Genomic DNA, 56,313 nt, shown 5'->3' with positions numbered 1-56,313 from the left:
GCGCGCCCCGGCGCACCGCGTGGGCGACGAAGCCGGCGCCCACGCAGAGCGAGGCGGTGCCGCCGATCAGATAGGGCGTCGTGTCGATGCCCGTGCCGGTGTCGGCCAGCGTGTCCTGAGCGGTGAACTCCCCTGCCGCGGACGCCTGCCGGGTGTCCGCCGAGCTCTCCGGCGCGCCGGCCTCACCCGTCGCGTTGGCGGAGGGGACGAACCAGAGCGCACAGAGCAGGGTGCCTGCCGCCGTGGTGGTCAGCAGCGTGCGACGAGCGACGGACACGGAATCGATCCCCTTGCGACGAACATCAGTTGGCCCCCGTGGGGGCGATGCTAACGGCCGCACCCCCTGGTTGTCAGCGTCGTCGCGGCGGCCGGAACCTTTCCCTCCGCCGCCGATCGCGGGCACACGGCGGGCCGTGCAGCGGGTCGGGGGAAACCCGCAGCTCCCGCGGCCTTACGCTCCGGCGTATGACCACTTCACAGACACCTTCGTACGTCCGGCTGCATGTGGAGCTGGTGCTGGAGGTCAGCGACCCCGACGCCCTGACCGGCACCGCTCTGGAGAGCATCGCCGCCGACTTCACCGCCTCCGGGGCCGCCGCCGACGAGACGGCCGAGGAACGTACGCATGCCGAGGAGACCGTCAGGGAAGACGCAGCGGAGGCCCTCGCCTCGCTGATCGACCCGTTCGACCTGGTCAGCCAGGTGCCCGGGGTCGAGCTGGCACAGGCCTCCTGGAGCAGCGAGACGATCGACTACGACCCCGAGGACGAGGCCTGGGCAGTGGGAGAGGACGGGGACGAGGTGTACTACGGGATCGAGGACAATGAGACCGACGACGAAGAAGGCGGCGGACATACGGAACGCTGACGCCCCCGGGGCCCTCCTCACAGGTGGCGGGAACCGCCGCGGTCCCCGGAGCGTCGATGAGTGGTGTTCCCCACATCTCCGGTGGATGTGGAACGGAAGACCCGGTCACGGTGTTCTTGGAACATTGACGGGGAACCGCCGTCGGGCGACCCTGTCCGGGGATCTTGGGGAATCGGCAACGATGGAGAAGCGTGTGATGACGGACAGCAAGCGGCGCAAGGGCCTCATGGCCGCGTCCGCACTGCTCGGCGGCGTGCTGGTGCTTTCGGCCTGCAGCGACGACGGCGGCAGTGCCCCGGGTGCGAGCGCCGAGAGCTCCAAGACGTCACAGGCCCAGGTCGACGAGGCCGCGGCCAAGGACACCTCCGAGGCGCAGATAACGATCGCGCCGAAGAACGGGGCGACCAACGCCAGCATCAACAACGCCGCGATGGTCACCGTCGCCAAGGGCAAGCTGACCTCGGTCACCATGACCACCGCGGAGGGCGACGCGGTCGAGGGCACCCTCGCCGCCGACGGCTCCAGCTGGAAGCCCAGCGGTCAGCTGGAACGCTCGACGACGTACAAGATCAGCGCGACGGCCGCCGACTCGGACGGCCGTGAGGCGCACGCCAACAGCTCGTTCACCACGGTCTCGCCGGAGAACAGCTTCATCGGGAACTTCACCCCCGAGGACGGCTCCACCGTCGGCGTCGGCATGCCGGTCTCGATCAACTTCAACAAGCCGATCACCGACCGCAAGGCCGTCCAGGACGGCATCAAGGTGACGTCCAGCAGCGGCCAGGAGGTCGTCGGCCACTGGTTCAACAACCAGCGCCTCGACCTGCGCCCCGAGGACTACTGGCAGGGCGGCTCCACGGTCACCCTGAAGCTGGCCCTGGACGGCGTCGAGGGCTCCGACGGGGTGTACGGCGTCCAGCAGAAGACGGTCACCTTCAAGGTCGGCCGCAACCAGGTCTCCACGGTCGACGCCAAGGCCCACACCATGACCGTCACGCGGGACGGCAAGACCGTCAAGACCATCCCGATCTCCGCGGGCTCCGCCGACAACCCCACCTACAACGGCCAGATGGTGATCTCCGAGAAGTTCAAGGAGACCCGCATGGACGGCTCGACGGTCGGCTTCACCGACGACGACGGCAAGGGCGAGTACGACATCAAGGACGTGCCGCACGCCATGCGGCTCTCCACGTCGGGCACCTTCATCCACGGCAACTACTGGGGCGCGAAGTCGATCTTCGGCAGCGCGAACACCAGCCACGGCTGCGTCGGCCTGTCCGACAAGAAGGGCGCGGACGACCCGAACACCCCGGCCGCCTGGATGTACAACAACTCCATGATCGGCGACGTGGTCGTGGTCACGAACTCCCCGGACAAGACCATCGCTCCCGACAACGGCCTCAACGGCTGGAACATGAGCTGGTCGGAGTGGACGGCCGGCTCCGCCGTCTGATCCGCCCGAACACGCCCCCATCCCCTCCGAAGGCGGCGGCACCCGGAAACCACCGGGCGCCGCCGCCTTCGGCGTACCCGGGTTTCTCATCCCGCTCTCATCCGGCACTTAACTCCTCATCACGCCCGCTCCATACCTTCGCGCCATGTTCTTCACCTACCTCCGGCGCGAGCTGCGCCGCCGCAGAAAGGCGGCGCTCGTCGTCGCCTCGGGGCTCGCCCTCGGCATCGCGCTGGTCATCATCGTCAGTTCCGTCTCCTCGGGCATGAACAAGGCCCAGGACAAGGTCCTCGAATCGCTGTACGGACTCGGCACGGACATGACGGTGACCAAGGCCGCGGCTGCTCCCGGCTCGGGCGGCAACGAGCGGCCCCGGTTCGAGTTCGACGCCAAGGACGACGAGGACGAGACCCAGAGCACCGACCGGGTCATGGTCCAGGGGTTCCAGACCCTCGCCGCCACCACCGTCGACAAGGTGGGGAAGCAGGACGGCGTCGCCGACGCCGTCGGCGGTCTCAGCCTCACGGTGATGAAGGTCGACGGCCAGTTCAGCCGCGGCCAGTTCAAGCAGGACCAGAGCTCGGGACAGGGCGGGCAGGGCGGACCTGGCGGCGGCCAGGGCGGTGGCAACGGCCAGCCGCAGGGCCGGGTCGAGGGCGGCGGCGCCTCCTTCGACGTCAACTCCTTCACCGTGTACGGCACCGACGTCACCCAGCAGGGCCTCGGCCCGCTGACCTCCTCGAAGATCACCAAGGGCCGTACCTTCAAGGCGACCGAGACCGACGCGAAGGTCGCCGTCGTCGACTCCGCGTACGCCAAGGAGAAGGAGCTCGCGGTCGGCAAGACCGTCACCATCTCCGGCACCAAGTACTCGATCGTGGGCGTCTCCACGGCGGACAGCGGTGACGCGGCCGCCAACGTCTACATCCCGCTGAAGCAGGCTCAGACCGTCGCCGACTCCAAGGACAAGGTCACCACCGTCTACGTCCAGGCGTCCGACTCGCAGGCGATCGACACCGTCAAGGCCGCCATCCAGAAGAACATCTCCGGCACGACGGTCACCACCTCCGCCGACCTCGCCGACACGGTCTCCGGCTCTCTCTCGACCGCCTCCGACCTCGCCTCCAGCGTCGGCAAGTGGCTGTCCATCGCGGTCCTGGTCGCCGCGTTCCTCGTCGCCGGGCTGCTCACCTCGTCCGCGGTCAGCCGCCGCGTGCGGGAGTTCGGCACCCTCAAGGCGCTCGGCTGGAAGAGCGGCCGCGTCACCCGCCAGGTCGTCGGCGAGGCCCTCGTCAACGGCCTGATGGGCGGCGTCCTCGGTATCGCGGTGGGCCTCGCAGGCGCGTACGTCGTGACCGCCGTCAGCCCCACCCTCACCGCCCAGCTCGGCTCCACCGGCGGCGGACGCGGCGGTATGGGCGGCGGCATGGGCGGTCCGATGGGCGGGGGCGGTCCGGGCCGCCAGACGGCCTCCAAGACCCTCGACATCGCGCTGACCGCACCGGTCTCCCTCACCACGATCCTCGTCGCCGTCGGCCTCGCCGTCGCGGGCGGACTGATCGCCGGGGCCTTCGGCGGCTGGCGGGCGTCCCGGCTGCGGCCCGCCGACGCGCTGCGCCGCGTCGCGTAGCACCGCACGCCCCACCTCACTCGTACGTACAGCAGGAGTCCACTCGTGTACCAGCTCAAGGGCGTCACCAAGCGCTACATGCGCGGCAAGAACCCCGTCGACGCGCTCGCCGGCGTCGATCTCACCATCGAGGACGGCGGACGGCTCGTCATCCAGGGGCCCACCGGCGGCGGCAAGTCGACGCTGCTCCAGATGCTCGGCGGACTGGACCGGCCCACCGCCGGGACCATCGAGCTCGACGGCGTCGACCTGGCGAGACTTCCCGAGTCCCGGCTCACCAAGGTCCGGGCCGAATCGATCGGTTTCGTGTTCCAGAGCTTCAACCTGATCCCCACCCTCACCGCCCAGGAGAACGTCGAGACCGCCCTCGTCCCGCTCGGCATCGGCGCGAAGGCCCGCCGCGAACGCGCCGCCGAGGCGCTGGAGTCGGTCGGTCTGGGTGACCGTCCCACCCACCTCCCGAGCGAGATGTCCGGCGGACAGCAGCAGCGCGTCGCGATCGCCCGGGCACTGGTGAAGCGGCCGAAGGTGCTGCTCGCCGACGAACCGACCGGCAACCTCGACGAGTCCATGCGCGACGAGATCATGGACCTGCTCGACGGGCTGTGGAAGGAGCACGGACTGACCTTCGTGATGGTCACCCACGACAGCACACTCGCCCGCAAGGCGCCCAGGGTGGCGACCATCCGCAAGGGCAAGGTCACCGTCACGGAGAACGCGGCGGCCTGACCGTCACCACCCCGGACCGCCGGCCCGACCCACCGGCCAGGGACCTCACGGCCGTCCTCCTCCGGCTGTGAGGTCCCTCACCCGTGAGGGCTCCACGAAACGGGCCACGCCCGGCTCCTTGAGGACGGGCGTACGGGGCCAAGGCGCCCCTACCGGACGAACAACCCACCACCCGGAGCGGATGTCGCCGGGGCAAGGGCGGGCCGCACTGCGAGACTTGCCGGGTGCACCGGTGAAGGCGCCTCCAAGGGCAGGGAGCGCCGACACCAAGAGCCCATCCACGGAAGGTCTTGATCAGATGCCGGCCAGTTCCGACACCCTCACCTCGCGCACCGCCGAGAACCGCGTCATCGAACCCCTCTACGCGGAGATCCTCCGCCGCAACCAGGGGGAGGGCGAGTTCCACCAAGCGGTACGCGAGGTCCTGGAAACCCTCGGCCCGGTGCTGGCACGACGGCCGGAACTCGTCGACGCCCGCATCATCGAACGCGTCACCGAACCCGAACGCCAGCTCATCTTCCGGGTGCCGTGGTCCGACGACTCCGGCGACATCCACGTCAACCGCGGCTTCCGTGTCGAGTTCTCCAGCGCCCTCGGACCGTACAAGGGCGGACTCCGCTTCCACCCCTCGGTCAACCTCGGCATCGTGAAGTTCCTCGGATTCGAGCAGATCTTCAAGAACGCCCTCACCGGCATGCCCATCGGCGGCGGCAAGGGCGGCGCGGACTTCGACCCCAAGGGCAGGTCCGACGCCGAGGTGATGCGCTTCTGCCAGTCCTTCATGACCGAACTCCACCGCCACCTCGGCGAGTACACCGACGTGCCCGCCGGTGACATCGGCGTCGGCGGCCGGGAGATCGGCTACCTCTTCGGCCAGTACAAGCGGATCACCAACCGCTACGAGTCCGGCGTGCTCACCGGCAAGGGCCTCGGATGGGGCGGCGCCCAGGCACGCACCGAGGCCACCGGCTACGGCTGCGTCCTGTTCACCGACGAGATGCTGCGCGCCCGCGGCGAGTCGCTCGACGGCCAGCGGATCGCCGTCTCCGGCTCCGGCAACGTCGCCATCTACGCCATCGAGAAGGCGCAGCAGCTCGGCGCGACCGTGGTGACCTGCTCCGACTCGGGCGGCTACGTCGTCGACGAGAAGGGCATCGACGTCGCCCTGCTCAAGGAGATCAAGGAGCGGGGGCGCGGTCGCGTCTCCGAGTACGCCGAGCGGATCGGCGACCATGTGCGCTACGTCCCCGGCCCCGGCGTCTGGAACGTCCCGGTGGACGTGGCCCTGCCCTGCGCCACCCAGAACGAACTCCACGAGGCCGACGCGGTGGCCCTCGTACGCAACGGGGTCAAGGCCGTCGCCGAGGGCGCGAACATGCCCACCACGCCGGAGGCCGTCCACGTCCTCCAGGAAGCCGGCGTCGCCTTCGCCCCCGGCAAGGCCGCCAACGCCGGCGGGGTGGCCACCAGCGCACTGGAGATGCAGCAGAACGCCTCCCGCGACTCCTGGACCTTCGCCCACACCGAGGAGCGGCTCGCGCAGATCATGCGCCACATCCACGACTCCTGCCACACCACGGCGGAGACATACGGCAGCCCGGGGAACTACGTGGTGGGCGCGAACATCGCCGGCTTCGAGATCGTCGCGGACGCGATGCTGGCGCAGGGCCTGATCTGATCCGGCCGCCATCGGGTGTGCCGGGCGCAGCCGTCGGCACACCCGCGGCGGACTGTCACCCGCAGCCGTCGGCACACCCGCGGCGGACTGTCACCCGCGGCGGACTGTCACCGCCGGCGGAAGAACTCCGCGCAGCCCGTGTTCGCCACCAGCACCACGGCGAGCACGGCCGCCGCCGTCGGGTGCCCCGCCCCGTACACCGCCGCGGCGCCACCCCCGAGCACCACGGCCTTCACGGCGAGCACCCCGGCGAGGGGCAGCGTGAACCGGGCACGCGGGGCCGCGAACAGGCCCCACAGGACGACGGCCGCCAGAGGGGCCGAGATCCCCAGCGCCACGGACGCCGCCGTACTCCCGGGGACGGTGAAGCCCCACCAGGCGAGAGCCCCGACAGCGATCACTTCGAGCAGGAACGCGAGCACCTCGTTCGCGGCGAACCAGGGGCGGCCGCGCAGCCCCGCCAGATCATCCGGTCTGTCGCCCGATGCCGTCACCGGGACCCCTTCCCCTCGCGTCACCACAGGAATTGTTCATCACAGGGTCATCCGAGCGCCCGGCGCGGCCTCGGCGGGCGCCAGGAACTCGGTCCTCGGCCGGGAGGCGTCCGCCGCCCGCGGAGCCTCGGCGGTGGATGGGTCGGTGGTGGTGAACGCCGAAGGGCCACCGCCCTCCGCATTCCAGGTGTTGCCCTCCGACCGGGAGGACCCGGCGAGCACCGTATCCCGCCCGCCCTCGCTTCCCACCGCCGCGCTGGCACTCAGCACCGCGGCCGCCGTCGGCAGATAGAACCCGGTGCCGTTACGGAACGCGGTGGTGCGGGTCAGACGGATCGCGCCCGGGTTCCCCTCGTCGTTGAAGCCCAGCCCGGCGTTGTCCCAGGCCGCGTCGTCGACGAGCACATGCGCCACGGACGCCGTGGTCCTGCCGCCGCCGAGCGTGAAGCCGTTCCCGTTGCGGTACGACCAGGAGTCCCGGACCGTCACCGGACTGGTGAAGCCCCCCAGGTCGAACCCGTCGGCGCCGTTGCCGAAGGCCCGGCAGCCACGGACCGTGTTCCCCTCACCCGAACCGAACTTGACCGCGAGACCGACCCCGCCCGCCTTCCCCGGCCCGTTGGCGTAGAAGTCGCTGTCCAGCACCGAGTTGCCCTCCGTGCCGGCGTCGCGCAGGGTGAGCCCGGATTCGGCGTTGTCGTGCAGCGACAGCCCCCGGAACACCGTGTTCCGGCAGCTGACGCAGACATACGCGTGGCTCCCGGACCCTCGTATCTCCAGCCCTTGCACCGTCCACTCGTCCGCCTCCTGGGTGACCGCCCAGGAGCCGGCCGGGACACCGGACGCGTCGATCACGGGCCGCTCCCCGCGGTAGTTGCTGAGGGTGATCCTGCTGCCCGCCGTGCCGTTGGTCGTCAGCGTCGTGCCCTCGGTCGGGCGGTAGGTCCCGCCCCGCATCGCGATCGTCTGCCCGGGGCGGACCACGGACGCCGCCTTGGCGAGCGTGGCGTAGGGACGTGTACGGCTGCCGTCCCCGTCCTCGTCCGAGCCGCCGGGAGCGAGATAGACGTCCGCGCCGGTCACGCCGATGGCCGTGCCCCCGCCACGCGCCACCGCCACGGCGGGGGAGGCGGACGGTGACGCCGAGGCGGACCTGCTCGGGGAGGGCCGCGCGGTCTCCGGGGCGGCCGACCGCGCGGGAACGCTCGCCGAGGGCGGTGCCGAGCGGGGAGCCGGGGCGGGGGAGTGCCACAGCGGATAGGTCAGCCCTCCGGCCACGACGGCGAGCACGGCTGCCGCGGCGGTGACCGAGGTGGCCGTGAAGTGGTGGAGCGTGTCCCGGATCCCTCCGGTGGCCGCAGCGGGCCCGGACCACGAGGCGGCCTCCACGGACTGCCGCACCCCGTCCGCCAGTCCGCCCGGCACCGGGATGAGGCCGAGCCCCGGCAGCAGCTTCTCGGGTGCGACCAGACCGGCGCCCTGAGCTCCGCACGTCCGGCAGTCCCGCACATGACGGGTCAGCCGCTTGCGCCACAGTGCGCTCGTACCGCCGTCCCACCCGTGCGCGGCGTCGGTCAGCCCCGGGCAGCGGGGTTCGGCGGCCAGGGCCCGGACGACCGTACGGGCCTCCTCCAGCCGCAGCTTCATCCTCCGTACCCGTACGGCGGTGTGGCGGGCCTTCAGCCCGAGGGCTCGGGCCACGTCGGCGCGGCCGAGCCGGCCGGCCTCCTCCTCCCACCACAGGGCGAGCAGCCGCCGGTCCTCGTCGTCCAGCCACCGCGCGGCGCGGGCCAGGTCCTTGCGCTGGCCGGTGAGTTCGAGCTCGGCCACCGTGCGCTCGGCGAAGTCGGTGAGGGGGTCGGCGACGGCCTCCACCTCGTGCCCGTGAAACCTTTCACGGAAGGCCCGCCGCTGGTGCTGCTGGATCTCCCGGTAGGTGATGGTCACCGCCCACGAGCGGAACCGCTCGGGCTCACGCAGGGACGGCAGGGCGTGCACGATCCGCAGCATCACCTCCTGCACCAGGTCGTCCACGTCGGCGTGGCCGTTGAGCGCGCGGCCCACGATTCCGTATACCAACGGCAGGTGTGCGGAGAGGAGTTCCTCCAGAGCCCCGGCGTCCCCGCGCCGGGCATCACCGACCAGGGCCGCCGTGTCCCGCGCCGACCCGCCGGTCCAGCTCTCCCTCATCCCGCCACGGCTCCTCACTCGCTTCGGGGCCGGTCGGCGGCGCCCCGTCGGAAGTGGTCGCACCGGCCCGGGGCCCAGAGGCAGGCATCGTGGCACAACGCTGATGACCAGTAAAGAAGTTGTCCGGCCGCCAAGCCCCGTCACAGGCGCCCCACCGGCCACGCGGCGATGTCCGCGGAGTCCCGGAAAAGTTTCTTCCGGATTTCTGTCATCCTCCCCCGCCCCGTGCATCTACCTGGGCACCGCGGCACACCGCCGCACCAGCCGACCCGACCGGAGGGACGAACGATGACCGAGAGACCGAACAGGAAGCGAGGGCGCGCCCTCGCGGTCGCCGCGGCCGTGGGTGCGGTGCTGGTGGGTGGTCTGGTGTCGCCGGCGGGTGCGGCGTCGTTGCCGGCGGCGGGCCAGACCTATCAGCTGGTGGTGAAGAAGAGCGGCAAGTGTGTGGATGTGCCGGGTGCGTCGTCGGCGAACGGTGCGCTGCTGCAGCAGTGGGGGTGTACGGAGGGTGCGGCGTGGCAGCAGTTCACGCTGACGGCTGACGGTTCGGGGAAGTACCGGCTGGTCAACAAGTCGAGCGGCAAGTGCGTCGATGTCCCGGACGGCTCGAAGAGCAGCGGGGTCCAGCTCCAGCAGTGGGGGTGTGCCGGGCAGACGAACCAGCAGTGGACGCTGACCCCGAGCGGTACGGACACCTACCAGATCGTCAATGTGAACAGTGGTCTGTGCATGAGTGACAAGGGTGCTTCGACCGCGAGCGGCGCGGCGATCATCCAGGAGACCTGCACCGCCAACAGCAACAAGCAGTGGGCCTTCAAGCCCGTGGGCTCCACCGGACCCACGACCGTCGCCGCCGACGGCACCGGCACCTACCGGACCGTGCAGGCGGCCGTGGACGCCGTCGGCACGGGGAACTCCAGCCGGGTCACGATCACCATCAAGCCCGGCACCTACCGCGAGAAGGTCACCGTCCCCGCCGACAAGCCCTACATCACCCTGAAGGGCACCGGCGACTCGTCCGACGACGTCGTCATCATCGGCAACCGGAACGCCGGGGACTACGGCACCTCCGGATCGGCCACCGTCGTCGCACTCGGCCATGACTTCTCCGCCGAGAACCTGACCATGGCCAACGACTTCGACGAGAACACCTCCGACACCGGGGACCAGGCCCTCGCCCTCTACCTCGACGCCGACCGTACGGTCCTCGACGACGTCAGGCTCCTCGGCGACCAGGACACCTTCCTGCTGAACAACAACGCCAGGGCGTACGTCGTCGACTCCCGTATCGAAGGCACCGTCGACTTCATCTACGGCGGCGGCACCGCCGTGTTCCACGCCTGCGCCATCCACGAGCGGCGCACCACCGGCGGTCCGATCACCGCGGCGAGCACCGACGCGGGCAAGACCTACGGCTTCCTGTTCTACCGGTCCACCATCACCGGCGCGGTCAACAGCACCACCCAGCTGGGGCGGCCCTGGAGGGCGAACGCCCAGGTGCTCTACCGGGAGAGCACCCTCACGGCGGCGCTGGCCACCGCGCAGCCCTGGACGGACATGTCCACCAACTCCTGGAAGAACGCCAGGTTCTCCGAGTACCGCAACACCGGCCCCGGAGCGACCGTCAACAGCAACCGGCCGCAGCTGACCGACGCCCAGGCGGCGAACTACACCCCGCAGAAGTACCTGGCCGGCACCGACGGCTGGAACCCGGTGCGCTGAGCGCGCACCACCACGAAGACCAGGACACGAGACGAGGAGAAGGACCATGAGCGGACGCAGGAAACGGACCATGGGGCTCGGAGCCCTGCTGACAGCGATGCTGCTGGCGGTGGGTGCGGTGCTGGTGGGCGGGCTGGTGTCGCCGGCGGGTGCGGCGACGTTGCCGGCAGCGGGGGGTGTGTATCAGCTGGCGGTGAAGAAGAGCGGTAAGTGTGTGGATGTGCCGGGTGCGTCGTCGGCGAACGGGGCGCTGTTGCAGCAGTGGGGGTGTACGGACGGGGCGGCGTGGCAGCAGTTCACGCTGAGTGCTGACGGGTCGGGGAAGTACCGGCTGGTCAACAAGTCGAGTGGCAAGTGCGTCGACGTTCCTGACAGCTCGAAGACCAGCGGGGTCCAGCTCCAGCAGTGGGGTTGTGCGTCGCAGTCGAACCAGCAGTGGACGCTGACGCCGAGCGGCACGGACACCTACCAGATCGTGAACGTCAACAGCGGTCTGTGCATGAGTGACAAGGGTGCTTCCACCGCGAGCGGCGCGGCGATCATCCAGGAGACGTGCACCGCCAACAGCAACAAGCAGTGGGCCTTCAAGCCCGTGGGCTCCACCGGCGGCGGACGCACCTGGTCCGACAAGGCCGACGGCTTCGCCTCCACCGGCGGCGGCACCACGGGAGGCGCGGCCGGCACGACCGTCACCGTGAAGACCTACGCGGACCTGGTGAAGTACGCCACCGCCACCGAGCCCTACGTCATCAAGGTCGCGGCGGCGCTCACGGCCACCACGTACGGCTACGAGATACCGGTGAAGTCCGACAAGACCATCGTCGGCGTCGGCACCTCCGGCCAGGTCGTCGGCGGCGGCTTCTTCCTCGGCACCGGCGTCCACAACGTCATCATCCGCAACCTCACCATCCGCGACACCCGGATGACCGAGGACGACCCCGACGACAAGGACTACGACTACGACGGCATCCAGATGGACACCGCCGACCACATCTGGATCGACCACAACCGCATCGAGCGGATGAACGACGGGCTGATCGACAGCCGCAAGGACACCAGCTACCTCACCGTCTCCTGGAACATCCTCGGTGAGCAGAACAAGGCCTTCGGCATCGGCTGGACCGAGAACGTCACCGCCCGCATGACCATCCACCACAACTGGATCCACGACACCAACCAGCGCAACCCCAGCATCGACAACGTCGCCTTCGCGCACCTCTACAACAACTACATGCAGAACGTGTCGTCCTACGGGAACCTCTCCCGCGGAGCCTCGAAGACCGTCATCGAGAACAGCTACTACAGCAAGGTCAACAACCCGTACAACATCGACACGACCGCCGCGTCCCTCACCCAGACCGGCAGCATCTGCGTCTCCTGCACCGGCAAGCAGCAGACCAACGGGACGACCTTCAAGCCGTCCGACCACTACAGCTACACCCTCGACCCCGCCGCGGACGTCCCCGCGATCCTCGGACAGTACGCGGGGCCGCAGGCGAACATCGGCGGCTGACGGACCCGGCAGATCCGTTCTGCCGACAGCAGATCCGCCCGGTGCGGGGGAGCGAAGCCCTCCCGCACCGGGCGCACCGCTCCTAGGCTCGGAGCATGAGCAGCCACGCGCCCCACCACGCCCGGGTCATCCCCTTCCGCCCCGTACCCACGACCCCGCCCGCCGGCAGGGAGCCCCTCTGGCGGGACGTCGTCGGAGACGTCCTGCGCCGTGAGCGCACCACCCAGGGCCGGACGCTCAAGGACGTCGCCGAGGCCGCGCGGATCTCCGTGCCCTACCTCTCCGAGGTGGAGCGCGGACGCAAGGAGGCCTCGTCCGAGGTGCTCGCGGCGGCGGCACGATCCCTCGGGCTCCGCCTCGGTGACGTGCTGTCGCTGGCCCAGGACGAACTCGCCCACCGCAGCGCACCCTCGCGCACGGCCTCGGCCCGCAGGCCGATGGGCGAGGTCAGGCTCGCGGCCTGACCCGGAGCCGGCCGGCCGTCAGGCGCTCATGTCCATGACCACACGCCCCTCGATACGGCCGGCCGCCATCTCGTCGAAGATCGCGTTGATGTCGGCGAGCGGGCGCAGCGTGTACGTCGGCTCGATCAGCCCCCGGGCGAAGAAGTCCAGCGCCTCCGCCAGATCCGCGCGGGTGCCCACGATCGAGCCACGCACCGTCAGCCCGAACAGCACGGTCGAGAAGATGTCCAGGGGGAACTGCTCGGGCGGCAGCCCCACCAGCGCCAGGGTGCCGCCCCTGCGCAGGGCCCCCACCCCCTGGGAGAAGGCCGCCCCGTTGACGGCGGTCACCAGACCGCCGTGCACCCCGCCACCCGTGAACTCCTTGATCGTGGCCGCCGGATCGGGGTCGCTCAGGGCGTTCACCGCCAGTTCCGCGCCGTGCCGCCGGGCCAGCCCGCACTTCTCGTCCGAGACGTCGACGGCGACGACCCGCATCCCCATGGCACGGGCGTACTGCACGGCGATGTGGCCGAGCCCGCCGATGCCCGAGATCAGCACCCACTCTCCCGGCCTGACCTCGGACTCCTTGAGCCCCTTGTAGACGGTCACCCCCGCGCACAGGATCGGCGCCACGGCGGCCAGATCCACGCCCTCCGGGATGAGGGGGGCGTACGCGGCGTCCACCAGCATGTACCGGCCGAAGGAGCCGTCGACGGAGTAACCGCCGTTCTTCTGGTCGGGGCAGAGGGTCTCCCGGCCCGTCCCGCAGTACTCGCAGGAACCGCAGGCCGACCAGAACCAGGCGTTGCCGACCATGTCGCCGATCCTGAGGCGGGTGACCCCGTCACCGACGGCCACGACCTCGCCGACCCCCTCGTGGCCGGGGACGAAGGGCGGGACCGGTTTGACCGGCCAGTCACCGTGGGCCGCGTGCAGATCGGTGTGGCACACACCCGAGTAGAGGACCTTCACCAGGGCCTGAACGGGCCCGGGAGCGGGGAGCTCTCTGTCCTCGACGACCAGCGGGGCGGTGAAGTCCTTGACGACCGCCGCCTTCATGACCTGCATGGTGTTGCCTCCGAGAGTGCGATGAGGGATGCCCGGACCTCACCAGCAGTCTGCGGTCGTGCTCTGCCGGGCGCGACCGGTGAGCCGCGGCGCGGCCCACCGGTGCTTCCACTACTTCACCGTGACCGCGTCACCGGTGGAGACGACCTTCATGGTCGTCGTCGTGCCGAGGAACGCCCAGCGCCAGCTGCCCGAGGCGGAGGCCTTCACCGTCGCCCGGAGGTGTCCCGCGCTGTCCGTGGTCGCCGTCTTGACCGTGTGGTACGAGCCACCTGGCGTCTTGTACTGCAGCTTCACCACCTGCTTGGTGTAGCCGTGGTACTTGAGATCCGTCCAGTTGGCCCGGGACAGCTTGCCGGTGACGGTGAGCGTGCCACCCTTCCTGACCGGCTCGGGTGCCGCGTCCGTCGTCAGCGTCGCGGCCCGCTTCATCCTGAAGGTCGCGATGCGGTCGGAGATCCAGTAGTTTCCGTCGTTGGCCTTCACCGTGGCGTTGACCTGCCACGTCCCGGCCACCGCATTGGCGTCCCAGCCCCTGTTCGCGCTGCCGTAGGAGTCGATCCAGGACGGGTCGACCTCCATGGTCGCGGTGCACACGGACGTGGTCGAGCTGCTCTTGCGGCACGACGTGCCCAGATACGACACCGGTCCGTAGCCGTTGCCCGAGTTGAAGGCCGACACGTCCGTCACGCCCTTCACCCCCGAGTTGTCCTTGATCGTCATGACGATCGGGAACCGCTTCACGTTCTTGACGCCGACGATCACACTGGCGCCCCCGTTCACGACGGTCCTGACGACCCGGATGTCCCCCCGGCCCTCAGCGTGTGCGGCCGGCACCGCGACGACCGCGGTGCCCACGGCACCCACCGCCGCGAGTGCGGCGATCCCTCTGCGCATGTCCCACCCCTGTTCTTCCCCCGCCCGCAGTCGAGCGGGGGAACAGATTAGCGATCTCCGGGGCCACCTCGGGCTCCACCGTCCCCGTGAGCCACCGGCCGGCCTGCCGGAAGGCCGGCCCCGAGCCGTCACAAGGGGTGCGCACGCACCCTGAGCCGGACGGACACCGGTGAATTCGCCGATGCCCCCCGGGCCGCGCACCCCGACTCTTGGCGGGTCGGACCCGCACTCTTGTCAGGAGCATTCCATGCGTCGTTCACCTCGCCGGCTTCTCGGACTCCTCGCCTCCGCCGCGGTCGCGTTCTCGCTGTTCTCGGCCGCGCCGACGGCCGGCGCGGCCGAGACCACGGCCGCTGCCCCCGCCTCGACGCTGTCGACCAGCACGCCCGTCGTCTTCGTCCACGGCTACACCGGCAACGCCTCGAACTGGGTCACCGCGAAGAGCGTCTTCCAGCTCAACGGCTGGTCCAGCTCCAAGCTGTTCACCTACGACTACAACTCGTACGGGAACAACATCAACAACGCCCAGGGCCTCGCCACGTTCGTGAACAACGTGAAGTCGCAGACCGGCGCGAGCAAGGTCGCCATCGTCAACCACTCGATGGGCGGACTGGTCAGCCAGTACTACCTGAAGGTGCTGGGCGGCAGCAGCAGCGTCAGCCACCTCGCCTCGATCGCCGGAGCCAACCACGGCACCACCTACGCGAGCGCCTGCCTGATCTACACCACCTGCCAGCAGATGTACCCGGGCTCCTCGTTCATCGGCCAGATCACCTCGGGTGACGAGACCCCGGGGGACACGAAGTACGCCACCTGGTACTCGGCCTGCGACGGCATCATCCTGCCGTACACCAGCACCAAGCTGAACGGCGCGACCAACAACAACGTGGCCTGCCAGACCCACATCGGGTACCTGACCGACACCATCACCCTCGGCCAGATCGCCCGCTTCGTCGCCTCCTGACCCGGCGGACGCACCTCACGCACCCCGGCCCCGGCATCCATGTGGATGCCGGGGCCGGGGTTTCCGTGGGGCGGAGGCTCAGGCCTCCGGCGCCGGGGCGATGCCCGTCGGGCAGGCGCGGCCCCAGTTCGTCTCCGACGGGGCCTCCAGGGTCGCCCCCGTGCCGCCGATGCCGCAGTAGCCGTCGGGGTTCTTGTCGAGGTACTGCTGGTGATATGCCTCGGCAGGCCAGAAGGTGCGGCCCTCCGCCGGCAGGATCTCCGTGGTGATCGTCTTGTAGCCGGCGCCCGTCAGCACCCGCTGGTACGCCTCGCGGGACGCCTCGGCGGCCTCGGCCTGCTCGGGGGAGTGGGTGTAGAGGGCGGAGCGGTACTGGGTGCCCACGTCGTTGCCCTGCCGGAAGCCCTGGGTCGGGTTGTGCGACTCCCAGAACAGCTTCAGCAGCTCCGCGTAGCTCACCACCTTCGGGTCGAACACGACGCGGACCGCCTCGGTGTGGCCGGTCAGGCCCGAGCAGGTCTCCTCGTACGAGGGATTCTCGGTGTAGCCGCCCTGGTAGCCGACGAGCGTCGTCCAGACGCCCTCGGTCTGCCAGAACTTGCGCTCGGCGCCCCAGAAACAGCCCAGCGCGAAGTCGGCGACCTCCAGGCCCTCCGGATAAGGGCCGGTCAGCGGGTTGCCGAGGACCGTGTGGCGCTCCGGCACCGAGAACTCGGGGACCGGGCGGCCTCGCAGGGCCTCCTCGCGGGTGGGGAGCTGAGGGGTGCGGTTGGTCAGGAACATGCGGGGGCTCCTCCGGGGGTCGGTGTGCGGTACGTACAACGCCCCGGGGGCGCCGTGGATTCCGTGTCGTCGTCAGGCCGCGGGGGCCTGGGGGCCGTCCCGCCCGTCGCTCTCGTCCTTCCCGCTCGCGTCGCGCGCCGGGGACCCGTAGGAGGTCATATACGCGTCGGTCTTCCTGCGGGCCCGCAGCCAGAGCCAGACCGCGAGGGCTATCAGGATCAGCGGGATCAGTCGTGCCATGGGTGTACCGGTCCAATCCGAAGTGAGCGTGTGCCGGGTCAGTGGAGCAGCGTCGCCGGGCTGCCGCCGTTCGCCTCGTAGCCGGCGACGGCCAGCGCCCGGTACACCGTGTACTCGGCGGCCGGGTCGGAGCTCTGGGTCCAGGGCAGCGCGCCCACGTGGCCGTCGACGTGGACGAACTGGTGCATCGCCTCGGCCCAGCGTTCCATGCGGACGAGGAAGAGGACCAGCAGGTGCCTCACGTGCGCGAGCATCGGGTCGTCGCCCCGGGCCGCGTGCACGGCGAACATGGCGCCCTCGACGGCCTTCGTCACCACGGTGCCCTGGTAGAAGCCCTGCACCAGATTGACCTCGGGCAGGTGCTCGTACACCGCGAAGAGCGGCAGCGCCGCGAGCAGCGAGCCCTGCGGGGCACGGGCGGCGGCCGCCTCCGCGAAGCGGGCGGCCTCCTCGCGGGAGCCGTGCCACTTCTCGCACCAGAAGTGCAGGGCCGCGATGTGCGCGCCCATGTGCGACGGGGCACGGTCGATGATCTTCGCCCAGAGCTGGTCGAACTGCTCGTGGGAGTAGCCCAGTCCACGGGCGACGGCAAGCTCCACGATGTACGGAACGGGGTCGCCGGGGGCCAGCAGGGCGGCCTCGCCGCAGACCGTACGGGCCTCCTCCAGGATGATCCGGAAGTCGTCCGTGCCCACCGTGCCCGTGCGCCAGGCCTGCTGCACCAGGAACTCCGCGTGCACCGCGGCGGCGCCCGCGTCCTTCGGGGCCTCGGCCCGCCAGGCCCGCAGCCACGCCCCGCCCTCGCCCGGCCGGTGCGCGAGCTCCAGCGAGGCGGCGCCGGCGAAGGCCTGCACCCGCTGCCAGCGGACCTCGCCCTCCTTCGGGGTGCCCGCGAGCAGCTGTGACGCGGCCTTCCAGCTGCCCGTCCCCTGGACGACGTCGAGTACGTCGAGGAGGTCCTGGTCGGGGCCGGGCATCCGGACGTCAAGCTCCTCCTGGCGCGCGAAGCCGTAGGTGTCCGGGTCGGCGGCGTCGGGCGAACCGGGCGCCACCTGGCGGATGCCGCCACGGCGCCGCAGCATGACCGGGCCGAGGACGGCGAGGAGCATGCACAGCGCGATGAGAACCCACAGAATCTCCATGCGGTCCATTGTCCCCGGACGGATATCCGGGCGGCGAGTGGCCTGTAACCAGCCTCCCGAAGAACTACGCTCGGGCCCCATGAGCGACCAGCACAGCTTCGAGACCCTCGCGATCCACGCCGGCAACACGGCGGATCCACTCACCGGCGCCGTGGTCCCGCCGATCTACCAGGTGTCCACGTACAAGCAGGACGGCGTCGGCGGGCTCCGCGGCGGCTACGAGTACAGCCGCAGCGCCAACCCGACCCGCACCGCGCTGGAGGAGAACCTCGCGGCGCTGGAGGGCGGCCGACGCGGCCTGGCGTTCGCGTCCGGCCTCGCGGCTGAGGACTGCCTCCTGCGCACGCTGCTGACGCCCGGTGACCACGTCGTCATCCCGAACGACGCCTACGGCGGCACGTTCCGGCTGTTCGCGAAGGTCGCCTCGCGCTGGGGCGTGGAGTTCTCGGTCGCGGACACCTCGGACGTGAGCGCGGTGCGGGCCGCCATCACCCCCCGTACGAAGGCGATCTGGGTGGAGACGCCCTCCAACCCGCTGCTCGGCATCACCGACATCGCGGCCGTGGCCCAGGTGGCCCGGGAGACCGGCGCCCGGCTCGTCGTCGACAACACCTTCGCCAGCCCCTACCTCCAGCAGCCGCTCTCCCTGGGCGCCGACGTCGTCGTGCACTCGACGACCAAGTACATGGGCGGGCATTCCGACGTCGTCGGCGGCGCGCTCGTCGTCAGCGACCCGGACCTGGCCGACGAACTGGCCTACCACCAGAACGCGATGGGCGCTGTGGCCGGGCCGTTCGACGCCTGGCTGGTGCTGCGCGGCATCAAGACCCTCGCGGTCCGCATGGACCGCCACGACGAGAACGCGACGAAGGTCGCCGACCTGCTGACCCGTCACCCCGAGGTGACCCAGGTCCTCTACCCGGGGCTGCCCGACCACCCCGGCCACGAGATCGCCGCCAAGCAGATGCGCGCCTTCGGCGGCATGGTGTCCTTCCGCGTCAAGGGCGGCGAGGAGGCGGCGGTCCGGGTCTGCGACCGGGCGAAGCTCTTCACGCTCGGGGAGTCGCTCGGCGGGGTCGAGTCGCTCCTGGAGCACCCGGGCCGCATGACCCATGCCTCGGCCGCCGGTTCGCCGCTCGAGGTGCCGGCCGACCTGGTCCGGCTGTCCGTCGGCATCGAGAACGCCGACGACCTGCTCGCCGACCTGACGCAGGCCCTCGGCTGACGCTCACGCAGCCGGAAAATCCGGTGGCGGGGCGTGCTCGCCCCGCCACCGGACCGCACCGGAAAGGCTGTTGCTCAGACCGCGGCCTTCTCGTCGTCCAGCGATGCCCGGATCTGCTCGCGCATCTCGGGGCTGTCCTGGTGCTCGTGGACCGACACCGCGTGTTCTGCGGCGGCCCTCACCACTTCGTCCTCCTCACCGGAGATGGTGAGTGAACAGTTGGACACGCTCGGGTACTTGCGGCAGTCGGCGACTTTCCGTGTCATGGCGGCCTCCTCGGCGGACGAGTGCACGCACTTCAAGGGTAGGTCCGAAACGCCGCGCTCACAGCCGGGGAGCAGCCCGGCAGGTCAGTTCTCCTGAGGAGGCTGGTTCGCCGCCTGCCGGTCGGCCAGCGAGCCGTTGAAGCGGGTCAGGAGCGTGCAGAAGGTGTCCCGCTCCTCCTCGCTCCACCCGTCCGTCACCTGGTACATCAGCTCGCGGCGCGAGGCGCGTACCTCCTCCAGCCGGGCCTGTCCGCGCGGCGACAACTGCAGTACGACGGCCCGCCCGTCCTCAGGGTGCGAGGTGCGCTTGACCAGCCCGGTGTCGACGAGCGGCGCGACCTGCCGGGTCACGGTCGAGGAGTCGATCCCCATGCCCGCGGCGAGTGCCTTGACGCCCATGGGGCCTTCCACGTCGAGCCGGTTGAGCAGCAGATAGGCTGCCCGGTCCATCGAGTTGCGGACCTGGCCGACCCCGCCCAGGCGGGTCTGCTCGGCGCGGCGGGCGAAGACTGCCACCTGGTGCTGGAGAGCGTCGAGCAGGTGGTCCGTTCCCGGATCTCCGGAGGACGCGCCTCCGGAAGGAGACGCAGCAGTCGTCATGTCCTGAGGGGGCATGGCCGGGGGCTCTCTTCGTGCGGTGTCGGATGGGTGGGGGACAGAGTACGCGGCCACGGGGCAACGTGTACCAGTGCTGCACAAACCTGTGGACACCACCGCAGGACGCCATGAGATGCGACGGCCGCTGCCGCCTTGAGCTGCAAGACTTGCTGTCATGAACTTCCGCGCGTCCGACCCCTTCCCCCCGCTGATCCTCGACGACGTCCGAGGGGCGCAGAAGATGCTGTCCGGGGTGGCCCGGACCACCGGGATGGAGGGGAGCCGCCATCTCAGCTCCCTGGTCGGCGCACCCGTCCACTTCAAGTGCGAGAACCTCCAGCGCACCGGGTCCTTCAAACTCCGCGGCGCGTACGTACGGATCGCCGGCCTCAGCCCCGTCGAACGGGCCGCCGGTGTGGTGGCCGCGAGTGCCGGAAACCATGCGCAGGGTGTCGCACTGGCCTCTTCGCTGCTCGGCGTACGCTCGACGGTCTTCATGCCCGTGGGAGCACCCCTGCCGAAGGTGGCGGCGACCCGTGAGTACGGGGCGGAGGTGCGGCTGCACGGGCAGGTCGTCGACGAGACGCTCGCCGCCGCCCAGGAGTACGCCGAGGAGACCGGCGCCGTCTTCATCCACCCCTTCGACCACCCCGACGTCATCGCCGGTCAGGGGACCGTGGGCCTGGAGATCCTGGAGCAGTGCCCGGAGGTCCGCACCATCGTCGTCGGTATCGGCGGGGGCGGCCTCGCCGCCGGGATCGCGGTCGCGGTCAAGGCCCTGCGCCCCGATGTCAGGATCGTCGGCGTGCAGGCCGCGGGCGCGGCCGCCTTCCCGCCCTCACTCTCCGCCGGGCGTCCGACCGTGCTCGACTCGGTGCAGACCATGGCCGACGGGATCAAGGTGGGGCGGCCCGGTGACCTCACGTTCCCCCTGATCAGGGACCTGGTGGACGAAGTCCGTACGGTCTCCGAGGACGAGCTGTCCAGTGCGCTGCTGCTCTGCCTGGAGCGGGCGAAGATGGTCGTGGAGCCCGCGGGGGCGAGCCCGGTCGCGGCGCTCCTGAGCGACCCCGGGTCGTTCCGGGGGCCGGTCGTCGCCGTGCTGTCGGGCGGCAACGTCGACCCGCTCCTGATACAGCGCATCCTGACGCACGGCATGGTCACCGCGGGCCGCTACATGAGCCTGCGGCTGCGGCTCACCGACCGCCCCGGTGCGCTGGCCGCGATGCTCGCCACGCTGTCCGTCGCCGACGCCAACGTCCTGGACATCCAGCACGTGCGCACCGACCCCCGGCTCGGGCTCACCGAGGCGGAGGTGGAACTCCACCTGGAGACGAAGGGGCCCGAGCACTGCCAGGAGGTGGCCGCCGCGCTGCGTGGCGCCGGGTACCTGGTGCGGTCCTGAGCGACGCGGGATCCCCTTCGCCGAAAACCCGTTGTGGATCGCGATGTATCGCGTTACGGTGCATCGCCGAACACCCCGGTGTTCCCCGCCCCGAGGGGCCGGGAACCCTACGATCCGCTCAGGCAACCAAGCGAAGCAACTGGGGGAACCCGTATGCCAGGCGCCATCTACGCCGAAGGCCTGGTGAAGACCTTCGGCGACGTAAAAGCACTGGGCGGAGTCGATCTCGACGTGCCCGAAGGCACCGTCCTCGGCCTGCTGGGGCCGAACGGCGCCGGCAAGACCACGGCCGTCCGCGTCCTGACCACCCTGCTCCAGCCGGACAGCGGGCGGGCGGTGGTGGCCGGCATCGACGTGCTGAAGAACCCCGACCAGGTGCGCCGCTCGATCGGCCTGTCCGGCCAGTTCGCGGCGGTGGACGAGTACCTCACCGGCCGGGAGAACCTCCAGATGGTCGGCCAGCTCTACCAGATGAGCGGACGCGACGCGAAGAGGCGGGCGGGGGAGCTGCTGGAGAGGTTCAACCTCGCCGACGCGGCGGACCGCACCGCGAAGACGTACTCCGGGGGCATGCGCCGCCGCCTCGACCTGGCGGCGGCGCTCGTCGTCTCCCCGCCGGTCATGTTCATGGACGAGCCCACCACCGGGCTCGACCCGCGCAACCGGCAGCAGCTCTGGGAGGTCATCCAGGAGCTCGTCGCCGGGGGGACGACGCTGCTGCTGACCACGCAGTACCTGGAGGAGGCCGACCACCTCGCCCATGACATCTGCGTCATCGACCACGGCAAGGTCATCGCCCGCGGCACCTCCGACGAGCTGAAGGCCCGTACCGGCGGCGAGCGCGTCGAGGTCGTCGTGCACCGGCCGGAGGAGATCGAGCGGGCGCGTTCGGTGCTGGCGGTCTACGGCAAGGGCGACATCTCCGTGGAACAGCACACCCGCAAGCTGACCGTCCCGGTCACCGGCGGGGCCAAGCTGCTCGCCGAGGTGATCCGCGACCTCGACACCCAGGGGGTGGAGATCGACGACATCGGTCTGCGGCGCCCCACGCTCGACGACGTCTTCATCTCGCTCACCGGGCACGCCGCCGAGCTGGAGAAGAACGGTCAGGACCCGTCTACCGAGGCCGCACAGGGCCGGAAGGAGGACGGGGAATGAGCGCCGTCACCGACACGAGGACCGTCCCGCCGATGAAGGCCCGCGGGGCGATCGGCCGGTCCGTCGCCGACTCGCTGGTCGTCGCCCGGCGTAATTTGATTCGCATGGCCAGGATTCCGGAGATGGTGATCTTCGGACTGGTCCAGCCGATCATGTTCGTGGTGCTGTTCACCTACGTCTTCGGCGGCTCCATCAAGGTCGGCGGGTCCCTCTCGTCGACGGCTTACAAAGAGTTCCTGATGGCTGGGATCTTCGCGCAGACGGTCACCTTCGCGACCGCGGGGGCCGGCGCGGGCATCGCCGACGACATGCACAAGGGTCTGATCGACCGCTTCAGGTCGCTGCCCATGGCCCGGGGCGCCGTCCTCACCGGACGCACCCTCGCCGACCTCGTCCAGACCGCCCTCACCCTCGTAGTCCTCGCCGGGGTCGCTCTGATCATCGGCTGGCGGACCCACGAGAACATCGGCAAGGTCCTGCTCGGCTTCCTGCTGCTGCTCCTGCTCGGCTACGCCTTCTCCTGGATCGGGGCCCTCATCGGGCTCGTCGTCCGTACCCCGGAGGCGGCGACGTCGGGCGGTCTGATCTGGCTGTTCCCGCTGACGTTCATCTCCAACGCCTTCGTGGACGCCAACCAGATGCCGACCGTCCTGCGCCATATCGCCGAGTGGAACCCCTTCAGCGCCACCGTGCAGGCCTGCCGGGAGCTGTTCGGGAACCTGCCGCCGGGCTTCGTCACGCCGGATGCCTGGCCCATGCAGCACCCGATCCTGGCCTCGGTGATCTGGTCGGTGCTGATCGTGGCGGTCTTCCGTACCCTGGCGGTCCGCAAGTACCGCTCGGCCACCGCCTGACGCCCGCCCACGAGAAAGCCCCGGCCGCACGCGGCCGGGGCTCTTCTTCGTACGGGTACGGGTCAGCCCTGGTACGGCTTGGCCGAGATGATCTTCACGGTGGCCTTCTTGCCGTTCGGCAGCTCGTACTCCGCGTCGTCGCCCACCCGCTTGCCGTTCACGCCCGTGCCGAGCGGGGACTGCGGGGAGTAGGTCTCGATGTCGGTGCTCGCGTACTCACGGGAGGCGAGCAGGAAGGTGACCGTGTCGTCCGGGTCGCCGTCGAAGGCGATGGTCACGACCATGCCGGGCTCGACCACGCCGTCGTCGGCCGGGGCCTCGCCGACCTTCGCGTGCTCCAGGAGCTGGGTCAGCTGGCGGACCCGGAGCTCCATCTTGCCCTGCTCCTCCTTGGCCGCGTGGTACCCGCCGTTCTCACGGAGGTCACCCTCCTCACGGGCCGCCGCGATCTTTACGGCGATCTCCGTGCGCGCGGGACCAGACAGGTACTCCAGCTCTGCCTTCAGCTGGCTGTGCGCCTCCGGCGTGAGCCAGGTGACGTTGTCGCTGGTCTGGGTCACAGGGTGCTCCTCGTCGGTGCTGGGAATACAAAGCAACGCCCTACCCCCAGCATGCGCTGCCACGGGTGGGCGAAACAACGAGCCTAACAATTCCGCGCGAAAAGGGGGAGAAGGTAAAACATCACAAGCGCGTCCCCGCAGGTCGGGGCGGGAGCGCGCGCTCCGGTGGCGGCGCGCGCCGCCCTCCCTCAGCTGTCGGAGGAGCAGCCGGTCAGCTCGACGGCCGTCGCACGGGAGGTGGTGCGCAGCGAGACGATCTCGTCGACCCGCTCGGAGCGCTGGTCGAAGCGGAAGTCGGCGCGGCCGACCTCGCCGCCGGCCTCGTCGAGGGCGCGGAGGGTGCAGTGCCCGTCGGCGTCCCGGTCCTTGCGGACCTCGAGGTGGGCCTCCGCACGGCCGTCCGAGACGATCTTGGACTTGATGAGTTCGGCGCTCACGTCCTGGCCGGCCACGTAGTCCCAGCCGAACCAGCCGACCATGGCGAGGAAGGCCACACCCAGGACCGATCCGATGATCTTGAGCTTGCGGTCCGCGCGTTCGTCCTGCGACCGGCCGTAGCGCCCTTCGGGCAAGGCCTCGCGAACCGCTGCCATGATCGTTCCTCCCGTACCGGGGATCGAGGAATTTTCCACCCCCCGGTTCAGTCACTATAGAAGCCGACCACTGCGACGAATCACTGAGGACCGAGTCTTGACCGAGCAGCTGAGACTGATGGCCGTGCACGCCCACCCCGACGACGAGTCGAGCAAGGGCGCGGCCACCATGGCCAAGTACGTGTCCGAGGGGGTGGACGTCCTGGTCGTCACCTGCACGGGGGGTGAGCGGGGCTCCATCCTCAACCCGAAGCTCCAGGGTGACGCGTACATCGAGGCCAACATCCACGAGGTGCGCCGCAAGGAGATGGACGAGGCCCGGGAGATCCTCGGCGTCGAGCAGGAGTGGCTCGGCTTCGTCGACTCGGGTCTTCCCGAGGGCGACCCGCTGCCCCCGCTGCCCGAGGGCTGCTTCGCCCTGGAGGACGACGAGACCGCCGCCGGGCGTCTCGTGGCGAAGATCCGCGCGTTCCGGCCGCAGGTGATCACCACCTATGACGAGAACGGCGGTTACCCGCACCCCGACCACATCAAGACCCACACGATCTCGATGATCGCGTTCGAGGGGGCCGGGGACGCCGAGAGGTTCCCCGAGGCGGAGTTCGGGCCGGTCTTCCAGCCGCAGAAGCTCTACTACAACCAGGGCTTCAACAAGCCGCGCACCCTCGCCCTGCACGAGGCGCTGCTCGCCCGCGGGCTGGAGTCCCCGTACGGCGACTGGCTGAAGCGCTGGGAGGAGTTCGAGCGCGCCGAGCGCACGCTGACCACGCACATCCCGTGCGACGACTTCTTCGAGATCCGCGACAAGGCGCTGATCGCGCACGCCACGCAGATCGATCCGGACGGCGGCTGGTTCCGGGTCCCGATGGACGTCCAGCGGGAGGTGTGGCCGACCGAGGAGTACGAGCTCGCCAAGTCCCTCGTCGATACATCCCTCCCCGAGAGCGACCTCTTCGCGGGCATCCGCGACAATGCCTGATATGTACGCGACCCAGGCACTGACGCAGCTCGTTCCGCTCGCCGCCGACGAGCTCGACAAGAACAAGGTCACCCCCGGCGTCCTCGGATTCCTCGTCTTCGCGGCGCTCGCCGTCGGAGTGTGGTTCCTGATGAAGTCGATGAACCGCCACATGGGGCGGGTCGACTTCGAGGAGGCCCCCGACCCCGCCGCGGAGCCCGCGGACACCGACGGCGAGGCGGCGCCCGCCGCCGGCAAGGCCGCGGCCTCCGGCAAGGGCTGACGCACGACGGGCCGGGCGGTTCGTCCCGGCCCGTGCGTGCGGGCCTCAGGGCCGTACGCCCAGCGGCACGCCCATGATCTCCCGGGCGTGCCGGGACGGCGTCAGACCCAGGCGCCAGGCCTGCCAGCCCTCGTCCAGGTCGACCCCGCGGTTCAGCACGACCCCGAAGGCCCTCGCGCAGTCCTCCAGCTTCGGGTCGCGCAGCGGGTGAGCGGCCTCCAGCAGGTCCGCGAGCTCCTGCTGGGCCACCGCCGTGCCCACCTCGCTGCCGCCCGGCGAGGCGTACGGCAGGAGCGTGCACCGCAGGAACGCGGCCCAGTCGCCGCCCCGGGCGTCGCCGTACGAGGCGAAGAGCGTGGCGGCCTCGCCGCACAGCTCCAGCGCCTGCGCGGCGCGGTCGTTGCCGCCGTCGATCAGCGCCAGCTCCAGGCAGGTCCACGCCTCGCCGTGGGCCACACCGATCCGCCGGAAGTCGGCGCGGGCGTCCACCAGGAGCTGCCGGGCGAAGCCGGAGTTGCGGAGACTGCCCGTACGGGCGGCCCGCTGGTCGCGGGTGACCCGGCCCGAGTGGTGCCGGGCGCACGCCAGGCCGTAGACGTCCCGCATCCGGGAGAACATCGTGCGGGCCCGCTCCAGCTCCCGTACGCCCTGGTCGGTGTCGCCGTCCTCCTCGAGCGCCTGCCCCAGGTAGTACCGTGTCCAGGCCTCGCCCCGGGCGTCCTCGTTGCCCCGGTGCCGGGCCAGGGCGACGCGCAGCTGCTCCACCGCGGAGGCCGCGCCACCTCCGCCCGCGTCCATCAGCCCCGCCCGGGCCAGCTGGGTCAGGGCCCACGCCTCCCCGCGCTCGTCGCGGGTGCGGCCGTACAGGTCGAGCGCGGTCGACAGCTCCTCCTCGGCGCGGGCCACCTCGCCCATCCGCAGACAGACCTGGCCGAGCTGGAAGTGCGACCACGCCTCGCCGTGCAGCGACTCGCCCTCGCGGTGCAGGGCCAGGGCGGTGTCCAGCAGGGTCAGGGCCTCGGCCAGATTCGCCCGGTCGCGTTCGACGGCGGCCAGCGCGTGCAGCGACCAGGCCCGGTCCTCGGCCTGTTCCGGGGACGCCTGGAGCGCGAGCGCCTCCCGCAGCCTTGCCGAGGCCTCCGTCAGATTGCCCTGGTGGTGCAGGGTGATGCCGAGCGAGCAGAGCGCGAGCGCGGCCCCCGCGTCCTGTTGCGCCTCGCGGTAGAGGCCGACGACCGACGACAGGGTCGTCCGGGCCTTGTCGAGCTCGCCGAGCTGCCGGGCCGCGATGCCCGTACGCCACTGGACGGACCGCTCCAGGAGCCCCTGGTCGACCGCGCGCGTCAGCTCGCTGATCTCCCCGAGCCGGTAGAGGTCGCCGCGCAGCAGGCAGTAGTCGCACAGGGCGCCCAGCAGGTGGAGCACGGCGGCCTGGTCGATGCCCTCCGTGTGCCGCAGGGCCGAGGTGATGAAGCTCGACTCGTCGTCGAGCCACCGCAGTGCCGCGTCCAGCGAGCCGAAGCCGTGCGAGCCGAACCGGCCCGCCCGGGTGGACATCTTGCCGTCCACCATGCGGATCACGGCGTCGGCGAGTTCCGCGTAGTTCTGGATGAGGCGCTCCTGCGCCGCCCTGCGGTCCGCCTCCGGCTCCTCCTCCAGGAGTCGTGCCGAGGCGAAGTCGCGCACCAGGCCGTGCAGCCGGTAGCGCGCGCCCCGCACATGGATCAGCAGGCCGGACCGGGCCAGCGACTCCAGCAGCCGGCCGGCCTCCTCCTCACCACAGGCGAGCAGGGAGGCGGCGGCGGCCGCCCCGAGGCTGGCGCGCCCCGCGAGCGCGAGCCGCCTCAGCAGCCGGCGCGCCTCCTCGGGCTGGTCCGTGTACCTGAGCCACAGGGCACGCTCCACGGGCCCCACCGGCCCGTACGCCCCGAGGGCCGCCGCGAGCTCGGCACGGCTACGGGCGCCGAGCGCGGAGCCCGCGACCCGCAGGGCGAGCGGCAGCCCGCCGCACAGACCGACGACGGTGTCGGTCGAGGGGTAGTCGTACGGTCCGGCCTCCTCGTCCCGCGCCGACTCCCGCAGCAGCTCCTCCGCGCCCGCCGCGTCGAGGCCGCCGACGGGCAGCTGGTGGACCCGGGCGGGGAAGCCCTCGGGCAGGTCGAGGGGCTCGCGGGCCGTGACCAGGACCAGGCTGTCGGAGCGCTCGGGCACGAGCGTGCAGACCTGGGCGGCGTCCGTGGCGTCGTCCAGCACGACCGTCACGGGCGTACCCGTCAGGTGCTGGTGGTACAGCTCGCCCAGGCGCCTCACCTGCTGCTCGGCGGAGGACCCGTCCCGGAAGAGGAGCTGCTCGCGGGGCGCGCCCAGCCGGTTGAGCAGGTGCAGGAGAGCGTCCCGCGTCGGCAGCGGGGCCTCCCCGGTGACGCCACCCCGCAGGTCCACCACACAGGCCCCGCGGAACTGGTCCCTGAGGGCGTGCGCGGCGCGTACGGCGAGCGTGCTGCGCCCGGAACCGGGCGCGCCGTGCAGCACGACCACCACCGGCCAGGTCTCCGTCGCGGCGCGGGCCGCGTGAACCCACTGCGCGATCTGCGCCAGCTCGCCGCGCCGTCCCGTGAACGGCCCCTCCGCGGCGGGCAGATGGGAGAAGGACTGCTCCAGGACCGTACGCGTGCGGGCCGCCGCGCTCCGGTCACCGCCGCGCAACTGGGGCACCACGGAGGCGGCGGCCTTCTTCTTGGGCGGCCGGGCGGACGCGGTCAGCACACGCTGCTGGTCGAGGTACGGGCGGATGCCCCGTACCTCCAGTGCCGTCAGCCACTCCAGTCGCAACTGCTCCGGGCCACCGGGCCGGCCCAGCTCGCCCGCCCTGCGGTGCGCGGCCGGCCAGTGCGAGGCGGTCACCCGTGCCACCGTCGCCGTCGCCCCCGCGACGACGACGGCCGCCCCGGCGCCCAGGGCGAGACCGGTCTCGGTGCCGAGCACCAGGTCGGCGCCGAAGGCCGCGGCGGCGGCGACCCCCGTCACCAGCAGCGGTGTTCCCAGGGCCGCCCTGCTGAAGCGTGCGGACAGCGGCTGCTGTCCGGCCCCGGCGGCGTCCAGGGCCCGGGTGTAGGCGGCGTACTCGTCGGCCGCGGCCGCGGCGATGCCGTCGAGCGCGCCCCGCGCACGGGCCAGGAGCGCGCCGGAGTCCGTCCGGCCACCCGTCCTGCGCGTCTCCTCCTCCACGGCCCGCACCAACAGCCGTTCGGCGTCCGCGCGATGGCTGTCCCGCATGCGTCCCCCCACTCTCCGGCGGCATCGGCCCGGCCGGCTGTGCTGTCGAGAGCAACCAGTGTCCCGCCTGAGGGGGCCTGGCGCGAGAGAGCGTGACGGGGCGTCACGGGGCGCTCCGGGGGACCGGGAGGCTGTCGGCCCGTGGCGCGGCGGCTGTCCCGACGCCCGTGACCTCGCCGCGCATGAGCCCATGACTCACCGGGGCGACCGGCGGGGCGCATATGTGTCCGGAGCAGAGGGTAGGCCGCCTCGAGCGCCGGCCTCGGCGTGTCGCCAAGCTCCGCGAGAGGACTGCCGAATTGAGCTCGGAGATGACCGATCTGACGGAGAGCACCATTGATGCCGAGGTGGCGTCCTCCGCGCTGCCACTCCTGATCCACTTCTGGGCCGAGTGGGCGGGGCCGTGCAAGATGACCGAGCCCATCCTGGACGAGCTGGCGGTGGAGTACGACGGGAGGCTCCGCCTGGCGAGGCTCAACATCGACCAGAATCCCGACACCCCTCCCCGCTACGACATAAAGGGAATCCCGACCCTCCTGCTCTTCGAACGGGGAGAGCTGGTGGGTACCAAGATCGGCGCCCAGTCCAAGGGCCAGCTCACGGAGTTCCTCGACGAGCGTCTCTGAGGCCGCCGGGGGCCCATGGCGCGCGGCCCGCCGTCCGTCCGGTCGGCCGCCCGCCCGGTGCGAGGCCGGGGCGGGCGGCGGGGCCGTGGACCGGCGGGTACCCGCCGTGGTCCCGTCCCGTCAGGTGCCCGGATGGGTCATGGCGTCGATCGCGATGGCCGCCGCGAGGATCGTCGCGTGGTCGGTCGTGTCGGCGACGTCGATGCCGTAGGTGTCGCGGACCCGGAACCACCTCTTGGAGACCTCGGCGACCTTGATACCGTCCCGCTCGACCGTGTACTCGTGGTCGAGGACGCTGCCGCGTACCCGCAGGTCGTCCCCGTTCCTCCGCTTGATCCGCCAGCGGTCCCGCACGGGGCCGACCAGGGCCTTCTTGACGAGGGCGATCCGGTTGCCCGAGGCGTCCTCGATCTCCATCGAGTCCTTGACGCGGACCGGCCGGCTCTGGACGCGGGCCACCCGGTTCCCGTCGGTGTCCTCGATGGAGTACGTCCGGCGCAGCCGGAGCACCTTCCCGTTGACCTTGTAGACGTGTTCGCCGGAGGCGTCGTCCACCCAGTAGTCGTTCCCGATGGAGATCGCCTTCTCCCGCATCCGGTAGCGGGTCACGCCGTCACCGTGGTCGAAGGCGCGGTTGGCCTGCCGTCGGGCCCGTCGGTCCTCAAACATCATGAGTGTCTTCTCCTTGTCTGCGGGCGATCCAGGCGCGGCTCTCTGCGAGGGCCTGGTCGAGGGGGGCGAAGATCCGGGGCTGTGCGGGCAGGACCGCGTCCGTGCCGAGCCGGCGGGTGATTCCGGTACGCCGCAGGAGCTCGACCATGCCGGGCTCCAGGCCGGCCAGGACCAGGCGGGCGCCCTGGGCGTCGAGCGAGGCGGCGTAGCGGTGCAGCAGTTTGACGATGGCTGACGAAGGAACCCCGGGGGCGGTGCGCATCACCACGATCAGGACGGAGTCGCGGGCTCCCGCGGGGTCGGGGAGGGCGTTCTCCAGGTGGGGGAGTTCGGCGAAGAAGCTGGTGCCCTCGTAGGCGAGGGCGGTGACCTGTCCGGGCGTCAGGCGCTCGGGCGTCCTCGTGGTGGACCAGGCGCCCGTGGCGTCGTCGCGGGTCAGGCCGGTGAGGCGGGCCTGGCGTGCGGCCTGGGCGCAGTAGAGCAGCAGGGAGAGTACGGCCCCGAGGACGATGGCCTGCTGGAGGGGCAGTTGAGTGGTGGCGAGGAAGGTCGCGGCCATCGCGGCGGTGGACAGTCTCGAGGTGTGCAGCACCAGGGCGATGTCATGGCGCTTGCCCCAGATCAGTTCGCCGCCGACGACGAGGATCAGGGCGCCGATGACCGGCATGGGGATGCGTTCGGCGAGACCACCGAGGACGAGGACCACCAGGGCGAGGAAGACTCCGGAGATCACCCCGGCCCATCGGGTACGGGCGCCGGCGCTCGCCGCGACACCGGTGCGCGAGAGCGACCCGCCCGCGGGCAGGGACTGGAAGAGGGACCCGCCGACGTTGGCGACGCCCTGGGCCAGGAAGTCGCCGTTGACATCGGAGCGGCTGCCGTCCGGGTTGGGCAGGGAGGGCGCCACACCGGCGGCCTGGGCGAGTGCTACCAGGGCGACCGCGCAGGCTCCCCCGACCAGTTCGGGCATCGCGCCCCAGTGGGGGGCCGTGAAGCCGGGCAGCGAGGCGGGGATGGCCGCGATGTCGGCGACCGTCTCCACGTCGGTGGAGAGGAGGCCGACGACCACGGCGACGGCCACCATGGCGATCAGCAGCGCAGTGGCCCGCAGTCTGCGAACCCGGTGGGCGGCGGCCCAGACCACGACGGTGGCGAGGGCCACCAGGGTGGGTGCGAGCTGCCACTCGTTCGGGTGCGTGATCCAGTTCCACAGTTTGAGCAGCTGGTTGTGCCCGTCCGGCCGGTACCCCGTGGCGTCGTCGAAGACCCCGGTGATGATCTGCAGGGCGATGCCGGTGGAGAACCCGGTCATCACCGCGTTGGAGACGAAACTGAGCACCACACCGAGGCGCAGCAGCCCCATGAGGAGCATGACCGCGCCCGTCAGCAGGGTGAGCGCCGCGATGTCGCCCGCGTCCTGAGGGTCCAGTCCGGCTTCCTTGAGCACGGACTGCCCGGTCAGCGCGATGGCGCTGGTCAGGGTGGTGACCATCAGCACGGTACGTCCGGTCAGCGAGCCGAGGATGGGCGGCACGACACCCGCGTACAGGCCCGCGACGGGGTTGAAGCCTCCGATCGAGGCGTAGGCCATGCCCTCCGGGATGCTGAAGAGACCGGTGACCATGCCCGCGGTGACGTCGGACCCCTTGGGCCGGCCGAGGCGTCGGCGCAGCGCTGCCCACCGCTTCCCGGGGCCGGTCACCGGGGTGCGCCGACCGCGGGAGGGCGGGTGGCGGTCCGGCAGCTCCCGAGTCCCGCGGTCCGTGTGCCGGACACACCGGTGTGCGCGCCCGGAGCCTCGTGCGGTCGCCCCACGATGCCTCCGATCCGTCGTCACCTACGTGCGGATCCAGTCAATGTGGGTGTGCGGAAGGCGGCGACCCGAGGTGGCCCGTTCGGACGCCCCCAGGGGCGCGGGCCGGGGCCGTGCGGCAGGGATTCGACGATCCGGGCGGCGAGGGCGTCCGGGCCCTCTCGGCCGGTACAGCCGCGTCCGCCGCGAAGGCGCCCGGTCACTGCTCCTGACGGGGCACGGAACGGGCACGCCAGTGCGCGAGGCTCGCCCGCAGGGCGTCGAGCACGGGGGCTGTCGCCGGCTCCGTCGCCGCGGTGCCGTCGGAGAGGGCCTGGCCGAGCAGTGCGCACGCCGTCGCCGGGTCACCCGCCTCACCGACCGCGGCGGCGTGCACGTGGCGGTAGCGCAGGGTGTCGGGGTGCGCGTGCCCCATCACCGCGACGGCGTCCCGCGCCACCGACCGGAGCAGCCGGACCGCCTGGTCCAGGCGCCCCGGGCGGCCCCGCAGTCCCAGCGTGCGCATCTGGTCGGCGAAGCGGGCGCGGGCCAGCAGACCCGGTGCGGACAGTGCGGTGCCGTGGGCCGTGTTGCGGAACAGGGCGAGATCTCCGGACCCGCCGTACGTCCGCTGGAGCGGCGCCGGGAGCCCCGCCGCCGGGAGGGTGACGGCGAGCCGGCGGTAGAGCGTCGCGAGGTCGAGGTGCTCGGGCCCGTCCGGCACCCCCTCGTCGAGGAGGTCGAGCAGGGCGGCGGTGAAGCCGGTGTGCCGGTGGCCCTCGGGGGTGAGGGCGCGCCTGGTGCGGCCCGCGGCCGCGAGCACATGGATGTCCGCGGCGTCGGCCGCGTCGAGTGCCCTCCCGGCGAAGCAGCAGTCCAGGACGGCGATCCGGTGCTCGGCACGCACCTGGCGCATGGCCTGGAAGAGCGCCGCGACCGGCAGCGAGGTGCGCTCCGCGCCGCTCACGTCGTCGACCGAACCGGGCAGGGCGAGACACAGCCGGGACTCCTCGCCGCACAGTCCGTGGCCGGCGAAGTAGAAGAGCAGGACGTCGAGCCTCGGGGACTCCGGAGTGGGCAGCAGCCGGAAGACGTCCGCCGCGCCGGCCGGGTCGACGCGGCGCCGGACGGTGTCGGAGGTGAAGGTCCCGAAGGGCCCGACGAGCGCGTCACCGAACGAGGCGACGCTGAGCGTGGCCTGCGGCAAGGGCGGAAGACCACTCGGCAGGACATGGGTTGCGGTCCCCACGACGACGGCGGCCGAACTCGACGCCGAGGGGACGGTGACGGACCAGGACATGACGGAAGGAGACCTGCCGCTAGCCCCGGTCCGCGGATCCCGGGTCCAGGAAGGTCCGCAACTGCCGCTGCACCTCGGCGGCGTCCTGAGGATCGGCGGCGGACAGTTCGACGCTCGTCCCGTCGGGCCTGGTGACCTTGAGCGCGACCCGGCGTGACCTGGCCCGCTGCACGAGCCACACGGCCGCCCCGCTGATCACCGCCTCCAGGACGGGCCCCACGGCGTCGGCGATCTCCACCGCCTCCGCCAGGCCGCCCTGTTCGCCCCGTGCGGGCGGCAGCATCCGCAGCCGGGCCGAACCGCTGAGGTCCTCGTCGTCGTTCAGCCACGCGGCGAGGGAGCGGGTGTCGGCTTCGGCCGCGTCCCCGTGGCTGCCGAACTCGAAGGTGATGGTGGACACGGTCATGGCTCCTGTGGGTCGGGGGCGGGCGGGTGCCCTGGGTCAGAAGGCGGGGGTGTGCGGGTCCCGGCCCTCCGGGACCCGGGTGGCCTCCCCGGAGGTACGTGTCGCCGTGGGTCCGGCCCGTCGCGCCGTGGCGAACAGGGGCGGACGGCCCGGGATCTCGTACGGGAAGCGGAACGCGGCCGAGGCCTGCGGTACGTCGACCAGATCGGCCAGCACGCGCTCCCAGGCCCCGAGTGGCTGCGGGACGTCCTGCTGGTAGGCGCCGGACAGCCAGCAGTGCTGCAGACCGGTGATGTTGCCCCAGGCCGCGGGGGCCTCGTGCACGCCCACCGCCCGCGCCACCGGCCCGCCGCCGGGGGCGGACGGCGGCGACAGGGTGGCGGCGATCAGTTCTGCCAGCTGGTGGGGGACCGGGCCCTCCGAGGCGAGTGAGATCCGCAGCCGGTAGGCGCGCTCGGCGAGCGTTCCCAGGGCCTCCTGGTACAGAGGCGCGGCGCGAACGGCGAACGGGTCCGGCGGGACGTACTGCGCGAACACCGGATTGGGGCGGCCGGGCTGGGCCAGCCTGCCGTACTCCTGCGCCAGATAGGCGAGGTAGGAACGCAACTCGTACGGCGGTGCGCAGGGCTCCAGGCAGATGCTCACGGTCGTCGCAGCGCTCTCGCGCGCGAGCGCTTCCCACACCGGCTCCCAGCTCACGGACTCCGGCACCAGCGGCTCGAAGGCGACTCCGAGCGGGAAGTCGGTGTCCCGGCGGCGGAGGTACGCCCAGACGAGTCGCTTGCGCACCTCCGCCAGGCCCCCGGGCGGGTGCGGCGACGGCACGAGCACCGCGTGGAGTTCGGCCGCGTCCTCGATCGGCTCGGCACGGACGTGACGGGGGCCGGCCGACAGGGCGTCGCGCAGCGCGAGCACCGCCGCGGACGCCGACGCGCCGTCCCTCCCGCGGGCCCGGCACAGGAGCGTGCCGGTGATGCCCTGCGCACCGTTCGTGTACCGCAGCTCGAACGCCCGCCCGTCCGGCGCCCACTGGTGCGACAGCCAGACCTGTTCGAGCACACCGGCCTCGGCCCGGCGCTGCGCCTCGGGGAGGTCGACATGGGCACCGTTGTCACTCATGGCGGGCCGCGGTTCGAGACGCAGACCGGACCAGGCCCACGCCTCGGTGGCCGAGGCGGACACCAGGTGGCTCACTGCGATGTACCGCCACCGGAAGGACCGTGCTGCCGGGGGGACGGCGGGACCGGGGGCGCGGCCGGGGGGACGACCGGCGGGGGAGGCGTCGTCGGGCGCGGGATCCCGCCTGGGACGGTGCCGCCCGGGGCCTGCGGTGCCGGAGCCGGCACACCGTCCAACGCAGCCATCAGCCCTTCACGGCAGGCGAGATGGACGGCCTCCCGCATGGCACGGGCGCCCTCGCTGCGCAGCAGCTGGTGCTCGATGCCGTTCTGTCCCTTGAGACCGCGCACGATGTCCCCCAGGAACTGCCCCATCAGCTCGGTGCCCCGCCGTGAACGCCACATCATCCAGCCCAGGTAGAGGCTGTCGCCGTAGTTGAAGACGGAGACGTAGGCCACGTACGGGGCGTCGGTCAACGTGATCCGGGTCCCGTGCGGTGCCGGAGCGAGCGGGTAGCGGCGGCTGGTGAGGGTCTTCAGGATCACCCCGTACACGGCCTGCGCCCGGTCGGTACGGTCGGCCAGCAGCACCCGCCATTCCGCGACGGGTTCGGGCAGACGGGACAGGAGGAGCGCCAGCCAGAAGACGACGAACGAGGCGAGGGAGGCCAGGGTGAACCACACCCCGTAGCTGCCCTCGCTGTCGCTCGACCCGCCGTAAGGGTCGTAGCCGCCGCTGTCGCCAAGGCCGGCCATCAGCGAGAGGAAGCCGATGAACGCGGGGATCACCCCTGCGACGAAGGCTGCGAGGGCGGCCCTGAGCCACAGGAAGAAGATCGTTTTGAAGGTGACGCTCTCGTTGAGCGCCATCTCGATCGGCTCGTGCCGCAGAGTCTTGTCGAGGTATGCGGCGTTTCCGTCGCCTCCGCGCCATCCCGGCAACGGGGTCGTGGAATCCAGCATGCATCCTCCGCTTCGACGTAACCGACAGCAGGCATGGCCCGGACGAGTCCTGGGCGGGCGGCCCTGTCACCGCGTGACGCACACTTAACTACCCGTCACATCGGAATGGCAAGTCCGATTCGAGGACGTCAAATGGCTTACGGAGAAGCCAATTTGAGGAAGGAGTGATTCAGCCCGGGAAGAGTCCGGCAGGTAGGCCGGACCCCGGCCGCCTCAGATCGACTCCAGGCTCCGCCCCGTCGTACGCGGGCCCAGGATGCGCACGTTCAGGCAGAGCACGAGCATCAGCACGCCCGACCCGACGAACACCGCGTCGGGGCCCAGGTCGTCGAGCACGTCGATCGCGACGAACGGCAGCACGACCGACGTGAGCCGGGACAGGGAGTACGCGATGCCGATGGCGCTGGAGCGCAGGTCCGTCGGGAAGATCTCGGTCTGGTAGACGTGGAAGGCGTTCGAGAAGACGTTGCTGCACACGGTGAGCAGGAAGCCCGAACCGACGATCAGCCACGACGCGTCCGCGAACCCGAAGACGAGTCCGAACGCGGCGATCCCGAGCGCGGACGCGATGATGAGCGTGCGCCGCTCGATCCTGTCGATCAGCGGCACGGACAGCGCCGAGCCCACCGGGTAGCCGAGGTAGCTGAGGGCGGCGTACGAGAGGGACTCGGTGACCGTGTGCCCCTTGGCCTGCAGCACAACGGGGGCGAGCGAGCCGAAGCCGTAGTAGCCGACGGTCTGGAGCACCTGGAAGATCCACCACATGACGGTGCGGCGCGCGTACGGGGCCTTGAACATGCGCCCGAGCGGCACCTTCCGGGCGGGTGCGGTGGGCGCGGCGGGCTCGGAGCGGGGCGCCGGGACGGAATCAGGCCGGGCGCCCGCCCGCTCCTCGATGTCCCGTACGACCGCGTCGGCCTCGGCGTGCCGCCCCCGCGCCGCCAGCCAGCGCGGCGACTCCGGCAGCCTGGTCCGCAGCACCTGGATGAACGCGGCGCCGAGCGCGCCCGCCACGAGCAGCCAGCGCCAGCCGTCGATGCCGAACAGCTCGTGCTTCGCGACGAGCCGGGCACCGAGCAGCGCGGCGACGGGCACGCCCACGAAGCCGAGGGTGTAGGCCCAGGCGATGTAGCGCCCGCGTACCTTCCGCGGCAGGAACTCCGCCAGATACGTGTCGACCAGGACCAGTTCGGCTCCGAGGCCGAGCCCCGCGAGGAAACGGAGCGCGGACAGCTGGGTGGCGTCCTGGGCGAAGGCGCAGGTCAGCGAGAACAGTGAGTAGAGCCCCAGGTTGACCAGGAACATCTTCCGCCGCCCGAAGCGGTCGGCCAGTACGGACAGCACGTTGGCGCCGACGAACATGCCGAGGAACCCGGAGGCGATGAGCCATGACTTCTCGGTGCCGGACAGATGCCAGGACTCGGCGAGCACGGCGGCGAGCACCCCGCCGAGGAACACCTCGTAGAGGTCGAAGAAGGCGCCTACGCCGACGATCGCGGTCAGTCGGCGGTGCCACGGGCCGACGGGCAGCCGGTCGAGTCGGCCGGCCGGGTTGGTCATGTCCTGCGTGTCCGAAGGCGCGGCAGCCCCCGTGACGCCCTGATCTGTCATGAGCACAGACGTTAGCTGTAGAGGGCACGTAAGGGAACCCCTTATTCCGCTTCCTGGTCCGGGCGTCGCGGTGACGGAACGGGAGGGCGGGCTCGCCGTGTGCGGCCCCGACAGCTCGCGCGGCTCGCGAATCCGGCGCCCCCCGGCCTTATGGGCCCGCTTGCCGGTTCGGCAAGTTTCCTTGCGGAAAGCGCGGGGCTCGGTAGCGTCGTCCCCATGAGCGAGCACTCCGCACACACCCCGCACCCGGCGCCGTCCGAGCCTGCCGAGCAGGTCGGCCACGGCCATCACCCCACCATGGAACGGCACTGCGACGTCGCCGTGATCGGCGGCTCCGCCGCCGGCCTTGCCGCCGCCCTGCAGCTCTCCCGCCAGCGACGCGGCGTCGTCGTGGTCGACGACGGCACACCGCGCAACGCGCCGGCCGCGCACATGCACGGCTACCTGGGGCACGAAGGGGCCGCCCCCGGCGAACTGATGGAGATCGGGCGCGCGGAGGTGCGCTCCTACGGCGGCGAGGTGCTCACCGGCCGGGTGCTGGGGGTGCACCGCCGCGACGACGGCCGGTTCCGGCTCGACCTCACCGGTGGACACACCCTGGTGGCGCGCCGCGTTCTCGCCGCGACCGGCCTGTCCGACGAACTCCCCGCCATCGACGGCCTCGCCGAGCAGTGGGGGCGAGGTGCGGTCCACTGCCCGTTCTGCCACGGCTTCGAGGTACGCGACCAGCGCCTGGTCCAGATCGTCACGCACCCCCTCGGTCTCCACCCGACGCCCCTGTTCCGGCACCTGACCGACCGGCTGACCGTGATCCTGCACGACCCGACGGGGGTCGACGAGACGGCCGTCGACGCGCTCGCCGCCTCCGGGGTCACCGTCGAGCGCGCCGAGGTCCGCCGGGTCCTCACCGGTGCCGACGGCGAGGTGTCCGGGGTCGAACTCGGCGACGGACGGGTGCTGGAGGCCGACGCCGTCGTGGTCGGCTCGCGGTTCCGGGCCCGCGCCGACGTGCTGACGGGCGTCGGGCTCACCACCACCGCGCACCCGACCGGTGCCGGCGACGTCCTCGCGGTCGATCCGCGCGGCGAGACCTCCGTGCCGGGGATCTACGCGGCCGGCAACGTCACCGACCCGAGCCTGCAGGTGCTGCCCTCGGCCGCCCAGGGCAGCCAGGTCGGCGCGATGATCGCCTTCAGTCTCGCCGACGAGGACCTGCGCGCCGCCGTCCGGCGCTCGGGTGAGGAGGCCGACTGGGACCACCGCTACGGCGGCCCCGACCGGGCGTGGAGCGGCAACCCCAACGGCACGCTCGTCCACGAGGCCACCGCCCTGGCGCCGGGCCGCGCCCTGGACGTCGGCACCGGTGAGGGCGCCGACGCCCTCTGGCTGGCCGAGCACGGCTGGAAGGTCACCGCCACCGACATCTCCGGCAACGCCCTCGACCGGGTGCGCGCCGAGGCCGAACACCGCGGGCTCGCCGTCACTCTCGTACGGAGCGACGCCAACGACCCCGCGCCCTTCGGTACCGACACCTTCGACCTGGTGTCCCTGCAGTACGGCTCGTTCAAGCGCACCCCCGACCGGCGCGCCCTGCACAGCCTCCTCGCCGCCGTCGCCCCCGGCGGCACCCTCCTGGTCGTGCACCACGACCTCAGCCCCCTGCGTGATCCGGTGGACGTGGCGACCGAGACCCGGATGTACGACCCCGAGGCGTTCGTCGGGGTCGACGAGGTCGCCGCCGCCCTCGCCGCCGACCCCGGCACCTGGCAGGTCGAGACCCACGACACCCGGGAGCGTCCCGCCGGCGCGGCCAGCACCCACCACGTCCACGACGTCGTGCTGCGCGCGACGCGACGCGCCGGGTGACCGGGGCGGCGGGCTCGTCCGTCTCCCGGCGTACTACTTCGTACCGAGGTAGTAGCTGACCTGCGGCGGCTGGTTGTAGCCGGTGTTCTGCGAGGCGACGCCCAGCCGGTAGACCGGGTCACTCATCAGGGTGGGCAACCGGTACTCGGTCGGGTGCGGGGTGGTGTAGAGGCGCAGTGCGGTGGAGTCCTCGTTGCGCCAGATCATCTCTTCGCGCCAGTCGCCGAGCAGGTCGGCGGAGAGCGTCGGGTTGCCCTTGGTCCAGTTGTCGGAGCGGGCGGCCTGGTCGTACCAGATGCGGCTGAGCTCGGTGGAGCCGGTGTACTTGAGGACCTGCCCGTAGCCGGAGCCCGCCGTACCCGACCAGCGGTGGTCCAGCAGCTCACGGTTGGCGTCGCCGTCCCACCAGATCGCCGAGTTGTACGAGGCGGCGCCGCCGAACGTCGGGACGGCGCTGCTGATCGCCCTGCCGTCGGCGGCGTACAGCCCGCCGCCGCTCGACCAGCACTCGGCGCCCGCGTAGGCGTTGGTCAGGTCGGCGCAGATGCCCCGCCCGACATCGGTGCCGGTCTTCGCGCCCCACAGGATCTGGCCGGTCCGCGCGTCGTGCATCTCGAAACCGTAGGCCGAGTCGGTGTGCTCGTGGACGTTGAACGACTCCAGCCCCGGACGTGCCGGGTTCAGGTCCCCGACGTGCAGCGCGTCACCGTGTCCGAGCTTCGTGGTCCACAGGCCGCTGCCGTTGTCGTCCACCGCCATCGCACCGTAGACGACCTCGTCGCGGCCGTCCGCGTCCACATCGGCCACGGCGAGGTTGTGGTTGCCCTGCTGGTCGTAGCCCTTGCCGTAGTTCGTCGACGCGTTGGTGTCGAACTTCCAGCGGCGGACCAGATCGGTCCCGTTCCAGTCCCACGCGGCGATCGCGATCCGCTCGTAGATCCCGCGGCTGAAGATCATGCTGGGTGTGGAGCCGTTGACGTAGGCGGTGGCGGACAGCAGCCGCCCCTCACGGTTGCCCCAGGTGTCGCCCCAGTCGGCCACGGAGCCGCGCGCCGGCTCGAAGGGCACCGAGTCCATGACCCGGCCGGTCCTGCCGTCGAACACCGACAGGAACTCGGGGCCGCTGAGCACCGCGCAGTTGTCGGCGAGGTGCGAGGCGGTCGCGCTGCCGATGACCGTGCCCGCGGAGTCCTTCGAGCCGTCCGAGGTGCGGACGGCCATCTCGGCCCTGCCGTCGCCGTCGTAGTCGTACACCTGGAACGAGTCGTAGTGCGAGCCGCTGCGGATGTTGGTGCCGAGGTTCACCCGCCAGAGCCGGGTGCCGTCGAGCTCGTAGGCGTCGAAGACGGTCGGGCCGGTGCAGGTGCCGGAGTTGGCGACGTCGGTGGCGTTCGACGGCACCCACTTGAGCACGAGCTCGTACTGGCCGTCGCCGTCCAGGTCGGCCGCCGAGGCGTCGTTGGCCGCGTAGGTGTACGCGACCCCGTCACGGGTCGTCCCGCCTGCCGGCTTCTGCAGCGGGATGTCGCGTCGGCCCGCGGACCAGACGGCCGCCTTCTCACCCGGCTGCTCGACTCCGTTCACGATCGCCCGGATCTCGTACGTGGCCGAGGAACTGCCGCTGGTATCGAGGAAGTTGGTCTTCGTCGTCGTGGAGATCAGGGTGGAGCCCCGGTACAGCTTGAAGGAAACGTCCGAGGGGTCGTCGCCGAGCATCCGCCAGGTGACCAGGATTCCGCCGCTCGCGGGCACGGCGACCGGTCCCCGGTCCAAGCGCTCCGCGACACGTGCGGCGGCAAGCGCGCTTACGGCACTGGCGCCGGACAGGGCAGGCGCGCCCTCGGCGGCGCCCGCGGTCTGCTGCACGATGCCGCCGGTCGCGGCGAGCGCCGCGGCCAGAAGCGCGCCGGCCAGCTTGGCGGAGAGGGGTCCGCGGGGGGATCGGAACATCGGGCGACCTCTTGTCGGGGTGGGGAGAGGATCTGACGTCCTCTGGGTCGCCACCGGCGCCCCCGAGGTTGCCGACACCGAGACGGCGGGCGGGCGGCTGCGGCAGGGGCCCGGTGACCGGTCCTGCCGCTGTGGACTGGGGCCGCCGCTGGAACTGGTGCCGGTGCGGCGGGCCGCGTTCGGGCTGCCGGTGAACGGGGTGGCGATCGTCGGTCTCCAGCGGAGGAGCAGCCCGGACAGCCGGCGCTCCCTCCGGGCTTGCTGATGCTGCGGGCCGGTATTCACCGCTGCCAGGTCAGCCTGTCGCCGTCGAACGTCCACTGCCGGGCAGACAGGCGGCGGCTCCGCCGTGGAACCGGTTCACCCTTGCCGGCACAGGGCAGTGGATCTGCCGCCAACGCTCGCACGTGGTGGCGCCAAGGCTTCCCCTCTGCCGGGCCGGACTCGCTTTCGCGCAGCAGCGCTGTGCGCGGCGACTTTTCCGTTCTCTACATGTCCCCAAGATCCACCGTGATGGAGAAGGGTGCGGCGGCCTTCACGGTTCCGGTGAACACCTCGCCGTCCCGGTAGGCCTTGGTGGCAGGGTCGAGGACGTACGTATAGATGATCGGGACACCGGTGGCAGCCTGCTCGATGCGCCAGTAGAAGGGGATGCCCGCCTTGGCGTACTGGTCCACCTTCACGATCCGGTCCGTTGTCTCCGAGCCGGGCGACACCACCTCGACGACCAGGAGTACATGCTCGGGGCGGGTGGGTGTGACGTCGATGGTCTCCGCCCGGTACACGGTGACGTCCGGACGGCGGTTGGTGAGGGGAACGTCCTGCAGGCGGATATCGAAGTCCGTGTCCGCGTTCCAGTCCGGGCCCGCAGCTGCGTCCAGGGCGTTGGCCAGGATGCGGGCCAGCCGGTTGTGGCGCTTGGAAGCGCTCGGGCTTACGACGACCATCCCGTCCACGATCTCGATGCCGGCGCACTGCTCCTCGGTCCAGGAGTCGTACTGCTCCGCGCTGATCTGGGTGTGCATCCACGCGGGCGCCACCATCTCGGTGGTCATGGTGTGCCTCCTTCGAGGAGCCTCAGCAGTCCCGGTGCTGCTGGAGCCAGCCTACTGTCCGGCTCTGCCGCGCTGCCCGGTATCAGCAGTGCCCACCCGTGCCACCTGCCCGTTCGCACCGCGCCCCGTGGCGCAGCCGCGTCGCGGATACGGGTGCGCGAGGATGGGGCGCATGGCCAACCGACTTGCGCAGACCACCTCCCCGTACCTGCTCCAGCACGCCGACAATCCCGTCGACTGGTGGCCCTGGTCGCCCGAGGCGTTCGAGGAGGCCAGGAAGCGGGATGTGCCCGTGCTGCTCAGCGTCGGATACGCCTCCTGCCACTGGTGCCACGTCATGGCACACGAGTCCTTCGAGGATCCGGAGCTCGCCGACTACCTCAACGCCCACTTCGTGCCGGTGAAGGTCGACCGCGAGGAGCGGCCCGACGTCGACGCCGTCTACATGGAGGCCGTGCAGGCCGCCACCGGCCAGGGCGGCTGGCCGATGACCGTCTTCCTCACGCCCGAGCGCGAGCCGTTCTACTTCGGTACCTACTTCCCGCCGGAGTCGCGCCACGGCATGCCCTCGTTCCACCAGGTCCTCGAAGGGGTCACGGCCGCATGGGGGGACCGCCGCGAGGAGGTCGCCGAGGTGGCCGGGCGCATCGTCCGCGATCTCGCGGGACGGTCGCTGGCCGTCGAGGGAGGGGGGCTCCCCGGCGAACAGGAGCTGGCACAGGCGCTGCTCGGGCTGACCCGGGACTACGACGAGAAGCACGGCGGCTTCGGGGGCGCGCCCAAGTTCCCGCCGTCCATGGTCATCGAGTTCCTGCTGCGCCACCACGCCCGCACCGGCGCCGAGGGCGCCCTGCAGATGGCCGCCGACAGCTGTGCCGCCATGGCGCGCGGCGGGATCTACGACCAGCTCGCGGGCGGGTTCGCCCGCTACTCGGTGGACCGGGAGTGGGTGGTCCCGCACTTCGAGAAGATGCTCTACGATAACGCCCTGCTCTGTCGCGTCTACGCCCATCTCTGGCGGGCCACCGGCTCGGACCTGGCCCGCAGGGTCGCGCTGGAGACCGCCGACTTCATGGTGCGTGAGCTGCGGACCGCCGAGGGCGGTTACGCCTCCGCGCTGGACGCGGACAGCGCGGACGCCACCGGTAAGCACGTCGAGGGCGCGTTCTACGTCTGGACCCCCGACCAGCTGCGTGAGGTGCTCGGCGAGGAGGACGGCGCGTTCGCCGCCGCGTACTTCGGGGTGACCGAGGATGGCACCTTCGAGGAGGGATCCTCCGTACTGCGGTTCACGGGAACGGCGGATGAGGACCCGGCGAGGGTCGCCGACGTACGGGCGAGGCTGCTGGCCGCGCGTGAGCAGCGGGTGCGCCCCGAGCGCGACGACAAGATCGTCGCCGCGTGGAACGGCCTGGCCGTCGCCGCGCTCGCGGAGACCGGGGCGTACTTCGACCGGCCGGATCTCGTCGAGCGGGCCACCGAGGCCGCCGACCTGCTGGTGCGGGTGCACATGGGCGACACCGCCCGCCTCTGCCGCACCTCCAGGGACGGCGTCGCGGGCGACAGCGTCGGTGTCCTGGAGGACTACGGTGACGTCGCCGAGGGCTTCCTCGCGCTGGCCTCGGTCACCGGCGAGGGCGCCTGGCTGGACTTCGCCGGCTTCCTGCTCGACATCGTGCTGGAGCGGTTCACCGGTGAGGGCGGGCAGCTGTACGACACCGCCGACGACGCCGAGCAGCTGATCCGGCGCCCGCAGGACCCCACCGACAGCGCGACCCCGGCCGGCTGGACGGCCGCCGCCGGAGCACTGCTCTCCTACGCCGCGCACACCGGATCGGAGGCCCACCGCACGGCGGCGGAAGGTGCCCTCGGGATCGTGGGCGCCTTGGGACCGAAGGCTCCCCGCTTCATCGGCTGGGGGCTGGCGGTCGCCGAGGCGCTGCTGGACGGCCCCCGTGAGGTGGCCGTCGCCGGGCCGGTCGGCGGGGAACTGCACCGGACGGCGCTGCTGGGGCGCGCCCCGGGCGCGGTCGTCGCGGCCGGGGAGAGGGCGGACGCCGGGACCGAGTTCCCGCTGCTGGTGGACCGGCCGCTGGTGGGCGGCGAGCCCACGGCGTACGTCTGCCGGCACTTCGTGTGCGACGCGCCCACGGTCGACCCGGCGGAGCTGGCCGTGAAGCTGGGCGGCTGAGAACGGCTGCGGGCCGCCCCTCCGAAGGGGCGGCCCGCACGGGTTCCGGGGTCTCAGTGCTGGTAGGCGACCAGCGAGATGCCCACGTAGTGCACGATGAACGCCGCGAGGGTCAGCGAGTGGAACACCTCGTGGAAGCCGAAGAGGCGCGGTGAGGGGTTCGGGCGCTTCAGGCCGTAGATCACACCCCCGGCGCTGTAGAGCAGGCCGCCGACGACGACCAGGACCAGCACCGCGATGCCCCCGGCGCGCATGAAGTCCGGCAGGAAGAACACCGCAGCCCAGCCCATGGCGATGTAGCACGGGGTGTAGAGCCAGCGCGGGGCGCCGACCCAGAACACCCGGAAGGCGATGCCCGCCGCCGCGGCACCCCAGACCGCCCACATGAGCGGCTGGCTCGTGGACTCCGGCAGCAGCAGGAGGGTCAGCGGCGTGTAGGTGCCCGCGATGATCAGGAAGATGTTCGCGTGGTCGAGCCGGCGCAGCACGGCCTCGCCCCGGGGGCCCCAGGTCCCGCGGTGGTAGACGGCGCTCACCCCGAAGAGCAGGCAGGCGCTGAGTATGTACACGGCGCAGGCGATCCGTGCCCGGGTGCTGTCGGTGAGCGCGATCAGCGTGATCCCGGCGACGACCACCGCGGGGAACATGCCGGCGTGGAGCCAGCCGCGCATCCGTGGCTTGACCGGGACGGGGTCCGTGAGCTCGACGGGTCCGGACGCGGCGGTCTCTGAAGTCATATCGGCATGCTACCTACGCTTCCGTAGGTAACCGATTCGAGTGGCGATGCTCACGTGTGCGGCCCTCTGGACAGATGGGCAAGATGGTCGGATGATCAAATGAGTGCGGTCGGCACCGGATGAGCGCCTGGGGAAACGAAGGGGTCAGCATCCGGGCCGCAGCCCCCACGGGGCCGGACAACACACCCTCTTCACAAGGAGCGATCGTGGCGCGAGACATCGCGGCTCCCCTCACTGTCCCCACTCGCCACCAGGAGCTCGTCTCCTGGGTCGACGAGATCGCCGCCCTCACGCAGCCGGACCGCGTGGTCTGGTGCGACGGCTCGGAGGCCGAGTACGAGCGCCTGTGCGGGGAGCTCGTCGCCAAGGGCACCTTCACGGAACTCGACCCGGTCAAGCGTCCCAACTCCTACTACGCCGCCTCCGACCCGAGCGATGTCGCCCGCGTCGAGGACCGGACCTACATCTGCTCCGAGAAGGAGGAGGACGCGGGCCCCACCAACCACTGGAAGGCGCCCGCCGAGATGCGGGAGATCTTCGCGGGGGAGAACGGCGTCTTCCGCGGCTCCATGCGCGGCCGCACGATGTACGTCGTCCCGTTCTGCATGGGCCCCGTCGGCTCGCCGCTCTCCGCGATCGGAGTGGAGATCACCGACTCCGCGTACGTCGCCGTCTCCATGCGGACGATGACGCGCATGGGCCAGGAGGTCCTGGACGAGCTCGGAGCCGACGGCTTCTTCGTCAAGGCCGTCCACACCCTCGGCGCCCCCCTGGCCGAGGGCGAGGCCGACGTCCCGTGGCCCTGCAACTCCACCAAGTACATCTCGCACTTCCCCGAGGACCGCGAGATCTGGTCCTTCGGTTCCGGCTACGGCGGCAACGCCCTGCTCGGCAAGAAGTGCTACGCGCTGCGCATCGCCTCGGTCATGGCGCGGGACGAGGGCTGGCTCGCCGAGCACATGCTCATCCTCAAGCTCACGCCGCCGCACGGTGAGTCGAAGTACGTCGCCGCCGCGTTCCCCAGCGCCTGCGGCAAGACCAACCTGGCCATGCTGGAGCCCACGATCTCCGGCTGGACGGTCGAGACCATCGGTGACGACATCGCCTGGATGCGGTTCGGCGAGGACGGCCGGCTGTACGCCATCAACCCCGAGGCCGGGTTCTTCGGTGTCGCGCCCGGCACCGGCGAGCACACCAACGCCAACGCGATGAAGACCATGTGGGGCAACTCCGTCTTCACCAACGTGGCGCTCACCGACGACGGTGACGTGTGGTGGGAGGGCATGACCGAGGAGAGCCCCGCGCACCTCACGGACTGGAAGGGCAACGACTGGACCCCCGAGTCCGGCACGCCCGCGGCCCACCCCAACGCCCGCTTCACCGTCCCGGCCGGGCAGTGCCCGATCATCGCGCCCGAGTGGGAGGACCCGAAGGGCGTGCCGATCTCGGCCATCCTCTTCGGCGGCCGCCGCGCCTCCGCCGTCCCGCTGGTCACCGAGTCGTTCAACTGGCAGCACGGCGTCTTCCTGGGCGCGAACGTCGCCTCCGAGAAGACCGCCGCCGCCGAGGGCAAGGTCGGCGAGCTGCGCCGCGACCCGTTCGCCATGCTGCCGTTCTGCGGCTACAACATGGGCGACTACATGAAGCACTGGGTCGAGGTCGGTGCCGACAAGGCCGACCAGTCGAAGCTGCCGAAGATCTACTACGTGAACTGGTTCCGCAAGAACGACGCGGGCAAGTTCGTCTGGCCCGGCTTCGGTGAGAACAGCCGCGTCCTCAAGTGGATCGTCGAGCGCCTGGAGGGCAAGGCGGAAGGCGTCGAGAGCCCGATCGGCATCCTGCCGGCCAAGGGGTCGATCGACACCGCGGGCCTGGACCTCTCGGAGTCCGACCTCGACTTCCTGCTCACCGTGGACAAGGAGGTCTGGCGCGAGGAGGCCGCGCTGATCCCCGAGCACCTGAACACCTTCGGCGACCACACCCCGAAGGAGCTGTGGGACGAGTACCGCGCGCTGGTCCGGCGCCTGGGCTGAGCCCTCCCGGTCCCCGCGGGCGGGCCGTCACGACTTCCGCCCTGACCTGTGGGGTCCGGGCGGCCCACCGCGGCGCGGCACCCGGAGCCCCCTCATGGCTCCGGGTGCCGCACTTTCTCCCGGAGGAGCGGTTCGGAGGGTGGTTGGCACCCGGTCCACGGATCGCGGCGACCCGTGGACCGGGGCCGTCAGGGGGCGCCGACCAGGGCGGCCGGCCTGGTGGGCGATGCGGCCAGGGCCGCGGTGTGGGTGTCCATGGTCTCCGCCGCCAGGATCGCCACGGCGGTGTCGGCACGGGACGCGGCCACCACGAGGGCCCGGCCGGCGAGCGCGTGGGCGCGGCGGTGCAGGGTGGCCGCGGGCGCCTCGCTCCGTCCGGCGTGACGGGCGGGGGGAGTCGAGCGGAGTCTGGCCACCTGCTCGGCGATGCGGTCGCCCTGGGCGGTGAGGCCCAGTTCGTCCGTGACGGCGAGCAGGGCCGCGAGGTGGCCGGCGAGCTGGATGTCCAGCTCGTCCTCACGGCTGCGGTGCGGGAAATCGGCGTCGTCGGCCGATGTGTGGACCGACTTGGTGCGGATCGGCTCGTACATGGAGGGCCTCCTGATGATGCAGTAAGCCCATCCTATCTTGGATCGTGTCTAAAGTTGCCTCGGGTCCGGAATCTCGGTCCGATCAGGGCTGGCTGTAGCCGTCTAGGAAGTTTCCGATGCGGGTCACCGCGTCCGTCAGGTCCTGGACCGGAGGCAGGGTGACCACCCGGAAGTGATCGGGGTCGGGCCAGTTGAAGCCCGTGCCCTGCACCACCATGATCTTCTCGGCCCGGAGCAGGTCGAGGACCATCTGCCGGTCGTCCTTGATCTTGAAGACCTTGGGGTCGAGCCTCGGGAAGAGATACAGCGCCCCCTTCGGCTTCACGCACGTCACCCCGGGGATCTGGGTCAGCAGGTCGTACGCGACGTCGCGCTGCTCCAGGATCCGGCCGCCCGGAAGCACCAGCTCGTTGATCGACTGCCGTCCGCCGAGCGCGGTGGCGACCGCGTGCTGGGCGGGCATGTTGGCGCACAGCCGCATGTTGGCCAGGACCGTCAGACCCTCGATGTACGAGGAGGCGTGCGCCTTTGGCCCGCAGACCGCCAGCCAGCCGGAGCGGTATCCCGCGATCCGGTAGTTCTTGGAGAGCCCGTTGAAGGTGAGCACCATGAGGTCCGGGGCGATGGCGGCCGTCGGGGTGTGCGTCGCACCGTCGTAGAGGATCCGGTCGTAGATCTCGTCCGAGCAGACGACCAGGTTGTGGCGGCGGGCGATCTCCGTCAGCCCGCGCAGCATCTCGTCGTCGTAGACCGCGCCCGTGGGGTTGTTCGGGTTGATGATCACGATCGCCTTGGTGCGGTCGGTGATCTTCCGCTCGATGTCGGCGAGGTCGGGCATCCAGTCGGCCTGCTCGTCGCACCGGTAGTGCACCGCCGTACCGCCGGCCAGCGAGACCGACGCGGTCCACAGCGGGTAGTCCGGTGCGGGGACGAGGACCTCGTCGCCGTCGTCCAGCAGCGCCTGCATCGACATCTGGATCAGCTCGGAGACGCCGTTGCCGAGGTAGATGTCCTCGACGTCGAGGTCGATCCCCTTGGTCTGGTAGTGCTGCATCACAGCGCGGCGCGCGGAGAGCAGGCCCTTGGCGTCGCCGTATCCGTGCGCTCCGGAGAGGTTGCGCAGGATGTCCTCGAGGATCTCCGGCGGGCACTCGAAACCGAAGGCCGCCGGGTTGCCCGTGTTCAGCTTGAGGATGCGATGGCCTGCGGTTTCGAGCCGCATCGCTTCCTCGAGGACGGGGCCGCGGATTTCGTAACAGACGCCGGCGAGCTTCGTGGACTGGATGACCTGCATGTCTGCGAGCTTACGGCCGTGTTTCGCGCGGTGCCCCCGGGTCGGCCTCCGGTTGCTCCCTCCGTGGGCGCCCGGAGGTCCGTCGGCTCTTCCATCGGCATGCCGCCCCGGGCCCGGACCGTGGGAACGTCCGGTCGGGGCGGCGCCGCGGCTTGGAATGCGGGCGTGCGGCCCGGGACGGGTGAGATGCGCCACGCGGGGGCGCCTCCGCCGGGCGCGCGCCCCTCGCGGAGGGGGCCGCTCCGCTCAGCCCGGCAGGACCGTCCCCCCGGGAAGGCGTACGCCGAAGTCCTCGGCCAGCACCCGCAGCACCTCCTCCGGACCTGACAGCTCCCGCTCCTCGACCGTGCCGTCGTCGGCGGTCACGGTCAGCGTCCGCCCCGACAGGGCCAGGTGCCGTCCCGGCCGGGTGCGCTGGGCGTACACCGCCTGCCGGAAGGGGGAGCGCGGGTTCGTCGCGATGTGCCAGTTGATCACGTCGAAGTCCGGGGCCTCGAAGGGCTCCAGGGTGAACTCGTACTGCGGCTCCCAGTAGCCGCCCTTGCCGGCCTGGAGCTCCCACAGCTCCAGCGGCCCGTCGTGCGGGGCGTGCACCAGCCGGTGGCGGCGCGGGGTGTCGAGCAGTTCGGCGTCCACCACCAGGGGGATCGGCTCCAGCAGGGCGCCGTGCGAGCCGAAACCCACATCGGCGATCCACGGGGTGGCCTCTCCCTCGACGTCCACCCGCAGCAGCATGTGCGTACGGGGCCGGATGTCGCCGGGGGCGGCGCCCACCACGACCCGCGCGGCGAGCAGCGTGACCCGGAAGCCGAGCTGGGTCAGGGCGGCGGCCAGCAGGGTGTTCTGCTCGTAGCAGTAGCCGCCGCGCCCACCGCGGACGATCTTCTCCTCCAGGTCCGCGACCGCGAGGGACGGGGCGCCGTCCAGGAGGGGCTCCAGATTCTCGAACGGGATGCCCAGCATGTGGGCGCGGTGCACGGACCGCAGTACCTCCACGGTGGGGCGCGGGTCCGCCTCCACCGGCCGGCCGATGCGGGCGAGGTACGCGTCGAGGTCGAGTGTCATACCCCGACCCTACGCAGACGCCCGGCTGCTCGACGTGGACCGTGGCGGCGCCGGGGGAGGGGGTGGGCCCATGGGCGCTTCAGGTGTGGCGGAGTTGAGCGCTCCACCCGGTGCGGAGTGTTCAACTCCGTTGATGTGTGCGTGCGTTGCATTGACTTGCCTGTGAGGTGTTCATAGCATCCACACGTTCGAGACCGTGAGATGGCCGGAATTCGTCGTCCGGGCGGCCCGGCGCATCGTGCGGCGCGGCCGCGCCCCGCCGCCTTCCGTCCGCTCGGCGTGACCGCACGAATCGTCACGCGGCGTCCCGGGGCACCGGGCCTCCGGGGGACGCAGAGGGAGCCCGATGAGTACGCCGGCTGTCGGATCGGTTCTGACCCATGGCCAGAAGAGGCTCTGGTTCCTCGACCGGATGGAGCCCGGGGACCCCTCCTACAACATCCCCCTCGTGCTGCGGCTCACCGGTCCCCTGGACCCGGCGGTACTGGGATCCGCCGTCGATGCCGTGGTGGCCCGCCACGAGACGCTGCGGACCCGCTTCCCCGACGAGGACGGGCGCCCGCTCGCCGTCGTCTCCGACCCGGCCGCCGTCCCCGTCGAGCACCTCGATCTGCGGGGGTCAGGACACCGGCTGCCCGACGAGTTGGCCGCCCGCACCAACCGTGGCTTCGACCTCGGGCGAGGGCCCCTGCTGCGGGTCTCACTGATCCGCACGGCGCAGACCGAACACGTCCTGTGCGTGGTCCTGCACCACATCGTCGCGGACGGCTGGTCCCTCAACATCCTGAGGGACGAACTTGCCGCCCACTACGGCGCGTACCGGGCGGGACGCGACGCCGACCTGCCCGCACCCCCGTCCTACCTGGCGCACGCGGCCGCCCGGGAGCAGGAGGAGGACGGCCCCGAGGAACGCGAGTCCCTCGCCTATTGGCAGGAACGCCTCGCCGACGCCCCCGCACTCGATCTTCCCCTGGAACACCCCCGGCCGGCGCGGCCGTCCACGCACGGCGCCTTCCACACCCAGGTGCTGACCGGCGCGGGCCCCGTCGTGGACGCGCTGGCCAGGACCCGCAGATGCACCCCCTTCATGGTGCTGCTCGCCGCCTACCAGGCGGTGCTGCACCGCGTCACCGGCCAGGACGACTTCTGCGTCGGGGTCCCCACCGCCGGGCGGGGGGACCAGGGCACCGAACAGATCATCGGCTACTTCTCGCGCACCCTGGTGCTCCGGTCCGACCTGTCCGGAGCACCGACCTTCGCCGGCCTCCTGCGGCGCGTCCGCGGCGCCGCCCTCGGGGCCTTCACCCACGAACGGATCCCCTTCGAGAAGCTCGCCGAATCGCTGCGGCTGGACCGCGACCCGGAGCGCACCCCGCTGTTCCAGACGATGCTGACCGTCCACACCCAGGACGCGGGCCTGCTGGACGACGCGCCCTTCGCCGACCTCAGGTGCACCGAACTGGACCCGGGGATGGAGGCCTGCAAGTTCGACCTCACCCTGGACGTGCGGCGGGACGGCGACGACGTCGTCGCCGTCTTCGGCTACCGCACCGACCTCCTTGACGCGGCCTGGACGGCACGGCTCGGCCACTGGTTCGAGACCCTGCTGCGCGCCGCCGCGGCCGACCCCGACACCCCCGTCAACCGGCTGCCCATGCAGAACCCGGCGGAACTCGCCGCCCTGGAGGAGGCGGGACGGGGGCCGGCGACCCCGGAGGGACCCGCCACCGTGCTCGCCGCGATCCGCGACGCCGTGGACCGCGACCCCGAGGCCACCGCGCTGCGGGGGAGCACGGGCTCACTCGACTACGCCTCCCTCTGGGCCCGGTCGGGCGGGCTCGCGCGACGGCTGGCCGCCGAGGGCGTGCGGCGGGGCGACACCGTCGGGATCCTGCTGCCCCGGGGCCCGCAGGCCGTCGTGGCCATGCTCGCCTCCTGGCGGGCGGGCGCCGCCTATCTGCCGCTCGACCCCGGATATCCCGCCGCCCGGCTCGCCTTCATGGTGGCGGACAGCGGCGCCCGGACCGTCCTGACCTCGCGGGACGCCGCCGGAGACGCCGCCCCGGCCCTGGACGGCGTACGGATCCTGGACGTGGCCGAACCCGGGCCGCCGGACAGTCCCGACGGGCCGGACCCCGACGCGCCAGGCCCCGAGGACACCGCGTACGTCGTCCACACCTCGGGCTCCACCGGCACCCCCAAGGGCGTGCTCGTGCCCCACCGCGCCCTCGCCGAGCGGGTCCGCTGGATGCGTGAGGGGTACGGGATCACGCGGGACGACACCGTGCTGCACTGCGCCTCCCTCAGCTTCGACACCTGCGCCGAGGAGCTCTTCCCGGCGCTGTCGGCCGGAGCCACGCTGGTGGTCGCCGACGCCGACGGGGACCTGCCCGGCCAGCTCACCCGCGAGCACGCGCACGGCATCACCGTCATGGACCTGCCGACCCCGTACTGGCACCAGCTGGTCGGCGACCTGTCCGCCGTGGCCTGGCCCCCCGCCCTGCGGCTGCTGATCCTGGGCGCCGACCAGGTCCAGGCGGCGGCCGTGGCCACCTGGCGCGAGAGGTTCGGCGACCGCGTACGGGTCGTCAACTCCTACGGCCCGACCGAGACCACGGTCATCGCGACGACCGCGGACCTCGGCGAGGCCGACACCCGGGTCCGCCCGCCCATCGGGACACCCATCGGCGGCGTCACGGCGACGGTCTGCGACCCGTACGGAGAACCCGTCCCGGCAGGGACCCCCGGCGAGCTGGTCATCGGCGGGCCCGGGGTCGCCCACGGCTACGGCGGCCGCCCCGGAGCCACCGCACGCTCCTTCGTCCCCGACCCCTACGGCCCGCCGGGATCCCGCCGCTACCGCACCGGCGACCTCGTCCGCCGACGCCGCGACGGCGCACTGGAGTTCCTCGGCCGCCTGGACGGCCAGGTCAAGGTACGCGGTTACCGGATCGAACCGGGGGAGATCGAGGAGGCCCTGCTCAAGCAGCCGGGCGTCGCCGAGGCGGCCGTCGTCGCCCGGGGCGACACCCTGGTCGGTTACGTCGTCCTCTCGCCCACGGCCCCGGCCCCCGAGCCGACCCCGGCCGGTCTCCGGACCGCGCTGGCCGGTCTGCTCCCCGGACACCTGGTGCCCAACGCGCTGCTCGTCCTCGACAGCCTGCCGCTCACCCCCAACGGCAAGCTCGACCGTGCGGCGCTCCCCGCCCCGGACCACCGCCCGGAACTGCGCGAGGCCTACGTCGCCCCGAGGACCGAGGCCGAGGAACTCGTCGCCGACATCTGGCGCGAGGTGCTCGGCATCGACCGCGTCGGGGCGCTGGACGACTTCTTCGACCTCGGAGGCCACTCGCTGCTCGCGACCCGGGTCATCGCCCGGATCCGCGCTTCCGCCGAGCTCACCGTCCCGCTGCGCACCCTCTTCACCCACCGCACCGTCGAGAGCTTCGCCGAGGCCGTCGAGGAGGCCCTCGTCGCGGAGATCGACGCGCTGTCGGAGGAGGAGGCCGCCGGACTCCTGGCCGCCGGCGGCGCCACGGGGGAAGGCGCCGGCTCATGAGCTTCACCGGGGCCTCCAGGGCCCTCGCGGCCGGCCGTACCACCGACCTCAGCGAGGAGAACCAGTGACCACAGCAGCCCGCTACCAGGTGGTGGTCAACGACGAGGAGCAGCACGCCCTGTGGCCCGCCGGCTCCCCGCCGCCCGCCGGATGGCGGCCCGACGGATTCAGCGGGACCGAGGACGAGTGCGCCGCCCACGTCGACGAGGTCTGGCCCGACATCAGGCCACTGAGCCTGCGCGACGGCCTGGCGGAACGGGGGCCGCGATGACCGCCGCACCGTCCGCGGAGGACACCCGCACCCGGGTCGCCCGGCTGATCAGCGACGCCACCGAGGGGCAGATCGGACCGGACGAGATCCTCGACGCCGATGTCACCCTCCTCGAACTGGGGGTCGGCTCACTGGCGATCCTGCGGCTGGCGGACGCGCTGGAGGAGGAGTTCGGCATCGAACTCGACCTGGGCGGACCGTCCTTCCGCACGGAGAGCCTGGACACCCTGACGGCCCGGATCCTGGGTCCGGACGCGGGGCGGACACCATGAGCGTCCTGGCGGACGCCCGGGTGATCGAGGTGGACTTCTCGGGCGACCGCGCGGGAACAGCACCCCTCACCTGGGGGCAGCGGGCCATGTGGAACGCCATCGCCAGGACCGCGCCGAACGACGTCTACTTCAACATCGGCCGCATCCTCCCCCTGGGCGAACGGGGGCGGGTCACCGAACTCCCCGCGCTCACCTCCGCGCTCGCGGCCCTGATGGGCCGCCACGAGGCCCTGCGTACCGTGGTCGGCCGGGGACCCGACGGCCCCTGCCAGTCGCTGGCCGACACGGGGCGGCTGCGCCTCGCCGTGGTCGAGGAGCCCCGGCCGGACCGTACCGCCGACACCGCGGCACGCCTGCTGGAGGAACTCAGGACGACCCGGTTCGACTACGAGGGGGAGTGGCCGCTGCGGGCCGCCGCCGTGTGCCATCAGGGGCGGGTCACCCACGCGGCGCTAGTCCTGTGCCACCTCGCCTCCGACGGCCAGGGCGCCGAGCACGTCGTACGGGACCTCCGGCTGCTGGTCAGGCGGGGCTCCGCAGGCCCGCGACCGCCGGCCGGTCCGCTGGACCTGGCCACCGCCCAGCACGCGCCCGCCGGTGTACGCCGCAGCGAACGGGCCCTGGCCCACTGGGAGACCTTCTACCGGACCATGCCGCCGACGATGCTCCCCCGTCAGGTCGCCGAACCGCGCGCACCCCGGTTCTGGAGCGGCCGCCTGGTCTCCGGGGCGCTGGCCGCCGCGACCGACGTACTCGCCGCGGAACACCGGGTCAGCGGCTCGACGATCCTGATGACGGGGATGGCCGCCCTCGTCGCGGCCGAGGGCGGGCACCAGGTGGCGGCGATGATGCCCATCGTCGGCAACCGGACCGCCACGGACCGGCAGGGCATGGTGGCGATGCTGTCCCAGGACGCGCCGTTCCTCCTCGACCTTTCCGGGGCCGAGCTCTTCACCGACCTGCTGCCCCGGGGCTGGGACGCCGCCATGGCCGGCTACCGCGCGGCCTCCTACGACCCCGTCGCCTGGGAGGCACTGCGCGAGAGGGTCGGCAGGGAGCGGGGTGCACCCGTGCACCCCTACTGCTGCTACAACGACCAGCGCTTCCACGAGCGCCCGCCGGCCCCGGGCCCACCGCCGGGGCCCGCGGAGCTCCGGAAGGCGCGGGAACGGTCGGAGTTCGACTTCCCGGCGACCGAGGACCAACTGGGCTGCCGCTACTGCGTCCACGTCACCGAGGAGCGGGGCACACTCGCCGTCATGCTGACCGCGGACACGGCGTACCTGCCCCCGGAGTCGATCCGGGCCCACCTGGAGGCACTGGAGGAAGTCGTCGTCGCCTCCGCCTGCGGAACCCCGCCACCGGTCGCGGAGCTGCCCGCCCTGCTGGGACGGGCGGCCGCCTCGCGACGCGCCGAGTCCGGCGCCGCGCGCTGAACCACGGGCGATTCGCCGAACCGCTGAAAAGGCTCAAATCCTGTGCTCGCGGTACGAGTTCCGGGCAGGCTGCCCGCATGATCGGAATCGGGAAGCAGGACATGGACGTGCTCGTGCTGCGGGACACTCCGGAGATCACCGAGTTGCTCAGCCGCGCGCTCGACACCGCGTCCGTCGCCGAACGCCCGGGGCTGGAGAGGGCCCTGGCGCTCGCCGCCGAGGCGGCCTCGGTGTCCGACGCGGAGATACGCAGCCGCTGGGTGCGGCGGCGGCTCGCGGCGGCCGGCTACAAGGGGCAGTTGGATTCGGTGGCAGCCATCAAGAAGCTGCGCCAGGCCGAGCCGGGGCTGTCCCTCCGTCAAGCGGTGGCGTACGCGCGTGAGGCGGCGGCGTCGGCCTAGCTGTATTGATCACGAGGTTGTTGACGCGGGGGTCTTGATCAAAGGCGAAGACCTCCGGTGTGGTGGAGCTGTCTAGGACTGCACCACACGGAGGTCTTCGTGTCCCACCGT

At 71.5% G+C, this 56,313-nt stretch carries 51 protein-coding genes (1 of these 51 only partly in view); 25 read left to right on the top strand and 26 right to left on the bottom strand.

Going from position 1 to position 56,313, the window contains the following annotated elements:
• On the bottom strand, positions 1-277 hold the 5' portion of the coding sequence (locus tag ACGFNN_RS33445; protein ID WP_393561654.1) for a hypothetical protein. Its footprint begins 14 nt before the window's first position; 277 of the gene's 291 nt are visible here — the first part of the coding sequence; its start codon is at positions 275-277; the stop codon falls past the left edge of the window.
• 188 nt (positions 278-465) lie between these two features.
• On the opposite strand from ACGFNN_RS33445, the gene ACGFNN_RS33440 reads away from it, so the two are divergent.
• The 5 genes from ACGFNN_RS33440 (at position 466) to gdhA (ending at position 6,357) form a co-directional block, all read left to right on the top strand.
• Positions 466-867, top strand: a complete 402-nt coding sequence (locus ACGFNN_RS33440) for a hypothetical protein (protein WP_393561652.1) — start codon at positions 466-468, stop codon at positions 865-867.
• A gap of 181 nt (positions 868-1,048) precedes the next feature.
• Positions 1,049-2,320 (top strand): Ig-like domain-containing protein, encoded by a 1,272-nt coding sequence (locus tag ACGFNN_RS33435; RefSeq protein WP_393561650.1) that lies wholly within the window; start codon positions 1,049-1,051, stop codon positions 2,318-2,320.
• A 145-nt stretch (positions 2,321-2,465) separates the two neighbouring features.
• Complete coding sequence (locus ACGFNN_RS33430; protein WP_393561649.1) at positions 2,466-3,950, top strand: ABC transporter permease; 1,485 nt, start codon at positions 2,466-2,468, stop codon at positions 3,948-3,950.
• A 45-nt stretch (positions 3,951-3,995) separates the two neighbouring features.
• A complete protein-coding gene (locus ACGFNN_RS33425) occupies positions 3,996-4,679 on the top strand; it encodes an ABC transporter ATP-binding protein (RefSeq protein WP_393561647.1) in 684 nt (227 codons plus the stop codon).
• 298 nt (positions 4,680-4,977) lie between these two features.
• Positions 4,978-6,357 (top strand): NADP-specific glutamate dehydrogenase, encoded by a 1,380-nt coding sequence (gene gdhA, locus ACGFNN_RS33420; protein ID WP_393561645.1) that lies wholly within the window; start codon positions 4,978-4,980, stop codon positions 6,355-6,357.
• 107 nt (positions 6,358-6,464) lie between these two features.
• On the opposite strand, the gene ACGFNN_RS33415 is transcribed toward gdhA, so the two are convergent.
• Positions 6,465-6,812, bottom strand: a complete 348-nt coding sequence (locus ACGFNN_RS33415; RefSeq protein WP_393561684.1) for a YrdB family protein — start codon at positions 6,810-6,812, stop codon at positions 6,465-6,467.
• A 78-nt stretch (positions 6,813-6,890) separates the two neighbouring features.
• Positions 6,891-9,041 carry a sigma-70 family RNA polymerase sigma factor gene (locus tag ACGFNN_RS33410; RefSeq protein ID WP_393561643.1) on the bottom strand — a complete coding sequence of 717 codons (2,151 nt, stop codon included), beginning with the start codon at positions 9,039-9,041 and terminating at the stop codon, positions 6,891-6,893.
• A 288-nt stretch (positions 9,042-9,329) separates the two neighbouring features.
• On the opposite strand from ACGFNN_RS33410, the gene ACGFNN_RS33405 reads away from it, so the two are divergent.
• The 3 genes from ACGFNN_RS33405 (at position 9,330) to ACGFNN_RS33395 (ending at position 12,743) form a co-directional block, all read left to right on the top strand.
• Positions 9,330-10,766 carry a pectinesterase family protein gene (locus tag ACGFNN_RS33405; RefSeq protein WP_393561641.1) on the top strand — a complete coding sequence of 479 codons (1,437 nt, stop codon included), beginning with the start codon at positions 9,330-9,332 and terminating at the stop codon, positions 10,764-10,766.
• A gap of 46 nt (positions 10,767-10,812) precedes the next feature.
• On the top strand, positions 10,813-12,279 hold the full coding sequence (locus ACGFNN_RS33400; RefSeq protein ID WP_393561639.1) for an RICIN domain-containing protein: 1,467 nt from the start codon (positions 10,813-10,815) through the stop codon (positions 12,277-12,279).
• A 95-nt stretch (positions 12,280-12,374) separates the two neighbouring features.
• On the top strand, positions 12,375-12,743 hold the full coding sequence (locus ACGFNN_RS33395; protein ID WP_393561637.1) for a helix-turn-helix domain-containing protein: 369 nt from the start codon (positions 12,375-12,377) through the stop codon (positions 12,741-12,743).
• 18 nt (positions 12,744-12,761) lie between these two features.
• Here ACGFNN_RS33395 and adhP read toward each other — a convergent pair whose 3' ends face one another.
• Complete coding sequence (adhP, locus tag ACGFNN_RS33390; protein ID WP_393561635.1) at positions 12,762-13,793, bottom strand: alcohol dehydrogenase AdhP; 1,032 nt, start codon at positions 13,791-13,793, stop codon at positions 12,762-12,764.
• A 111-nt stretch (positions 13,794-13,904) separates the two neighbouring features.
• Positions 13,905-14,690, bottom strand: a complete 786-nt coding sequence (locus ACGFNN_RS33385) for a hypothetical protein (RefSeq protein ID WP_393561633.1) — start codon at positions 14,688-14,690, stop codon at positions 13,905-13,907.
• Between the two features lie 247 nt (positions 14,691-14,937).
• Between ACGFNN_RS33385 and ACGFNN_RS33380 the strand changes: the two genes are divergently transcribed.
• Positions 14,938-15,654, top strand: coding sequence for an esterase/lipase family protein (locus ACGFNN_RS33380; protein ID WP_393561631.1), 717 nt, complete (start codon positions 14,938-14,940; stop codon positions 15,652-15,654).
• 78 nt (positions 15,655-15,732) lie between these two features.
• Here ACGFNN_RS33380 and msrA read toward each other — a convergent pair whose 3' ends face one another.
• The 3 genes from msrA to ACGFNN_RS33365 form a co-directional block, all read right to left on the bottom strand.
• Positions 15,733-16,437, bottom strand: a complete 705-nt coding sequence (gene msrA / locus ACGFNN_RS33375; RefSeq protein WP_393561629.1) for a peptide-methionine (S)-S-oxide reductase MsrA — start codon at positions 16,435-16,437, stop codon at positions 15,733-15,735.
• Between the two features lie 72 nt (positions 16,438-16,509).
• Complete coding sequence (locus ACGFNN_RS33370; RefSeq protein ID WP_393561627.1) at positions 16,510-16,677, bottom strand: hypothetical protein; 168 nt, start codon at positions 16,675-16,677, stop codon at positions 16,510-16,512.
• A gap of 38 nt (positions 16,678-16,715) precedes the next feature.
• Entirely contained in the window at positions 16,716-17,819 is a 1,104-nt protein-coding gene (locus ACGFNN_RS33365; protein WP_393561625.1) for a hypothetical protein, read from the bottom strand.
• Between the two features lie 79 nt (positions 17,820-17,898).
• Between ACGFNN_RS33365 and ACGFNN_RS33360 the strand changes: the two genes are divergently transcribed.
• A complete protein-coding gene (locus tag ACGFNN_RS33360) occupies positions 17,899-19,044 on the top strand; it encodes a cystathionine gamma-synthase (RefSeq protein ID WP_393561623.1) in 1,146 nt (381 codons plus the stop codon).
• A 74-nt stretch (positions 19,045-19,118) separates the two neighbouring features.
• Here the strand turns inward: ACGFNN_RS33360 and ACGFNN_RS33355 are convergent, their stop codons facing one another.
• Both ACGFNN_RS33355 and ACGFNN_RS33350 read right to left on the bottom strand, forming a co-directional pair.
• The gene (locus tag ACGFNN_RS33355; protein ID WP_362538888.1) at positions 19,119-19,310 is read right to left on the bottom strand and encodes a DUF1059 domain-containing protein; all 192 of its coding nucleotides are present in this window, start codon (positions 19,308-19,310) and stop codon (positions 19,119-19,121) included.
• Between the two features lie 84 nt (positions 19,311-19,394).
• Positions 19,395-19,925 carry a MarR family transcriptional regulator gene (locus ACGFNN_RS33350; protein WP_362538889.1) on the bottom strand — a complete coding sequence of 177 codons (531 nt, stop codon included), beginning with the start codon at positions 19,923-19,925 and terminating at the stop codon, positions 19,395-19,397.
• 157 nt (positions 19,926-20,082) lie between these two features.
• Between ACGFNN_RS33350 and ilvA the strand changes: the two genes are divergently transcribed.
• From ilvA to ACGFNN_RS33335, 3 genes are all read left to right on the top strand, one after another.
• The gene (gene ilvA, locus ACGFNN_RS33345; RefSeq protein WP_393561621.1) at positions 20,083-21,312 is read left to right on the top strand and encodes a threonine ammonia-lyase; all 1,230 of its coding nucleotides are present in this window, start codon (positions 20,083-20,085) and stop codon (positions 21,310-21,312) included.
• A 153-nt stretch (positions 21,313-21,465) separates the two neighbouring features.
• Entirely contained in the window at positions 21,466-22,470 is a 1,005-nt protein-coding gene (locus ACGFNN_RS33340; RefSeq protein WP_393561619.1) for an ATP-binding cassette domain-containing protein, read from the top strand.
• Positions 22,467-23,324 carry an ABC transporter permease gene (locus ACGFNN_RS33335; protein WP_393561617.1) on the top strand — a complete coding sequence of 286 codons (858 nt, stop codon included), beginning with the start codon at positions 22,467-22,469 and terminating at the stop codon, positions 23,322-23,324. Before ACGFNN_RS33340 ends, ACGFNN_RS33335 begins: the two co-directional genes overlap by 4 nt.
• Positions 23,325-23,386: 62 nt before the next feature.
• Here ACGFNN_RS33335 and greA read toward each other — a convergent pair whose 3' ends face one another.
• Both greA and ACGFNN_RS33325 read right to left on the bottom strand, forming a co-directional pair.
• Positions 23,387-23,884 (bottom strand): transcription elongation factor GreA, encoded by a 498-nt coding sequence (gene greA / locus ACGFNN_RS33330; RefSeq protein ID WP_362538897.1) that lies wholly within the window; start codon positions 23,882-23,884, stop codon positions 23,387-23,389.
• Between the two features lie 188 nt (positions 23,885-24,072).
• Positions 24,073-24,477 (bottom strand): DUF4307 domain-containing protein, encoded by a 405-nt coding sequence (locus ACGFNN_RS33325; RefSeq protein ID WP_393561615.1) that lies wholly within the window; start codon positions 24,475-24,477, stop codon positions 24,073-24,075.
• Between the two features lie 97 nt (positions 24,478-24,574).
• Here ACGFNN_RS33325 and mca point away from each other — a divergent pair, with 97 nt between their 5' ends.
• Positions 24,575-25,456 (top strand): mycothiol conjugate amidase Mca, encoded by an 882-nt coding sequence (gene mca, locus ACGFNN_RS33320; protein WP_393561613.1) that lies wholly within the window; start codon positions 24,575-24,577, stop codon positions 25,454-25,456.
• Between the two features lies 1 nt (position 25,457).
• A complete protein-coding gene (locus ACGFNN_RS33315; protein WP_362538903.1) occupies positions 25,458-25,718 on the top strand; it encodes a hypothetical protein in 261 nt (86 codons plus the stop codon).
• Between the two features lie 45 nt (positions 25,719-25,763).
• Here ACGFNN_RS33315 and ACGFNN_RS33310 read toward each other — a convergent pair whose 3' ends face one another.
• Positions 25,764-28,994, bottom strand: coding sequence for a tetratricopeptide repeat protein (locus ACGFNN_RS33310; RefSeq protein WP_393561611.1), 3,231 nt, complete (start codon positions 28,992-28,994; stop codon positions 25,764-25,766).
• 311 nt (positions 28,995-29,305) lie between these two features.
• Here ACGFNN_RS33310 and trxA point away from each other — a divergent pair, with 311 nt between their 5' ends.
• On the top strand, positions 29,306-29,620 hold the full coding sequence (gene trxA / locus ACGFNN_RS33305) for a thioredoxin (protein WP_393561609.1): 315 nt from the start codon (positions 29,306-29,308) through the stop codon (positions 29,618-29,620).
• Positions 29,621-29,740: 120 nt separating this feature from the next.
• On the opposite strand, the gene ACGFNN_RS33300 is transcribed toward trxA, so the two are convergent.
• The 7 genes from ACGFNN_RS33300 to ACGFNN_RS33270 form a co-directional block, all read right to left on the bottom strand.
• Positions 29,741-30,292, bottom strand: a complete 552-nt coding sequence (locus tag ACGFNN_RS33300; protein ID WP_393561607.1) for an LURP-one-related/scramblase family protein — start codon at positions 30,290-30,292, stop codon at positions 29,741-29,743.
• Entirely contained in the window at positions 30,282-31,994 is a 1,713-nt protein-coding gene (locus ACGFNN_RS33295) for a SulP family inorganic anion transporter (protein WP_393561605.1), read from the bottom strand. Before ACGFNN_RS33295 ends, ACGFNN_RS33300 begins: the two co-directional genes overlap by 11 nt.
• 310 nt (positions 31,995-32,304) lie before the next feature.
• The gene (locus ACGFNN_RS33290) at positions 32,305-33,384 is read right to left on the bottom strand and encodes a hypothetical protein (RefSeq protein ID WP_393561603.1); all 1,080 of its coding nucleotides are present in this window, start codon (positions 33,382-33,384) and stop codon (positions 32,305-32,307) included.
• A 19-nt stretch (positions 33,385-33,403) separates the two neighbouring features.
• Positions 33,404-33,790, bottom strand: a complete 387-nt coding sequence (locus ACGFNN_RS33285; protein WP_393561601.1) for a hypothetical protein — start codon at positions 33,788-33,790, stop codon at positions 33,404-33,406.
• Positions 33,791-33,826: 36 nt separating this feature from the next.
• Complete coding sequence (locus tag ACGFNN_RS33280) at positions 33,827-34,984, bottom strand: hypothetical protein (RefSeq protein WP_393561599.1); 1,158 nt, start codon at positions 34,982-34,984, stop codon at positions 33,827-33,829.
• On the bottom strand, positions 34,981-35,871 hold the full coding sequence (locus tag ACGFNN_RS33275) for a hypothetical protein (RefSeq protein ID WP_393561597.1): 891 nt from the start codon (positions 35,869-35,871) through the stop codon (positions 34,981-34,983). The genes ACGFNN_RS33280 and ACGFNN_RS33275 overlap by 4 nt, the downstream gene beginning before the upstream one ends.
• A gap of 213 nt (positions 35,872-36,084) precedes the next feature.
• Positions 36,085-37,431, bottom strand: a complete 1,347-nt coding sequence (locus ACGFNN_RS33270; protein ID WP_393561682.1) for an MFS transporter — start codon at positions 37,429-37,431, stop codon at positions 36,085-36,087.
• A 267-nt stretch (positions 37,432-37,698) separates the two neighbouring features.
• Here ACGFNN_RS33270 and ACGFNN_RS33265 point away from each other — a divergent pair, with 267 nt between their 5' ends.
• Entirely contained in the window at positions 37,699-39,348 is a 1,650-nt protein-coding gene (locus ACGFNN_RS33265) for an FAD-dependent oxidoreductase (protein WP_393561595.1), read from the top strand.
• A gap of 33 nt (positions 39,349-39,381) precedes the next feature.
• On the opposite strand, the gene ACGFNN_RS33260 is transcribed toward ACGFNN_RS33265, so the two are convergent.
• Positions 39,382-41,298 carry a rhamnogalacturonan lyase gene (locus ACGFNN_RS33260; RefSeq protein WP_393561593.1) on the bottom strand — a complete coding sequence of 639 codons (1,917 nt, stop codon included), beginning with the start codon at positions 41,296-41,298 and terminating at the stop codon, positions 39,382-39,384.
• 19 nt (positions 41,299-41,317) lie between these two features.
• Between ACGFNN_RS33260 and ACGFNN_RS33255 the strand changes: the two genes are divergently transcribed.
• On the top strand, positions 41,318-41,563 hold the full coding sequence (locus ACGFNN_RS33255; RefSeq protein ID WP_393561591.1) for a hypothetical protein: 246 nt from the start codon (positions 41,318-41,320) through the stop codon (positions 41,561-41,563).
• Between the two features lie 223 nt (positions 41,564-41,786).
• Here the strand turns inward: ACGFNN_RS33255 and ACGFNN_RS33250 are convergent, their stop codons facing one another.
• Complete coding sequence (locus ACGFNN_RS33250; protein WP_393561589.1) at positions 41,787-42,353, bottom strand: Uma2 family endonuclease; 567 nt, start codon at positions 42,351-42,353, stop codon at positions 41,787-41,789.
• A gap of 172 nt (positions 42,354-42,525) precedes the next feature.
• Between ACGFNN_RS33250 and ACGFNN_RS33245 the strand changes: the two genes are divergently transcribed.
• Positions 42,526-44,544, top strand: coding sequence for a thioredoxin domain-containing protein (locus tag ACGFNN_RS33245; RefSeq protein WP_393561587.1), 2,019 nt, complete (start codon positions 42,526-42,528; stop codon positions 44,542-44,544).
• 53 nt (positions 44,545-44,597) lie between these two features.
• On the opposite strand, the gene ACGFNN_RS33240 is transcribed toward ACGFNN_RS33245, so the two are convergent.
• Positions 44,598-45,281 (bottom strand): hemolysin III family protein, encoded by a 684-nt coding sequence (locus ACGFNN_RS33240; protein WP_362538929.1) that lies wholly within the window; start codon positions 45,279-45,281, stop codon positions 44,598-44,600.
• A gap of 206 nt (positions 45,282-45,487) precedes the next feature.
• On the opposite strand from ACGFNN_RS33240, the gene ACGFNN_RS33235 reads away from it, so the two are divergent.
• A complete protein-coding gene (locus tag ACGFNN_RS33235; protein ID WP_393561585.1) occupies positions 45,488-47,314 on the top strand; it encodes a phosphoenolpyruvate carboxykinase (GTP) in 1,827 nt (608 codons plus the stop codon).
• A gap of 188 nt (positions 47,315-47,502) precedes the next feature.
• On the opposite strand, the gene ACGFNN_RS33230 is transcribed toward ACGFNN_RS33235, so the two are convergent.
• The 3 genes from ACGFNN_RS33230 to ACGFNN_RS33220 all read right to left on the bottom strand — a co-directional run bounded on the left by ACGFNN_RS33230 (position 47,503) and on the right by ACGFNN_RS33220 (position 50,263).
• Positions 47,503-47,904, bottom strand: a complete 402-nt coding sequence (locus ACGFNN_RS33230) for a hypothetical protein (RefSeq protein ID WP_393561583.1) — start codon at positions 47,902-47,904, stop codon at positions 47,503-47,505.
• Between the two features lie 82 nt (positions 47,905-47,986).
• Positions 47,987-49,198, bottom strand: coding sequence for a pyridoxal phosphate-dependent aminotransferase (locus tag ACGFNN_RS33225; protein ID WP_362538935.1), 1,212 nt, complete (start codon positions 49,196-49,198; stop codon positions 47,987-47,989).
• Between the two features lie 246 nt (positions 49,199-49,444).
• Positions 49,445-50,263, bottom strand: a complete 819-nt coding sequence (locus ACGFNN_RS33220) for an arylamine N-acetyltransferase (RefSeq protein WP_393561581.1) — start codon at positions 50,261-50,263, stop codon at positions 49,445-49,447.
• Between the two features lie 346 nt (positions 50,264-50,609).
• Here ACGFNN_RS33220 and ACGFNN_RS33215 point away from each other — a divergent pair, with 346 nt between their 5' ends.
• The 5 genes from ACGFNN_RS33215 (at position 50,610) to ACGFNN_RS33195 (ending at position 56,202) form a co-directional block, all read left to right on the top strand.
• Positions 50,610-53,822 (top strand): amino acid adenylation domain-containing protein, encoded by a 3,213-nt coding sequence (locus ACGFNN_RS33215; protein ID WP_393561579.1) that lies wholly within the window; start codon positions 50,610-50,612, stop codon positions 53,820-53,822.
• 64 nt (positions 53,823-53,886) lie between these two features.
• Complete coding sequence (locus ACGFNN_RS33210) at positions 53,887-54,093, top strand: MbtH family protein (RefSeq protein WP_393561577.1); 207 nt, start codon at positions 53,887-53,889, stop codon at positions 54,091-54,093.
• Positions 54,090-54,365, top strand: coding sequence for a phosphopantetheine-binding protein (locus tag ACGFNN_RS33205; protein WP_362538943.1), 276 nt, complete (start codon positions 54,090-54,092; stop codon positions 54,363-54,365). Before ACGFNN_RS33210 ends, ACGFNN_RS33205 begins: the two co-directional genes overlap by 4 nt.
• Positions 54,362-55,801, top strand: a complete 1,440-nt coding sequence (locus tag ACGFNN_RS33200; RefSeq protein ID WP_393561574.1) for a condensation domain-containing protein — start codon at positions 54,362-54,364, stop codon at positions 55,799-55,801. The genes ACGFNN_RS33205 and ACGFNN_RS33200 overlap by 4 nt, the downstream gene beginning before the upstream one ends.
• A gap of 77 nt (positions 55,802-55,878) precedes the next feature.
• A complete protein-coding gene (locus ACGFNN_RS33195; RefSeq protein ID WP_393561572.1) occupies positions 55,879-56,202 on the top strand; it encodes a hypothetical protein in 324 nt (107 codons plus the stop codon).
• Positions 56,203-56,313 lie beyond the last annotated feature (111 nt).

Origin of the sequence: Streptomyces sp. NPDC048590 (genome assembly GCF_043199535.1) — a bacterium.
Lineage (GTDB): Bacteria > Actinomycetota > Actinomycetes > Streptomycetales > Streptomycetaceae > Streptomyces.
Note: the sequence above shows the minus strand (reverse complement) of the source record. Positions and strands in the feature narration are given on the sequence as shown.

Excerpts from the sequence above, each read along its gene's own strand:
- ACGFNN_RS33205 (WP_362538943.1), top strand. The coding sequence starts at position 54,090 with ATGACCGCCGCACCGTCCGCGGAGGACACCCGCACCCGGGTCGCCCGG.
- ACGFNN_RS33245 (WP_393561587.1), top strand. The coding sequence starts at position 42,526 with ATGGCCAACCGACTTGCGCAGACCACCTCCCCGTACCTGCTCCAGCAC.
- ACGFNN_RS33435 (WP_393561650.1), top strand. The coding sequence starts at position 1,049 with ATGGAGAAGCGTGTGATGACGGACAGCAAGCGGCGCAAGGGCCTCATG.
- gdhA (WP_393561645.1), top strand. The coding sequence starts at position 4,978 with ATGCCGGCCAGTTCCGACACCCTCACCTCGCGCACCGCCGAGAACCGC.
- ACGFNN_RS33340 (WP_393561619.1), top strand. The coding sequence starts at position 21,466 with ATGCCAGGCGCCATCTACGCCGAAGGCCTGGTGAAGACCTTCGGCGAC.
- ACGFNN_RS33240 (WP_362538929.1), bottom strand. The coding sequence starts at position 45,281 with ATGACTTCAGAGACCGCCGCGTCCGGACCCGTCGAGCTCACGGACCCC.
- trxA (WP_393561609.1), top strand. The coding sequence starts at position 29,306 with ATGACCGATCTGACGGAGAGCACCATTGATGCCGAGGTGGCGTCCTCC.
- ACGFNN_RS33215 (WP_393561579.1), top strand. The coding sequence starts at position 50,610 with ATGAGTACGCCGGCTGTCGGATCGGTTCTGACCCATGGCCAGAAGAGG.
- ACGFNN_RS33430 (WP_393561649.1), top strand. The coding sequence starts at position 2,466 with ATGTTCTTCACCTACCTCCGGCGCGAGCTGCGCCGCCGCAGAAAGGCG.
- ACGFNN_RS33350 (WP_362538889.1), bottom strand. The coding sequence starts at position 19,925 with ATGCCCCCTCAGGACATGACGACTGCTGCGTCTCCTTCCGGAGGCGCG.
- ACGFNN_RS33410 (WP_393561643.1), bottom strand. The coding sequence starts at position 9,041 with ATGAGGGAGAGCTGGACCGGCGGGTCGGCGCGGGACACGGCGGCCCTG.
- ACGFNN_RS33355 (WP_362538888.1), bottom strand. The coding sequence starts at position 19,310 with ATGACACGGAAAGTCGCCGACTGCCGCAAGTACCCGAGCGTGTCCAAC.
- ACGFNN_RS33310 (WP_393561611.1), bottom strand. The coding sequence starts at position 28,994 with ATGCGGGACAGCCATCGCGCGGACGCCGAACGGCTGTTGGTGCGGGCC.
- ACGFNN_RS33275 (WP_393561597.1), bottom strand. The coding sequence starts at position 35,871 with ATGCTGGATTCCACGACCCCGTTGCCGGGATGGCGCGGAGGCGACGGA.
- ACGFNN_RS33225 (WP_362538935.1), bottom strand. The coding sequence starts at position 49,198 with ATGCAGGTCATCCAGTCCACGAAGCTCGCCGGCGTCTGTTACGAAATC.
- ACGFNN_RS33385 (WP_393561633.1), bottom strand. The coding sequence starts at position 14,690 with ATGCGCAGAGGGATCGCCGCACTCGCGGCGGTGGGTGCCGTGGGCACC.
- ACGFNN_RS33250 (WP_393561589.1), bottom strand. The coding sequence starts at position 42,353 with ATGACCACCGAGATGGTGGCGCCCGCGTGGATGCACACCCAGATCAGC.
- ACGFNN_RS33370 (WP_393561627.1), bottom strand. The coding sequence starts at position 16,677 with ATGGCACGACTGATCCCGCTGATCCTGATAGCCCTCGCGGTCTGGCTC.
- ACGFNN_RS33220 (WP_393561581.1), bottom strand. The coding sequence starts at position 50,263 with ATGACACTCGACCTCGACGCGTACCTCGCCCGCATCGGCCGGCCGGTG.
- ilvA (WP_393561621.1), top strand. The coding sequence starts at position 20,083 with ATGAACTTCCGCGCGTCCGACCCCTTCCCCCCGCTGATCCTCGACGAC.
- ACGFNN_RS33325 (WP_393561615.1), bottom strand. The coding sequence starts at position 24,477 with ATGGCAGCGGTTCGCGAGGCCTTGCCCGAAGGGCGCTACGGCCGGTCG.
- ACGFNN_RS33440 (WP_393561652.1), top strand. The coding sequence starts at position 466 with ATGACCACTTCACAGACACCTTCGTACGTCCGGCTGCATGTGGAGCTG.
- ACGFNN_RS33285 (WP_393561601.1), bottom strand. The coding sequence starts at position 33,790 with ATGACCGTGTCCACCATCACCTTCGAGTTCGGCAGCCACGGGGACGCG.
- ACGFNN_RS33405 (WP_393561641.1), top strand. The coding sequence starts at position 9,330 with ATGACCGAGAGACCGAACAGGAAGCGAGGGCGCGCCCTCGCGGTCGCC.
- ACGFNN_RS33300 (WP_393561607.1), bottom strand. The coding sequence starts at position 30,292 with ATGATGTTTGAGGACCGACGGGCCCGACGGCAGGCCAACCGCGCCTTC.
- ACGFNN_RS33260 (WP_393561593.1), bottom strand. The coding sequence starts at position 41,298 with ATGTTCCGATCCCCCCGCGGACCCCTCTCCGCCAAGCTGGCCGGCGCG.
- ACGFNN_RS33400 (WP_393561639.1), top strand. The coding sequence starts at position 10,813 with ATGAGCGGACGCAGGAAACGGACCATGGGGCTCGGAGCCCTGCTGACA.
- ACGFNN_RS33335 (WP_393561617.1), top strand. The coding sequence starts at position 22,467 with ATGAGCGCCGTCACCGACACGAGGACCGTCCCGCCGATGAAGGCCCGC.
- ACGFNN_RS33315 (WP_362538903.1), top strand. The coding sequence starts at position 25,458 with ATGTACGCGACCCAGGCACTGACGCAGCTCGTTCCGCTCGCCGCCGAC.
- ACGFNN_RS33200 (WP_393561574.1), top strand. The coding sequence starts at position 54,362 with ATGAGCGTCCTGGCGGACGCCCGGGTGATCGAGGTGGACTTCTCGGGC.
- ACGFNN_RS33230 (WP_393561583.1), bottom strand. The coding sequence starts at position 47,904 with ATGTACGAGCCGATCCGCACCAAGTCGGTCCACACATCGGCCGACGAC.
- ACGFNN_RS33360 (WP_393561623.1), top strand. The coding sequence starts at position 17,899 with ATGAGCGACCAGCACAGCTTCGAGACCCTCGCGATCCACGCCGGCAAC.
- ACGFNN_RS33365 (WP_393561625.1), bottom strand. The coding sequence starts at position 17,819 with ATGGAGATTCTGTGGGTTCTCATCGCGCTGTGCATGCTCCTCGCCGTC.
- ACGFNN_RS33380 (WP_393561631.1), top strand. The coding sequence starts at position 14,938 with ATGCGTCGTTCACCTCGCCGGCTTCTCGGACTCCTCGCCTCCGCCGCG.
- ACGFNN_RS33195 (WP_393561572.1), top strand. The coding sequence starts at position 55,879 with ATGATCGGAATCGGGAAGCAGGACATGGACGTGCTCGTGCTGCGGGAC.
- ACGFNN_RS33265 (WP_393561595.1), top strand. The coding sequence starts at position 37,699 with ATGAGCGAGCACTCCGCACACACCCCGCACCCGGCGCCGTCCGAGCCT.
- msrA (WP_393561629.1), bottom strand. The coding sequence starts at position 16,437 with ATGTTCCTGACCAACCGCACCCCTCAGCTCCCCACCCGCGAGGAGGCC.
- adhP (WP_393561635.1), bottom strand. The coding sequence starts at position 13,793 with ATGCAGGTCATGAAGGCGGCGGTCGTCAAGGACTTCACCGCCCCGCTG.
- ACGFNN_RS33290 (WP_393561603.1), bottom strand. The coding sequence starts at position 33,384 with ATGTCCTGGTCCGTCACCGTCCCCTCGGCGTCGAGTTCGGCCGCCGTC.
- ACGFNN_RS33395 (WP_393561637.1), top strand. The coding sequence starts at position 12,375 with ATGAGCAGCCACGCGCCCCACCACGCCCGGGTCATCCCCTTCCGCCCC.
- ACGFNN_RS33270 (WP_393561682.1), bottom strand. The coding sequence starts at position 37,431 with ATGACCAACCCGGCCGGCCGACTCGACCGGCTGCCCGTCGGCCCGTGG.